50 protein-coding genes and 7 pseudogenes (1 of these 57 running past the window's edge) are annotated in these 57,671 nt (G+C 41.3%); 21 read left to right on the top strand and 36 right to left on the bottom strand.

Annotated features, from left to right (window positions below; translation table 11 throughout):
• The 7 genes and pseudogenes from mfd to V7L29_RS34890 form a co-directional block, all read left to right on the top strand.
• Positions 1-3,368, top strand: the 3' portion of a protein-coding gene (gene mfd, locus V7L29_RS34920) for a transcription-repair coupling factor (protein ID WP_334738365.1). It extends 151 nt beyond the left edge of the window; only the last 3,368 of its 3,519 coding nucleotides appear in the window; its start codon lies beyond the left edge, outside the window; it ends in the stop codon at positions 3,366-3,368.
• Positions 3,369-3,491: 123 nt separating this feature from the next.
• Entirely contained in the window at positions 3,492-3,755 is a 264-nt protein-coding gene (locus V7L29_RS34915) for a hypothetical protein (RefSeq protein ID WP_334738364.1), read from the top strand.
• A complete protein-coding gene (locus tag V7L29_RS34910; RefSeq protein ID WP_334738363.1) occupies positions 3,739-4,047 on the top strand; it encodes a type II toxin-antitoxin system RelE/ParE family toxin in 309 nt (102 codons plus the stop codon). Before V7L29_RS34915 ends, V7L29_RS34910 begins: the two co-directional genes overlap by 17 nt.
• Before the next feature lie 39 nt (positions 4,048-4,086).
• A pseudogene (locus tag V7L29_RS34905) lies at positions 4,087-4,407 on the top strand (TRCF domain-containing protein); the annotation flags it as partial.
• Between the two features lie 409 nt (positions 4,408-4,816).
• Entirely contained in the window at positions 4,817-5,650 is an 834-nt protein-coding gene (locus tag V7L29_RS34900; protein WP_334738362.1) for a hypothetical protein, read from the top strand.
• Between the two features lie 254 nt (positions 5,651-5,904).
• A complete protein-coding gene (locus V7L29_RS34895) occupies positions 5,905-6,111 on the top strand; it encodes a type II toxin-antitoxin system HicA family toxin (RefSeq protein ID WP_334738361.1) in 207 nt (68 codons plus the stop codon).
• 34 nt (positions 6,112-6,145) lie between these two features.
• Entirely contained in the window at positions 6,146-6,526 is a 381-nt protein-coding gene (locus V7L29_RS34890; protein WP_334738360.1) for a type II toxin-antitoxin system HicB family antitoxin, read from the top strand.
• 37 nt (positions 6,527-6,563) lie between these two features.
• Here V7L29_RS34890 and V7L29_RS34885 read toward each other — a convergent pair whose 3' ends face one another.
• The 3 genes from V7L29_RS34885 to V7L29_RS34875 form a co-directional block, all read right to left on the bottom strand.
• Positions 6,564-6,995, bottom strand: a complete 432-nt coding sequence (locus V7L29_RS34885) for an NUDIX hydrolase (protein ID WP_334738359.1) — start codon at positions 6,993-6,995, stop codon at positions 6,564-6,566.
• An 8-nt stretch (positions 6,996-7,003) separates the two neighbouring features.
• Positions 7,004-7,456 (bottom strand): DUF3531 family protein, encoded by a 453-nt coding sequence (locus V7L29_RS34880; RefSeq protein WP_334738358.1) that lies wholly within the window; start codon positions 7,454-7,456, stop codon positions 7,004-7,006.
• A gap of 119 nt (positions 7,457-7,575) precedes the next feature.
• Entirely contained in the window at positions 7,576-8,535 is a 960-nt protein-coding gene (locus V7L29_RS34875) for a Sll0314/Alr1548 family TPR repeat-containing protein (protein ID WP_334738357.1), read from the bottom strand.
• A gap of 317 nt (positions 8,536-8,852) precedes the next feature.
• Between V7L29_RS34875 and V7L29_RS34870 the strand changes: the two genes are divergently transcribed.
• The 3 genes from V7L29_RS34870 (at position 8,853) to V7L29_RS34860 (ending at position 11,439) form a co-directional block, all read left to right on the top strand.
• Entirely contained in the window at positions 8,853-9,527 is a 675-nt protein-coding gene (locus tag V7L29_RS34870) for an ABC transporter ATP-binding protein (protein WP_334738356.1), read from the top strand.
• Between the two features lie 117 nt (positions 9,528-9,644).
• Positions 9,645-10,382: a 16S rRNA (guanine(527)-N(7))-methyltransferase RsmG gene (gene rsmG, locus V7L29_RS34865; protein ID WP_334738355.1), complete on the top strand. Its 738-nt coding sequence runs from the start codon at positions 9,645-9,647 to the stop codon at positions 10,380-10,382.
• Positions 10,383-10,770: 388 nt separating this feature from the next.
• Positions 10,771-11,439 (top strand): hypothetical protein, encoded by a 669-nt coding sequence (locus V7L29_RS34860; RefSeq protein ID WP_334738354.1) that lies wholly within the window; start codon positions 10,771-10,773, stop codon positions 11,437-11,439.
• Positions 11,440-11,910: 471 nt separating this feature from the next.
• Here V7L29_RS34860 and V7L29_RS34855 read toward each other — a convergent pair whose 3' ends face one another.
• The 6 genes from V7L29_RS34855 to V7L29_RS34830 all read right to left on the bottom strand — a co-directional run bounded on the left by V7L29_RS34855 (position 11,911) and on the right by V7L29_RS34830 (position 15,539).
• Positions 11,911-12,678: a superoxide dismutase gene (locus tag V7L29_RS34855; RefSeq protein ID WP_334738353.1), complete on the bottom strand. Its 768-nt coding sequence runs from the start codon at positions 12,676-12,678 to the stop codon at positions 11,911-11,913.
• A gap of 111 nt (positions 12,679-12,789) precedes the next feature.
• Positions 12,790-13,983, bottom strand: coding sequence for an ABC transporter ATP-binding protein (locus tag V7L29_RS34850; protein WP_334738352.1), 1,194 nt, complete (start codon positions 13,981-13,983; stop codon positions 12,790-12,792).
• A 51-nt stretch (positions 13,984-14,034) separates the two neighbouring features.
• Entirely contained in the window at positions 14,035-14,280 is a 246-nt protein-coding gene (locus tag V7L29_RS34845) for a hypothetical protein (protein WP_334738351.1), read from the bottom strand.
• A 118-nt stretch (positions 14,281-14,398) separates the two neighbouring features.
• On the bottom strand, positions 14,399-14,560 hold the full coding sequence (locus V7L29_RS34840; protein ID WP_334693004.1) for a BrnT family toxin: 162 nt from the start codon (positions 14,558-14,560) through the stop codon (positions 14,399-14,401).
• 63 nt (positions 14,561-14,623) lie between these two features.
• Positions 14,624-14,785: a type II toxin-antitoxin system HicB family antitoxin gene (locus tag V7L29_RS34835; protein ID WP_334738350.1), complete on the bottom strand. Its 162-nt coding sequence runs from the start codon at positions 14,783-14,785 to the stop codon at positions 14,624-14,626.
• A gap of 25 nt (positions 14,786-14,810) precedes the next feature.
• A complete protein-coding gene (locus V7L29_RS34830; RefSeq protein ID WP_334738349.1) occupies positions 14,811-15,539 on the bottom strand; it encodes a GUN4 domain-containing protein in 729 nt (242 codons plus the stop codon).
• Positions 15,540-15,919: 380 nt separating this feature from the next.
• On the opposite strand from V7L29_RS34830, the gene V7L29_RS34825 reads away from it, so the two are divergent.
• On the top strand, positions 15,920-17,341 hold the full coding sequence (locus tag V7L29_RS34825; RefSeq protein ID WP_334693007.1) for an NADP-dependent isocitrate dehydrogenase: 1,422 nt from the start codon (positions 15,920-15,922) through the stop codon (positions 17,339-17,341).
• A gap of 897 nt (positions 17,342-18,238) precedes the next feature.
• Here the strand turns inward: V7L29_RS34825 and mtnA are convergent.
• Positions 18,239-19,300: an S-methyl-5-thioribose-1-phosphate isomerase gene (mtnA, locus tag V7L29_RS34820; protein WP_334738348.1), complete on the bottom strand. Its 1,062-nt coding sequence runs from the start codon at positions 19,298-19,300 to the stop codon at positions 18,239-18,241.
• A 384-nt stretch (positions 19,301-19,684) separates the two neighbouring features.
• Here mtnA and V7L29_RS34815 point away from each other — a divergent pair, with 384 nt between their 5' ends.
• The gene (locus tag V7L29_RS34815) at positions 19,685-20,794 is read left to right on the top strand and encodes a 2OG-Fe(II) oxygenase (RefSeq protein WP_334693009.1); all 1,110 of its coding nucleotides are present in this window, start codon (positions 19,685-19,687) and stop codon (positions 20,792-20,794) included.
• A 266-nt stretch (positions 20,795-21,060) separates the two neighbouring features.
• Here V7L29_RS34815 and dxs read toward each other — a convergent pair whose 3' ends face one another.
• From dxs to V7L29_RS34765, 11 genes and pseudogenes are all read right to left on the bottom strand, one after another.
• Complete coding sequence (gene dxs, locus V7L29_RS34810; protein WP_334693010.1) at positions 21,061-22,968, bottom strand: 1-deoxy-D-xylulose-5-phosphate synthase; 1,908 nt, start codon at positions 22,966-22,968, stop codon at positions 21,061-21,063.
• A gap of 735 nt (positions 22,969-23,703) precedes the next feature.
• On the bottom strand, positions 23,704-24,153 hold the full coding sequence (locus V7L29_RS34805; protein ID WP_334693011.1) for a hypothetical protein: 450 nt from the start codon (positions 24,151-24,153) through the stop codon (positions 23,704-23,706).
• 420 nt (positions 24,154-24,573) lie between these two features.
• On the bottom strand, positions 24,574-24,642 hold the full coding sequence (locus tag V7L29_RS35745) for a PEP-CTERM sorting domain-containing protein (RefSeq protein ID WP_442944317.1): 69 nt from the start codon (positions 24,640-24,642) through the stop codon (positions 24,574-24,576).
• A 241-nt stretch (positions 24,643-24,883) separates the two neighbouring features.
• Complete coding sequence (locus V7L29_RS34800) at positions 24,884-25,234, bottom strand: hypothetical protein (protein WP_334738347.1); 351 nt, start codon at positions 25,232-25,234, stop codon at positions 24,884-24,886.
• A gap of 16 nt (positions 25,235-25,250) precedes the next feature.
• Positions 25,251-26,399 (bottom strand): hypothetical protein, encoded by a 1,149-nt coding sequence (locus V7L29_RS34795; RefSeq protein ID WP_334738346.1) that lies wholly within the window; start codon positions 26,397-26,399, stop codon positions 25,251-25,253.
• A 1,212-nt stretch (positions 26,400-27,611) separates the two neighbouring features.
• Complete coding sequence (locus V7L29_RS34790; protein WP_334738345.1) at positions 27,612-27,917, bottom strand: small RNA NsiR4-regulated ssr1528 family protein; 306 nt, start codon at positions 27,915-27,917, stop codon at positions 27,612-27,614.
• A 357-nt stretch (positions 27,918-28,274) separates the two neighbouring features.
• Positions 28,275-28,730, bottom strand: a complete 456-nt coding sequence (locus V7L29_RS34785; RefSeq protein ID WP_334738344.1) for a hypothetical protein — start codon at positions 28,728-28,730, stop codon at positions 28,275-28,277.
• A 74-nt stretch (positions 28,731-28,804) separates the two neighbouring features.
• Positions 28,805-28,948: pseudogene (locus V7L29_RS34780) on the bottom strand (IS630 family transposase); the annotation flags it as partial.
• 121 nt (positions 28,949-29,069) lie between these two features.
• A complete protein-coding gene (locus V7L29_RS34775) occupies positions 29,070-29,324 on the bottom strand; it encodes a hypothetical protein (protein WP_334738343.1) in 255 nt (84 codons plus the stop codon).
• Positions 29,325-29,360: 36 nt separating this feature from the next.
• On the bottom strand, positions 29,361-32,453 hold the full coding sequence (locus tag V7L29_RS34770; protein ID WP_334738342.1) for a phosphoenolpyruvate carboxylase: 3,093 nt from the start codon (positions 32,451-32,453) through the stop codon (positions 29,361-29,363).
• 84 nt (positions 32,454-32,537) lie between these two features.
• A complete protein-coding gene (locus V7L29_RS34765; RefSeq protein WP_334738341.1) occupies positions 32,538-32,792 on the bottom strand; it encodes a hypothetical protein in 255 nt (84 codons plus the stop codon).
• Between the two features lie 453 nt (positions 32,793-33,245).
• On the opposite strand from V7L29_RS34765, the gene V7L29_RS34760 reads away from it, so the two are divergent.
• The 3 genes from V7L29_RS34760 (at position 33,246) to psbA (ending at position 39,309) form a co-directional block, all read left to right on the top strand.
• On the top strand, positions 33,246-36,254 hold the full coding sequence (locus tag V7L29_RS34760; RefSeq protein ID WP_334738340.1) for a DUF1574 domain-containing protein: 3,009 nt from the start codon (positions 33,246-33,248) through the stop codon (positions 36,252-36,254).
• 92 nt (positions 36,255-36,346) lie between these two features.
• A complete protein-coding gene (locus tag V7L29_RS34755) occupies positions 36,347-37,846 on the top strand; it encodes an MBOAT family O-acyltransferase (protein WP_334738339.1) in 1,500 nt (499 codons plus the stop codon).
• Positions 37,847-38,226: 380 nt separating this feature from the next.
• A complete protein-coding gene (gene psbA, locus V7L29_RS34750) occupies positions 38,227-39,309 on the top strand; it encodes a photosystem II q(b) protein (protein WP_334688778.1) in 1,083 nt (360 codons plus the stop codon).
• 480 nt (positions 39,310-39,789) lie between these two features.
• Here psbA and V7L29_RS34745 read toward each other — a convergent pair whose 3' ends face one another.
• From V7L29_RS34745 to V7L29_RS34730, 4 genes are all read right to left on the bottom strand, one after another.
• On the bottom strand, positions 39,790-40,176 hold the full coding sequence (locus V7L29_RS34745) for a PepSY-associated TM helix domain-containing protein (protein WP_334688777.1): 387 nt from the start codon (positions 40,174-40,176) through the stop codon (positions 39,790-39,792).
• Between the two features lie 18 nt (positions 40,177-40,194).
• Positions 40,195-40,992 carry a PepSY-associated TM helix domain-containing protein gene (locus tag V7L29_RS34740; protein WP_334688776.1) on the bottom strand — a complete coding sequence of 266 codons (798 nt, stop codon included), beginning with the start codon at positions 40,990-40,992 and terminating at the stop codon, positions 40,195-40,197.
• A 111-nt stretch (positions 40,993-41,103) separates the two neighbouring features.
• A complete protein-coding gene (locus tag V7L29_RS34735) occupies positions 41,104-43,695 on the bottom strand; it encodes a TonB-dependent siderophore receptor (protein WP_334738338.1) in 2,592 nt (863 codons plus the stop codon).
• Positions 43,696-43,846: 151 nt separating this feature from the next.
• Positions 43,847-44,842, bottom strand: coding sequence for a helix-turn-helix transcriptional regulator (locus tag V7L29_RS34730; protein ID WP_334738337.1), 996 nt, complete (start codon positions 44,840-44,842; stop codon positions 43,847-43,849).
• Positions 44,843-45,258: 416 nt separating this feature from the next.
• On the opposite strand from V7L29_RS34730, the pseudogene V7L29_RS34725 reads away from it, so the two are divergent.
• A pseudogene (locus tag V7L29_RS34725) lies at positions 45,259-45,819 on the top strand (Uma2 family endonuclease); the annotation flags it as partial.
• A 308-nt stretch (positions 45,820-46,127) separates the two neighbouring features.
• Here the strand turns inward: V7L29_RS34725 and V7L29_RS34720 are convergent.
• The 4 genes from V7L29_RS34720 to V7L29_RS34705 form a co-directional block, all read right to left on the bottom strand.
• Positions 46,128-46,811: an AMIN domain-containing protein gene (locus tag V7L29_RS34720; protein ID WP_334738336.1), complete on the bottom strand. Its 684-nt coding sequence runs from the start codon at positions 46,809-46,811 to the stop codon at positions 46,128-46,130.
• 94 nt (positions 46,812-46,905) lie between these two features.
• Positions 46,906-47,172 carry a helix-turn-helix transcriptional regulator gene (locus V7L29_RS34715; RefSeq protein WP_334738335.1) on the bottom strand — a complete coding sequence of 89 codons (267 nt, stop codon included), beginning with the start codon at positions 47,170-47,172 and terminating at the stop codon, positions 46,906-46,908.
• Positions 47,173-47,394, bottom strand: a complete 222-nt coding sequence (locus V7L29_RS34710) for a hypothetical protein (protein ID WP_334738334.1) — start codon at positions 47,392-47,394, stop codon at positions 47,173-47,175.
• 12 nt (positions 47,395-47,406) lie between these two features.
• Positions 47,407-47,931, bottom strand: a complete 525-nt coding sequence (locus tag V7L29_RS34705; RefSeq protein WP_334738333.1) for a hypothetical protein — start codon at positions 47,929-47,931, stop codon at positions 47,407-47,409.
• Positions 47,932-48,478: 547 nt separating this feature from the next.
• On the opposite strand from V7L29_RS34705, the gene V7L29_RS34700 reads away from it, so the two are divergent.
• Together V7L29_RS34700 and V7L29_RS34695 are read left to right on the top strand one after the other, a co-directional pair.
• Positions 48,479-48,637, top strand: a complete 159-nt coding sequence (locus V7L29_RS34700) for a hypothetical protein (protein ID WP_334738394.1) — start codon at positions 48,479-48,481, stop codon at positions 48,635-48,637.
• A gap of 261 nt (positions 48,638-48,898) precedes the next feature.
• The gene (locus V7L29_RS34695; RefSeq protein WP_334738332.1) at positions 48,899-50,290 is read left to right on the top strand and encodes a malic enzyme-like NAD(P)-binding protein; all 1,392 of its coding nucleotides are present in this window, start codon (positions 48,899-48,901) and stop codon (positions 50,288-50,290) included.
• 1,037 nt (positions 50,291-51,327) lie between these two features.
• On the opposite strand, the pseudogene V7L29_RS34690 reads toward V7L29_RS34695, so the two are convergent.
• The 6 genes and pseudogenes from V7L29_RS34690 to V7L29_RS34665 form a co-directional block, all read right to left on the bottom strand.
• Positions 51,328-51,930, bottom strand: a pseudogene (locus V7L29_RS34690) (hypothetical protein).
• Positions 51,931-51,975: 45 nt separating this feature from the next.
• Positions 51,976-52,998 (bottom strand): glucokinase, encoded by a 1,023-nt coding sequence (locus tag V7L29_RS34685; protein ID WP_334688768.1) that lies wholly within the window; start codon positions 52,996-52,998, stop codon positions 51,976-51,978.
• 83 nt (positions 52,999-53,081) lie between these two features.
• Positions 53,082-53,729 carry a histidine phosphatase family protein gene (locus tag V7L29_RS34680; protein ID WP_334688767.1) on the bottom strand — a complete coding sequence of 216 codons (648 nt, stop codon included), beginning with the start codon at positions 53,727-53,729 and terminating at the stop codon, positions 53,082-53,084.
• A gap of 285 nt (positions 53,730-54,014) precedes the next feature.
• Positions 54,015-54,332, bottom strand: a complete 318-nt coding sequence (locus tag V7L29_RS34675) for a hypothetical protein (RefSeq protein ID WP_334738331.1) — start codon at positions 54,330-54,332, stop codon at positions 54,015-54,017.
• A 235-nt stretch (positions 54,333-54,567) separates the two neighbouring features.
• The gene (locus V7L29_RS34670; protein WP_334738330.1) at positions 54,568-55,131 is read right to left on the bottom strand and encodes a Uma2 family endonuclease; all 564 of its coding nucleotides are present in this window, start codon (positions 55,129-55,131) and stop codon (positions 54,568-54,570) included.
• A gap of 33 nt (positions 55,132-55,164) precedes the next feature.
• Complete coding sequence (locus tag V7L29_RS34665) at positions 55,165-55,896, bottom strand: ABC transporter ATP-binding protein (protein WP_334688764.1); 732 nt, start codon at positions 55,894-55,896, stop codon at positions 55,165-55,167.
• Positions 55,897-56,057: 161 nt separating this feature from the next.
• Between V7L29_RS34665 and V7L29_RS34660 the strand changes: the two are divergent.
• Together V7L29_RS34660 and V7L29_RS34655 are read left to right on the top strand one after the other, a co-directional pair.
• Positions 56,058-56,273 (top strand): annotated as a pseudogene (locus tag V7L29_RS34660) (DUF4351 domain-containing protein); the annotation flags it as partial.
• Between the two features lie 59 nt (positions 56,274-56,332).
• Entirely contained in the window at positions 56,333-56,494 is a 162-nt protein-coding gene (locus V7L29_RS34655) for a hypothetical protein (protein ID WP_334688762.1), read from the top strand.
• A gap of 116 nt (positions 56,495-56,610) precedes the next feature.
• On the opposite strand, the pseudogene V7L29_RS34650 reads toward V7L29_RS34655, so the two are convergent.
• Positions 56,611-56,928 (bottom strand): annotated as a pseudogene (locus tag V7L29_RS34650) (TonB-dependent receptor domain-containing protein); the annotation flags it as partial.
• Positions 56,929-56,987: 59 nt separating this feature from the next.
• Here V7L29_RS34650 and V7L29_RS34645 point away from each other — a divergent pair.
• Positions 56,988-57,185: pseudogene (locus tag V7L29_RS34645) on the top strand (hypothetical protein); the annotation flags it as partial.
• Positions 57,186-57,671 lie beyond the last annotated feature (486 nt).

Here is a 57,671-nt window from a genome sequence, read left to right as displayed (position 1 = left end):
GCAAGGATTTATTTGTAGTTTGCGCCACTCTGGAGGAAGCTGGACGCGTTTACGCACAACTGGAGGCAATGGGATGGCAAACAGTACATTTTTACCCCACCTCCGAGGCTTCTCCCTACGAACCTTTTGACCCGGAAACTGAAATGAGTTGGGGGCAAATGCAGGTACTGGCAGATTTGAGTATGGGGCATGGGGAAGAAAACCAGATCCCCAATCCCTCACAATTACCCAAGATGGCGATTGTGGCTACCCAAGGGGCGCTACAACCCCACTTACCGCCACCAGAAGCTTTTCAACAATTCTGTCTTACGCTGAAGCGGGGAATGGAATTAGACTTGAATGCCTTTAGTGAAAAAATAACTATTCTGGGGTACGAACGAGTACCTTTGGTGGAAACGGAAGGACAGTGGAGTCGGCGGGGCGATATTGTTGATGTGTTCCCAGTTTCATCTGAGTTTCCAGTCCGCCTGGAATGGTTTGGTGATGAAATCGAGCAAATGCGGGAATTTGACCCTGCAACTCAACGTTCAGCCCTGGACAAAGTTGCTCGGTTAATTCTTACCCCTACTAACTTTGCTCCTATTGTGATGGCGGCACTCAAAAATAGCTCTGAGTTAGGAGTTATGAGTTATAAGTTAAATTCTGACTCAGAACTGATCACTGATAATTCATCACTCTTGGAAGGTAGTCGTCGCTTTTTGGGGTTGGCTTTCGAGCAACCAGCATCTTTGCTAAACTACTTAGCAGAAAATGCCCTGATTGCCATTGATGAGCCAGAACAGTGTCATGCTCATAGCGATCGCTGGGTGGAAAATGCTGAAGAACAATGGATAATGGCGCATAGGGAAGAATCTACTTCCCTAACATTGCCGAAAATTCATCGGTCTTTTGATCAGTGTCTGGCTGATGTTGCCAAATTTAAAACATTATATTTATCGGAACTGTCAGAGGAAAATAGTGGAATTAATCTTGCCAGTCGCTCTATTCCAGTTACGCCGCACCAGTTTGCTAAACTAGCTGAAACCATCCGTCAAGAACGTGATCGCAATTTCTCTATCTGGCTGATTTCTGCTCAACCTTCGCGTTCTGTTTCGCTACTACAAGAACATGACTGTCCGGCTCAGTTTATCCCGAATCCTCGCGACTACCAAGCGATAGATAAGCTCCAAATTAACCATACTCCCATAGCTCTAAAATATTCTGGTCTTGCCGAACTAGAAGGTTTTATCCTGCCTACATACCGATTAGTAATCGTTACAGATCGGGAATTTTTTGGACAGCATTCCTTAGCGACTCCCGGCTATATCCGCAAGCGCCACAAAGCTACTTCTAAGCAAGTTGATCCCAATAAGCTACGTCCAGGCGATTATGTGGTTCACAGGAATCATGGTGTTGGCAAATTTGTCAAGCTGGAAAGTTTGACGATTAATAACGAAACCCGTGATTATTTAGTAGTGCAGTATGCTGACGGGTTACTCAGAGTCGCAGCCGATCAAGTAGGGGCCTTATCGCGGTTCCGCGCCGCAGGTGATAAAGCACCAGAACTCAACCGGATGACCGGTAAAGCTTGGGAAAATACCAAGAATAAAGTCCGCAAAGCGATCAAAAAATTGGCGGTGGACTTGTTGAAACTGTATGCAGCGCGATCGCAACAACAAGGTTTTAGCTTTCCAAATGATATGCCTTGGCAGGAGGAATTAGAAGACTCTTTTCCTTATCAAGCCACAACGGATCAGCTCAAAGCTGTACAAGATGTGAAACGAGATATGGAAAGCGATCGCCCAATGGATCGCTTAGTTTGTGGCGATGTCGGTTTCGGAAAAACGGAAGTGGCGATTCGTGCTATTTTCAAAGCAGTCATCGCCGGTAAACAAGTGGCACTCCTTGCGCCAACGACTATTTTAACACAGCAGCACTACCATACACTCAAAGAACGTTTTGCACCCTACCCAGTGAATGTCGGCTTACTTAACCGCTTTCGTTCCACCGAAGAACGCCGCGATATTCAAAAGCGATTGGCAACGGGTGAATTAGATGTAGTAATTGGTACGCACCAACTTTTAGGTAAAGGCGTGACATTCCGGGATTTAGGACTGTTGGTAGTGGATGAAGAACAGCGGTTTGGGGTGAACCAGAAAGAGAAAATTAAAAGCCTGAAAACTCAGGTGGACGTGCTTACCCTCTCCGCCACTCCCATTCCCCGTACTTTGTATATGTCCTTGTCGGGAATTCGAGAAATGAGTTTGATTACCACGCCACCCCCAACCAGACGCCCGATCAAAACCCATCTTTCACCGATTAATTCCGAAAGTATCCGCACTGCAATTCGTCAAGAATTAGACAGAGGCGGACAGGTATTTTATGTAGTTCCACGAGTGGACGGAATTGAAGAGACAACAGCGAATTTACGAGAAGTGATACCGGGAGCTAGGTTTGCGATCGCTCACGGTCAAATGGATGAAAGCGAGTTAGAATCAACCATGCTCACTTTCAATAATGGCGATGCAGACATTCTCGTTTGTACGACAATTATTGAATCTGGCTTAGATATTCCGCGAGTAAATACCATTTTGATTGAAGATGCTCATCGCTTTGGTTTAGCACAGCTGTATCAATTACGCGGTCGTGTGGGACGTGCAGGTATACAAGCTCATGCTTGGTTATTTTATCCGAAGCAACGAGCATTATCTGATGCGGCACGGCAACGTTTACGAGCAATTCAAGAATTTACTCAGTTAGGTTCTGGATATCAGCTAGCAATGCGCGACATGGAAATCAGAGGCGTGGGTAACTTACTAGGTGCAGAACAATCTGGTCAAATGGATGCCATCGGTTTTGATTTATATATGGAAATGCTGGAAGAAGCAATTCGGGAAATCCGAGGACAAGAAATTCCGAAAGTGGAGGATACCCAGATTGACCTTAACCTCACAGCATTTATCCCAGCAGATTATATTACCGATTTGGATCAAAAGATGAGTGCATACCGAGCGGTGGCCACAGCGAAATCTAAATCAGAATTAAAGCAGATTGCATCCGAGTGGAGCGATCGCTATGGTAATTTACCAGTGCCTGCAAATCAACTTTTGCGAGTCATGGAACTCAAACAGCTAGCGAAAAAACTTGGATTTAGCCGGATTAAACCAGAAAACAAGCAGCACGTCGTTTTAGAAACGCCGATGGAAGAACCAGCTTGGAATTTGTTGGCGGCGAATTTACCAGAAAATCTCAAGACACGCTTTGTGTATTCTCCAGGTAAAGTTACGGTGCGCGGATTAGGAGTTTTTAAAGCAGATCAACAATTGCAGAATTTGATTGATGCTTTCGGGAGAATGCAGGGTGCGATTCCAGAGGCGGCTGTTGTTTGATCGGTAGAAAAAGATTAGTCATCAAGTGAAAACCTATGTCATTTTCAGCAGGTGGGAATTCCAAACCCAGCCCTTTGAAACTTGTTAGTAGAATTAAAGGAAATACCAACCCAACTTCAACTTATGATCAAAACTATCGAAGGCATTTATCAGGATGGGGAAATTCACTTCACCGAGCAACCGCAAGATGTTGGCGATCGCTCTCAAGTCCTTGTCACCTTTCTAGATCCTGGCAAAATCGACCCCACCAAATTACGCAAACTGATTGATCAGTTGGAGACAATTGCAGGTATTGGACAAGGTTTCGAGGAACTCAACGCTGGTAAAACTCGCCCAATTGAGGATTTCGCCCTAGAAATGCAGCAAAAGTATGGCATTTCAGGTTGAGATTACCCCAATTGCGGAAGCTCAGATTGAGCAAGCTTATCGCTGGTATCGAGAGGGGAATCCTGAATTTGCTGATCGTTGGTTTCGAGGATTGATGAATGCTATTGCTACCCTACAAGAGAAGCCCCAACGTTGTGCCTTAGCAGTGGAACATGAAATTTTTCCAGAAGAAGTACGCCAACTTCTTTATGGGAAAGCTAAAAACGTATATCGAGTACTTTTTACGATTCGAGGTACTACAGTTGATGTGTTGTATGCGCTACAGTGGTCAAGCACCACTGACAGTAGATGACCTAGAAGAGTTAGAAGGTGGAGTTTAGGATTTTAAGGCGATCGCTATGGTAATTTACCAGTGCCTGCAAATCAACTTTTGCGAGTCATGGAACTCAAACAGCTAGCGAAAAAACTTGGATTTAGCCGGATTAAACCAGAAAATAAGCAGCACGTCGTTTTAGAAACGCCGATGGAGGAACCTGCTTGGAATTTGTTGGCGGCGAATTTACCAGAAAATCTCAAGACACGCTTTGTCTATTCTCCAGGTAAAGTGACGGTGCGCGGGTTAGGAGTTTTTAAAGCAGATCAACAATTGCAGAATTTGATTGATGCTTTCGGGAAAATGCAGGGTGCAATTCCAGAGGCGGCTGTTGTTTGATAAGTTTTGCTTAAATTTCTATCAATCAAGAACCAAACCTACAGCGTATAAGCAGAGTGAGTATTAATCTTAATTTGCCGCCAAAGCTAGAAAATGAGCTTTTTATTGAAGCTTCTCGGCTAAACCTTTCTCTTTCTGAATACATTCTTCGGATTCTTTCTGTGAGGTAGAGTTTCAGCAAATCCTCCCAATACAGGAGCCGAACTTGTTGCTTATTGGCAGAGCCAAGGCGTAATCAACTCACGGACTGTTATTACAGATAGTGAAGCATACGCTCGCAATGTTATGCCATGAAGCCCAAACCCGTGAGCGAGAATAAGTAAAGCTGATGTATTTATAGAGACAATTAATAAATTTATACTTATAATCGGGATGAGATTCATTAAAAAACAATGTACTTAAAAAAACTATGGTATCCTTCCACTGTCTTCGGGATGATAAATGTGAATGGAGAAAAGGCTTAAAAGATTTTGCAATTCAGTTTAATGAAGCTTTTGGCAAAGACTACAGTCTTTCCAAGTTTCTCGATATTTCTGAGAAAGGCAGCAAACAGCAAACTAAACAGCCAGAGGTACTATTAGAGGCTCCGGGTGATAAACCTATGGTTATTGAATGTAAAAAGATAGTTTATCCCCACGATTATTATGGGAAGCATCGGCATTTCCACGACTTTTATGAGTATTTCAAAGATTCTTATGTACGCGATTTAAAACCTGTTTTATCTCAAGATATGTATGAGATTGTCATCAACGAAAATGCCTTATATCAAAATAAGAAGCAAAAATTTACTTTAATATCCAATCAAATAGTAGCTCATGTATTGCAGCATATTGATGAGTTTCATATCTCTAATCAAATCTCTTCATTAGAGCCTATTCCTTGGTGCTTTCGCCGGGTTCCAGAAAATGAACGTGATGATGAATCTTACAAATCAGGACTAAGGTTATCTGGTTCAGCAAAATCCTTGTCGTATCAATTTGAAACATTAGCGGAAGCCGAAGAGGAGATAGCCAAGGAATTAGCTAAACATTTATCTAATACAGATATTAAATTTAAGGATTATGCCAACTGTTTAAAAATTTTAGTTATAGAAATATGTGGTGATATTTTGTCCATCCCTGCGCCAGAAGTAATTGTGGAAATAATCGAAAATGCAACTATTCCATCTAGCGTAGATCAAATCTGGCTTGCAGACCCACAAAATGAGGTAGAAAGTATAATTACTTATCATCAAATTGTGTAGGAATGGTTTATAGGACTTACGCAAAAATCGCCAAAAAGCTTGATTTATCTAACCGCCAAGATGCCAAGAGCGCCAAGACTCATAGAGGGTGCGTAAGTCTTAGTTTAGATTGACACCAGCAAACCTAACACTTGCTCATATTCAAATTTTACTTCTTCTGCTATTGAGAGCGATCGCGCTTTGTTTGCTCCTACCCCAAGCGATCACTTTTTTATATCTCAAAAAAATGATACTATATATAGTATCATTTTTCAATGAGCAAACTAAGAAAATTAGTAGATCAGTTCCGAAAGCGACCTCCAGAAGTTCAGTTTCAGGAAGTTTACTATCTATTAGAAGCTTTTGGTTTTGAAGAAAAAAGGTCTAAGGGTAGCCATCATAGCTTCCGAGACTCCCAAGGTAAAACTATCACTGTACCCAAAACAGGAGGACAAAAAGTTAAAGGAATCTATGTACAGTAAATAGTTGAACTATTAAATTTAGAAGAGTGGATTGATGAAGGCACTGAACCAAAAGAACCAGCAGATTGAGAAGCCGTCCTTAGAATATTATTTAAATCTTCAGTACTCTTTAACACTTTATCCCGACCCAGAGGGGGGATATGTAGCTCAAATTAAAGATTTACCTGGATGTATTACCCAAGGCGAAACCCTTGAAGAGACAGTGGCAAATCTCAATGAGGCGCGGGAATTGTGGATTGAGACAGCTTATGAAGCTGGCGATGATATTCCCTTACCGAGTAGTAATGATAGCTATAGCGGTAAACTACTACTACGGATGCCTAAATCTTTACATCGACGTTTAGCTGAGAATTCTGAAGGGGAAGGCGTTAGTCTTAACCAATATATTGTGTCATTGCTGAGTACAATTACATAATTAACAGCAAAGCAATCTTAGTAAATTTCCAAATGATTTATAAATATTCAAAAAATACTTCAGGTACTAATTTTAATTCTCCAGATTTAAAGCGAGAGATATCTATCCATAACGCTCTATGTTTATGATTTGGTGATTCTGAAAAAACTAAACTTTCCAGTTGATAAAATTTTGAATCAGCAAAGTCACATTGATAAAGCTGAATAATTTCATGACCTTGCCTACCATTAAATGTAAATAGGTTCTCTATACAACCTAGATATTTAATATTTGTTAATTCTGCCTGAATTTCCTCTTGAAACTCCCGTTGTAGGGCGTCGTGGCTGGTTTCGCCAAATTCAACACCACCGCCCAAAGCCCGATAAAATCTTTCTTGCTTTACGGGATCGTAGCCTTCAGAAAGAAATATGTGATCGCCATCCCGAATTAGCCCCAAGGCTATTACCCGAATTTCTCCTGCTTTATTCATTTTTGTAACTAATTATCGTAAATAGAGTAAGGAAGATTTTCGCTATCCTCAACAGGCCAATCTGGATTTTCGCCACCAATGTACAATTCTTCAATGGTGACATATTCCTGACTTAGCTGTGTAAGGGCGTTGATTAAAATATCCAGGGCGATCGCATCACTAGTTCCTAAGTCAAACCAACAACGTCCCCACTGACCCTGATATTCAAACTCACCGATGTTGTGCATCAGTGCTAACAGGCTTTTGTCATACCCTTGTGCATCATAATTCATGTAGCTGATATCGAGTCCAGTATCCTGCACCTGGAGATTCTCTGCATTAAATGCACCCAATTTACCTAGATAAAACCAGGAATTGAAAACTTCTTCTACAAACTGCTTTTCACGCCCAGAAGGATTTGTGCTGAATTTCAGCCAAATCCACATATCAAAAGGATTAATTTCGCGGAACTGAATCTTCATTTTGGTCTAATATCTCAATTACTCTTCTGAAAATAAGCATATCAAAGTAGGGAATAGGGAATGGGGCATAGGGAATAAAGAAAAAACTTAATCACCAATGCCCAATGCCCAATGCCCAATTACACAGTATCCTTCAGGCTAACAGCACTGTTGCGTTCACGCTCAATTTGTTTGACTAAATCGCCTGGAAGTTGGGATTTTTTAGTCAATGCTTTGTCAAAATTAGCGATCGCTTCCTGAATCATCTGCTGGCTTTTTTCGTTTTGCCCTAGTCTTTTAAGGATTTGGGCTTTGAGATAATAAATTTCTGGATTATCAGATGTGGTTTTGATCGCCCGGTTGACATACTCTAGTGCCTGTGGATACCGTTTTAAATCCCGGTAAGCAAGGGCAATACCCCGATCCACTAAATACCGAGGAGCAGCATTTTGTTCTAAGCGTCCAATTGCCTGATCTGGGCTAGCAAAAGGCAAATTAACCGCCAACAGTAAATCCATATAACCCTTGATTAAATTCAGTTCTGGATCGTTTGCAGAAATTGCTTCGGCTTTGTCTAAATATTCATAAACTTGCCGCAGCCGACTAAAAGCTTGCGGCACACCTTTGACTGTTCCCTCACGGGTGATAACTACTGCTCCCTCTAAAAAATGACCAACAGCAGTGTATAAATTACCACGCAATGGATCACTAGAAATTAGTTTTTGTCCGGTTTCTAGAGTTTTTTGACTGTAGGTGTCTAATTTAGCCCAATCTTTATTTCCATATGCTAAAGATGCCTTCATAGCATAAGCTAGAGGTTCATTTGGCTCTTTGGATAGTGCTTGTTCGAGATAACGCTCTGCCGCTGGATAGTTGCCCTGTTGGAAAATCGCTTTAAATGCTGCTTCTGTTTGGTCGCCAATTTGATGAGGTTCGCTATTGCGAAACGGATCGCCAGCCAGTGAGGGATTTACCCACAGATTAAGTGCGATTGCCCAAGGGGCAACGCCAAAGGCGATCGCAGTGGCAAAAGCAGTCTGAACAAGATTAGTTAGTCTAGCAGACACTACTAATCGAGGCGAAGAAAACCTTTTAGTCATTTTAACCCTCAGAATAATTGCGGTTGAAATAGTTGTATGTGTTACCTAGAATGCAAAAAATGGTTAATTTTAACTTGCCTCTGCTTCAACCAAAATTTTTTTGTATAAAGGTTGACTTTGCTAGTTTTTTCATGTTCCCAGGCTGGTTATAGCCATTGTTTAAGGGTGAGTCTGCCACAATGGAGAAAAAGTGAATGATTGTTGCTGCTAGATTAAGGTGTTAATCCAGGTAATGCGCTAGAAATTTTTCCAGAATTTTCCAGTTGCTCTGAGTGTAGCTAATTAGTAATTTGCTGACTTTTTGGTAATCTTAACAAATGCTCTATCTCCGAAATCTGATTTATCACCCCACAGCGTGCCCAACAGCGATTCTCAAATCGATCAACTTGGAGTTAGCACCCCAGCAGCTAGGTCTGATTATTGGCCCAAGTGGTTCAGGAAAAAGTACCTTACTAGAAATTTTGTCGGGACTAGCCGAACCCACTACCGGCGCACTCCTCTGGCGAGAACAAGAACTTATAGCCGAACAGCTACAACAATTGGCTGGGTTGGTATTTCAGTTTCCAGAGCGGCACTTTTGCGGTGGTTCAATTTTAGAAGAATTGCGTTTAGGACATCCTGAGTTAGGGTCAGAACGAGTTAGACAGGCGCTGAGTGAGGTGGGATTAGAGCATTTATCGCTTAACGCTGCCCCCCATGCTTTGAGCGGTGGTCAGCAAAGGCGTTTAGCTTTGGCAGTCCAATTGATTCGCCAGCCAAATTTACTGTTATTGGATGAACCCACAGCTGGGTTAGATTGGTCAATGCGTCGGCAACTTGTAAGTTTATTGGCAAAACTGAAACAAGATTGGACGCTGTTGGTAGTGACACACGATGCTGGGGATCTGCTAGCGATCGCAGACCGTTGCTGGACACTCAACCACGGTGAACTACAATCAGTAGACCCAAAAACACTAGAAGCCAAAGTTAAAGAACCTCTACCAGCAGTATAAAAGGGGGAGTAGTAGTACTGAGTGCTGAGTAAAGAAGTGGGGAATCTCACTTCTTTACTCAGACTCTTAACTTGCAACTCAAAACTCTTTTGCTCAATGCCTAATGACTAATGACTAATGACAAACTTATTGCCTGAGATGGCAGAAATCTGGCAGCAAACTCTCAATTGGCAACCAACTGTCCAACAGCAAGCGCAATTTCAAAGGCTTTATGAGTTAATCCTAAAAGGTAACCGCCAACTAAATTTAACTCGGATCACTGACTCTCAAGAGTTTTGGGAAAAACATCTGTGGGATTCTCTTAAAGGAATTGCGCCACAGGGAAAATTTATCCCGTCTCTCCAAGAAAGTGTATCTGTGATTGATATTGGCACGGGTGCGGGTTTTCCGGGTGTTCCAGTGACAATTACTGCGCCTAATTGCCAAATTACTCTAATGGATTCAACCCAGAAAAAAATTACTTTCATCGAAAAAATATTAACTGAACTTGCCCTGACCAATGCCAAAACTCTCGTTGGTAGGGCTGAAGAAATTGGTCAGCATCCTCAGCATCGATTAGCTTACGATATTGCATTGATCCGGGCTGTAGGGGCAGTCTCTGTATGTGCAGAATATACCCTACCACTGCTCAAACAGGGAGGTTTAGCCATAATTTATCGCGGTAATTGGACAGAGGATGAAACAACAGCTTTGCAGAATGCTGTGAAGCTGTTGGGTGGGGTTATTGAATCAATCGAACAATTTACAACACCTCTGAGTCACAGCATTCGGCACTGTGTGTATTTGCGTAAAATAGCCACCACACCAGTTCAGTTTCCCCGTGCTATTGGTGTACCTTCTCAAAAACCACTTTGAGGGAAAGAAAATTGTTACCAGACAAACAACAAAATCACGGTTGCGGTAATTACGGTTTATAAATTATACTTATCATACTTATAATTAGCCTGCTTTTCCTGTTTATAAGCAGCATTGATTTTAGCTAGCGATTACAGCCGTTCGTCATCATCTACATACAGTATGTATGCATTTTTGTATAAGCTAGCAGCGATTCTGAGGTTAAGTGTTGTAGTTGCATTGCTTTTGATTATCATATTCAGAAATAAGAAGTTCAGTAAGTTTTTTTATAGGACTTACGCAAAAAACCTCTCAAACTCTTATTTCTCCGTGTCCTCTGCGTCCTCTGTGGTTCGATTTTCCGTTGCTTGTGCGTAAGTCCTATTTTAGTGAAGAGTGTCTTATAAAAATGGCTACAATTAGAAAATTTCTTGTGGGTTTAGGAACCTCAACACTTTTTTTCATTTTGACTAACAGCAAATTTGCTTATGGAGAAACAATTACATTTAACGATGTTGTTAATCCTAATCCTGGGAGCAATGCCAGCTTTAAAACTTTAGAAGTTGACAATTTTATATTTGATGCTCGAGGTGCTTTTGATTTTGTAGACCTAGTTTTTGAGCCAAAGGACTATGATTTTGTTGCTGGAGATTCACCTTACTTAGCAGCAGGAGGAAGTGGTAGAACTATTTCTATAAGAAATGCTGATAATGCTTTGTTTTCAATACCTAGCATTGATGCATCAAAACTAGTAGCTAATAATGATCTGGCATCTCCACAAATAGTTATCAGAGGATTAAAAAACGATAACTCACAAGTATCTACATTTTTTAATTTAGAAAATAAATTTCAAACATTTTTACTGCCGAAAATATTTAATAATTTACAATTTGTGACTTTTTCAGGAGTAATAGGAACAACAAATTTTGATGATAATTTTGCTATCGACAATATTGTTATCTCAGTAGCTCCTATACCAGAACCAAATTTTACTCTAGGTTTGTTAGGTCTTGGTTCTCTTAGCCTAGGTTTAGCCCTAAAACAGAGAGTAAAGCAAAAAATCAAGCAATTAAAATGAAGTAGGAAAGTGTGACGTACCCACCCACTTTTTATTTATATAGATAGCCCTCTTATGTCACTCTCCAGAAGGGCAATCTCTAGAAGCTTTATCAGTCAATAAATACAAGCTATCCTATTACAAAAGCATTGAGATATATTAATATTTGTAATGTAAAATAAAGCTATATTAAATATCCAAAAAGAAAAAAAATAACTGCAATGGTTAAAGAAAACTAATTATTAAATAAATAAAGCGGACTCGAAAAGGCTGTAAAGCGTCTCACGCCACTTGTGGAGGGAAACCAACGAAGTTCTGAGCAGAGGCTTCTTCTTAGACTACTCTATGCAACGCAGTGGGTTTGCTTACTACAAGCGAATCATTCTGAAAAAATCAATGACGATCAGCTTATCACATTCAAAAACTGGCAGCAGGATATTGTTTTTGTTGCCAGTTTTTAAACGCCTATAACTCTAAAATCTTGTCTGGTCGTCAGGCAAATTTACTTGCTGCTGCAAATCGGTTGTTAATCTCATCCCAATTAACCACGTTCCACCAAGCATCTAAATAATCGGCGCGGCGATTCTGGTAATTAAGATAATATGCATGTTCCCATACGTCATTACCCATGATCGGATATTTACCTTCACTTAAGGGACTATCTTGATTAGCTGTAGTTGTCACTTCCAACTTGCCACCTTTGTTACGCACTAGCCAAACCCAACCACTACCAAAACGACCAGCACCAGCTTCGTTAAACTGTTTTTTGAAAGCTGCAAAAGAGCCAAAATTTTGATTAATAGCGGAGGCTATACCTCCTGTTGGTTCCCCCCCACCTTTCGGCTTCATAATTTTCCAGAACATTGAGTGGTTCACATGACCACCGCCATTATTGCGTACTGTTTTGCGGATATCTTGTGGTACATTGTCAAGTTTCTGCAACAGTTCTTCAACATTTTTACCTTTGAGTTCTGGGTGTTTGGCTAACGCTGCATTCAGGTTTTTTACATAAGTTGCATGGTGTTTATCATGGTGAAACTGCATCGTTTTGGCATCGATGTGTGGTTCCAGTGCTTCGTAGGGGTAAGGTAAAGGCGGTACTTGGATAGCTCCTGTTGTATCTAGTGTTGTATTTGGTGTTGTCTTCGATATTGCAGTGTTTCCTTCAGAAGATTTCTCTGCCAATGCACAAGCATCTAAGGCAAAAACACCCGCACCTGCTGTGAGTAAAAACAAGAAATGGCGTCGATTAATAGTCATATAAGTTTTTGCAGCGAATCCATTAAGTCTCTATTGCCGTTTTTATTTTCTTAGATTTTGGTTACAAAAAATTGGGAATTGGCGATTATTTTTGGCAGTTTAAGAAACTATTTATAAGATTCTGTCCCCAGTTTTGGGATCAAATACAAACAATTGATTTAAATCGAGTTGTAGAGAAAGGCGATCGCCTGGACGCAGACGCACATCCCCACCCACCTGAATATTCAACACCACTGCCGAACCAGGTAAAGCAGCACGAATCAAGGTTTCCCTGCCCAAAGGTTCCACCAGCTTAACTTCTACAATCAGCTGACTCTCATTTGCTTCTTGGCGTTCTTCTCTTTCAGAGGCTTCTCTTTCAGAGGCTTCTCTTTCAGAGACGCTAACGCGAACGCCAACGCTTTCACCTAGTGTCTCCAAGAGTTGGTGACTTGGCGGTTCGTTAATAAAAATATGCTCTGGACGAATCCCCAAATCACAACTGTCTCCTTGACGCAACTGTAATTTTTCTTTCACAACTGCTGGAATCGCTAATAACTGTCCACTCACATCAAAACTGTTATTTTGATAGATTGCAGGCAAAATATTCATTGGCGGACTGCCTAAAAAACTTGCCACCATCTGATTAGCAGGACTTGCATAAATAGTTTGGGGATCACCAATTTGTTGAATCCGCCCTCGATTTAGCACGACGATTTTATCAGCCAAAGTCATCGCTTCAACTTGATCGTGGGTAACGTAGATTGTTGTAATGCCTAATGTTTGATGTAACTGTTTCAATTCTGCCCTTGTCTCATCGCGCAATTGGGCATCTAAATTAGATAAAGGTTCATCAAGTAAAAACACTTGTGGTTGACGAGCGATCGCTCTCCCTAATGCTACCCGTTGTTGCTGTCCTCCAGAAAGTTGTTTGGGTTTACGATCCAGCAGGTGATCCAAAGAAAGCGATCGCGCCACATTCACCACCCGTTCTTGAATAATTTTCCGGTCAATCTTCCGCATCTGCAAGCCAAAGCCGATGTTTTGCGCCACACTCATGTGAGGATAGAGAGCGTAGTTTTGGAATACCATCGCCACATCCCGTTGTCTGGCTGGGATATTATTCACCAGGCGATCGCCAATAAAGAGTTTGCCAGATGTAGCGGTTTCTAAACCAGCGATCATCCGCAAAATTGTAGACTTCCCACAACCCGATGGCCCAACTAAAACCCAAAACTCGCCATCAGGAATTTCAAAGGTAATATCTTCGATAGCGGTGACGTTATTAAATCTACGTTTAATTTCTTCTAGACGAACGTTTGCCATTATCTGATTTGATATTTTCACTTTTGGATCTGCGGCACTTCCAACTAAGCATTAGGAGGTTTTATCCGCCCCATCTGAGGAATTTTGAGACTGCTTTGTAAGTGCAGAAATTTGGTTGTCCTGCACAACTCTAATCAGAAATCTTAGAGCCTCATTGACGGCATCGGCATTGGGAAAAACCTCTGCAACATCAGGTTCTAAACGAATTGTTGTCTTACCAAAGCTCTTTCGTTCAGGGCCAAGCTTTCTAACCCTTAGACTCTTTAAGTCATACTCTGAACGCAGATCGTCTTCCATTTGTGACTTACCCTTCTTCATAAGCTTCTCGCTCAGATCGCGTTACTTCTCTTGCACTAATGAGACGAATTGAATTTCCTCTTTCCGTATCTGACATGATTAGTAAGCGTCCCCGACTTTATTCTCCAATAATAAGGTAACGCTCCTCATCATCTGAGTGGTCTGGATCATAGAAGTCAACATAGAGCGGATCATCAAAAACAGTTTTGGCTTCTTCAAAGGAAACCTGATGTTTTAAAAGATTTATTGCCGCTTTGTTTTCGTCCCACTCAAACTTCATGGAATTATTAAATCACTCTTTTCTATACCTGAAGAAAACAGGTACTCTTTCATCATTTGTTGATTATAAACAAAGTTTGATTACTTCTTTCATGTTAGCCATCAACTCATCAATTGTTTCTCCTTGACTGTAATCGGCTTGTAGCTGAGGTACTTCTCCGACATAGTAGCCATCTTCATGCCGTTCAATAATGACGTAGAATTCTCTGTTGGTGGGATTGATCATAGTCTATTTGTCCGTAGGCTCAAAATCATTTTTCTGGATTCTTCGACCAAGCAGGGTGAGAGAGTAAAGAAGCAAAAACTCGTACCCCCCGAAGTTGATTAGAGAGGGGTAAGTGACCTCTAGGCGCACTCAAATCCCAGGTAAACTCGTTAGGGTATCGCGTCCAGTTATTACCTTCTTTCCAGCCAATTTTCGGCCAGAAATTCTCCCAATTTTTACCCAAACTCAACCAGATTTCTCGTTGCACTGAAAAGCCAAATTTACCTTCGGAGTGGACTAACCAGAGGTTGTTAATGGTTTGCAAGTCAACAGCCGAGGAATTTCCTACCTCAGTAAAATACAACCATTTTCGTTGTACAGCCGTTGGCCCTGATAGTTCGCACATTTTCTCTATGGTGACGCGATCGGCTGCTTGGAAGTCTTGAACAGTCAGTAGCTGTTGCAAAGAATTATAGTTAATCCCGCACTCTGATTTTAGAGGTACAATTCCCTCAGGAAAACAGGAACGCAGAAATTCTTTAGCTTGAGGTGCATTAGAGTTATAGAGGACTTGGTAAGCTTTGCCATCAACCCAAGTCGCTGGGTTCTCACGTCGTTTCAGTAAAAATTCCATCAACACGTCTAATCCCTCATTACCCAACTCAGCTAACTGTGGGATTATCTGCTGTTGGACTTTTTCAGACCCAGCAATTAACGGTCGTCGGAGGGAGTCGATGTCATTAGCAGGGCTTGATAAAATCATTGGGTCTGTCATGCCATTTTCGTGTTAGCGGTCAGTGAAAGAGTGGTAAGCTATTAGGCTTCTCCAAGGCGAAGCACTGATAGCGAAAAGTAGTTTACTATTTTTGATCGTACAAAATTGCGATCGCTTCACTGAATCCCACACTTAATCCCCGAATAATGTACAAGGGGAATAGGGGGAAAATCTGCGCCTTATGGCTTGGTAAAGGGAACTGGGGACTAGGTACTGGGGACTGGGACTGGAGGGACAAGGGAGAATTATTGAAAAAGTCACTTCGTTGTCTGTTTCTAATCCCCAATATCCAATTCCTAAGCAAAGACACAGCAAAATACACAAGCCTGCCAGATAAGGTTTTTTTAACTAGCAGCGTATCGATTAGGAGTGTGTGAAATATGTACGACAAGATTACCCCCCCCGCAATCGGAGCAAAAATCACCTTCAAAAATGGTGAACCAATCGTACCTGACAATCCAATTATCCCCTTTATTCGGGGCGATGGTACAGGTATAGACATCTGGCCTGCTAGCCAAAAAGTGCTAGATGCTGCGGTAGCCAAAGCATATAAGGGTCAGCGTCAAATTAGTTGGTTCAAGGTTTACGCTGGGGACGAAGCCTGTGATTTATACGGAACTTATCAATATTTACCTCAAGACACTCTCACGGCAATTGAAGAATATGGTGTAGCAATTAAAGGGCCTTTGACTACTCCCATTGGGGGGGGAATTCGTTCTTTAAATGTGGCGCTACGGCAAATTTTTGATTTGTATGCCTGTGTGCGTCCTTGCCGTTACTATGCAGGTACGCCCTCACCCCACAAAAATCCCGAAAAGTTGGATGTCATTGTTTATCGAGAGAATACGGAAGATATTTATTTAGGCATTGAGTGGCGACAAGGTAGCGAAATCGGCGATCGCTTAATTAAAATTCTCAACGAAGAACTGATCCCCGCTACCCCAGAACATGGAAAAAAACGAATTCCTCTTGATTCTGGTATTGGCATCAAACCCATCAGCAAAACTGGTTCCCAGCGTCTAGTCAGACGTGCCATCAAACACGCCTTGCTATTGCCCAAACACAAGCAACAAGTGACTTTGGTGCATAAGGGCAACATCATGAAGTACACCGAAGGGGCTTTCCGCGATTGGGGTTATGAATTAGCAACCAGTGAATTTCGGCAAGAGACTGTCACTGAACGGGAATCTTGGATTTTAAGTAACAAGGAAAATAACCCTAATATTTCCTTGTCAGAAAACGCTCGCCAGATTGATCCTGGGTTTGATGCTCTCACTGAAGAGAAAAAAGCGCAAGTTGTCAAGGAAGTTGAAACTGTTCTTAACACAATTTGGGCAACCCACGGCGAGGGCAAATGGAAAGATAAAGTTTTGGTGAATGACCGGATTGCCGATAGCATTTTTCAACAAATCCAAACTAGACCGGATGAGTATTCGATTCTGGCGACGATGAACTTAAACGGCGATTACTTGTCTGATGCCGCCGCCGCTATTGTTGGGGGATTGGGAATGGGACCAGGGGCAAATATTGGTGATGCTAGTGCCATATTTGAAGCCACCCACGGCACCGCACCCAAACACGCCGGCTTAGATCGGATTAATCCTGGTTCAGTGATTTTGTCTGGTGTGATGATGCTGGAGTTTTTGGGTTGGCAAGAAGCCGCAGACCTAGTTAAGAAAGGTTTAAGCGATGCGATCGCGAGTAGTCAAGTCACCTACGATTTAGCCCGGTTACTAGAACCGCCAGTTGAACCCTTAAAATGTTCTGAATTTGCTGACGCAATTATTCAGCATTTTGATTAAATCTAGTAGGGCTAATTAGTCGAATCAAAAGACCTCTAAGAAGGTTTTGCGTAGCAAAACTTGTCCCTCTCCGAGTCGGAGAGGGAAACACTTGAACTTTAGTTTAAGACAGGGAGAGGTTTCTAGGTTGGCTTTATGGCAATACTCGTAAATTGGCGAAGGTATTGGTATAAAGGTACAAATACGAGATTATTTCGATGGCTAAAGGTTTTGGAAAATCACCTGCTAATAACAAACCAATCAAACTGGGACAATTGTGATATCGCATTTGGGTAGTGTTTCACAAGCCTGCCATTCAGTCTGATACTGTTCTAACTATGAGCATGAACCCTGCAATTCCAATTCTAGGGGTTTAGAGCAGGCGCGGGCAAATCGGCGCTGACTATCTTCTTGGATGGCTAGTATTTTATTTCTCCGTAAGTTACTTACCACACTAAACGCTGTCACTCATAAAATTAAAGCTGTAGTAACAACAACTTGTTCTGTAGTTAATAACGTTTCAAGTGTGATAAGTAACGCTTAAATTGTTGTTACTACGGCTTAAACAGTGATTATCATTACTGAATGCGTTATAACTAATGCTTAAGTTTTTGTGACTACAGCTTAAGCTGTACTTATCGATGCTGAAGTTGTAGTTAATAACGTTTCGAGTGTGATAAGTAACGCTTAAGTTGTTGTTACTACGGCTAAAGCTGTGATTATAATTGCTGAAGTTGTCGTTACTAGATATCTCTAGGAACTGAGAATCAACCAAGATTTTATAAGACTTTCAGGCTGATTTGTTAAAGAGGTTTATTGTCTTTAAACCACTTATCGATGATTGCCTGTTCTGGCTTAGACAAAGAAAGTCCGTCTTTCGGCATATCTTTATCTTGACCAGTAAAGTCCTTTAATGATTTACACTACTTGTTTTAGCTGTGATTTTGCTAATTTATCAGGTGCGATCGCTCCATTCTCTGTAATGATTGCTGTAATCAAACTAGCCGGAGTCACATCAAAAGCTGGGTTGTAAAAATCTACACCCGCAGGTGTGAGAATGGTATCACCAACTTGATAGATTTCTGTTGGTTCGCGTTCCTCAATCGGAATTTTGCTGCCATCGGCTAATTCAAAATCAACGGTGGAAAGAGGCGCAGCTACAAAGAAAGGTATATTATGGGCTTTGGCTGCGATCGCTACACTATATGTACCAATTTTGTTAGCAGTGTCGCCATTAGCAGCAATGCGATCGGCACCCACAACTACAGCATGAATCAAACCCTGTTTCATGCAATGGGCTGCCATATTATCAGTAATTAATGTCACTGGAATACGTTCTTGTACGCATTCCCAAGCGGTGAGTTTTGCACCTTGTAAGCGAGGACGGGTTTCGTCAGCAAAAAGCCGTTCTAAACGTCCTTCTCTCCATGCAGAACGCACAACACCTAAAGCAGTGCCATATCCAGCAGTAGCTAATGCTCCAGCGTTGCAGTGAGTAAGCAGCCTCAGCTTTTCTGGGGTAGACGGTAAAACTGCTAAACTATTGTCGCCGATTGCCTGACAGGTTTGCAAATCTTCAGCATTGATTGCTTGGGCTGTTTGGAAAAGGGTTTGCTTGATGTCTTCTACTGTTCCCAGCGTTTCGTAAGCGGCTTTGATCATCCGGCTAATTGCCCAAAATAAGTTTACTGCTGTCGGACGAGTAGAACGCAACAACTGAGCTACTTTATCTAAGTGTTGCAAAAATTCGTGGCGATCGCTTGTTTCAATTTCCCTTGCACCAAGATACATTCCATAAGCCGCAGCCACACCAATCGCAGGCGCACCTCGGACAATCATAGTTTTAATCGCCCGCGCCATATCTTCACTGCGGTGAATTTCCACAAATGTATATTCGTTGGGTAAGCGCGTTTGATCGATTAGTGACACCGAGTCGTTGTGCCAAATAACCGGATAAACCTGATTTGGGGAAAGTGTCATAAAAAAAGCTAATTAGTGGATAGGCAATATTTTTTACTTTAATGCACCCTGATGATTTCATTTTAAATACGAAAATTCAGTAGATGTATTCTCCGTATTTACTTATCTTCACATAGTTGGCTTTTTTCGTGCCTACTTACTGGCTTTTGAGAGCAAGTATGAACAATACTTTTAAATATGACGCATCGGTGTAGCCAGCTGTAGGCTGGGTTAAAAATTGTGTTTCCACCTCGATTTTGACGGAATTTTAAGCACTATTACTTATTGATAAATGGTTGATGATCTTAGCTTGTCAAGAATGATAGGATTTTAGTCAAATCGTTTTCCTTAAAGAACGCTACATCCGAAAACCAGCCTGACTAGGAACTGAAAAAGCCTATACCTATGCGCCAGTTACTCCTGATGATCGGTGAGCCAGCCCCGTGGTTCACAGCCCGTTCTACAAACAGTGCTAATTTTCACTTAGACACAATTGCGGGTCGTTACATCGTACTGTGCTTCTTCGGATCAGTGGAAATGAAGACGAGCCAGCGCATTCTTGAAGACATCTGGAGCCAACGGGCAATCTTTGATGATCAAAACTGCTGTTTCTTTGGCGTGAGCGTCGATCCAGACGATGAAAAGCAGCGCCGAGTTCAGCAGCATCTTCCAGGCATCCGGTTCTTCTGGGATTTTAATCAAGCCATTAGCCAGCAGTACGGTGCCGTTACCACCACAGGAAATTACAAACAATTTACGCTAGTACTTGATTATAGTCTGCGGGTGCTAGCGGTGCTGCCGTTTAACGAATCACCCGAAACCCATGTGCCTCAGTTGATGGCATTCCTCGCCCAATTGCCACCCATTCCGTCAGAAGCTCTGGCGGCAGTTCAGGCACCTGTCTTGATTGTGCCTAGAGTATTTGAACCAAAACTGTGTCGGGCGCTGATTCAGTTCTATGACTTGCATGGTGGTGAAGACTCCGGCTTTATGCGGGAAGTCAATGGGCGTACAGTTCCCGTGCACGATTACAATCATAAACGGCGGCGGGATCAGGAGATTACCGACGAAGAACTGCGAAATGCAGCGATGCATCGAATTCACGATCGCCTCGCTCCCGAAATTTTCAAAGCCTTTCAGTTTCAAGCGACCCGAATGGAGCGCCACATTGTTGCTTGCTATGACAGCGAAACTGGTGGACACTTTAGACCCCACCGGGACAATACCACCAAAGGGACTGCTCATCGCCGCTTTGCAGTGTCTTTGAACCTGAATACGGGTGAATACGAAGGGGGATGTTTGCGATTTCCAGAATTTGGTCAGCAAACCTATCAACCGCCTGCGGGTGGAGCTGTCGTCTTTTCCTGTTCCCTGTTGCACGAAGCGACACCTATAACTAAAGGACGGCGGTATGCCTATTTACCCTTCCTTTACGATGAGGCAGCAGCTAAAGTCCGGCAGGCAAATCAGCATCTTCTTGGATCTGCTTTAGAGGAACAGCCAACTAAGAAATAACGCAAAAATTCAAGTGTTACAAGAAAGCTGGCTCAAAGCCCTGAAGTGAAACCCTCAAAACTAAGAAGTCTTGAGGGTTCCAGACTTCTGGAGGCATCTTCATCCACTCTAGATACTGCATTCTCCAATATTAGCCTTTGCAAAAACTGTACTTTTTGTCAACTACTTTTACTGGACTGGCGCTCTAGTGATCGCTAATATTTTCAGGAAAATAACCCCTGTTCTAGGGGTTATTTTTAGATAATACTGCTATTGACATAAGTGAACTAAACTACAGCAGATACTTGCCGCTTAAAGAAAGCTTGCAATACTCTCTCTGCTATTTGATGGCTAGTTAAACCTAGTTCTGTCTTAGATTCATTCGGTTCAGCATGATCTACTAACACATCTGGCACACCGAATCGCTTCACAGGAACTAGAATATCTGCATCTAACAAGGCTTCAGCGATCGCACTACCAAAGCCACCCATGATACAACCTTCTTCTAAAGTGACAACACGACCGATTTTCTTCGCTAAAGGCAAAATCAACTCGGTATCCAAAGGCTTAACAAAACGCGCATTAATTACAGTTGCTTCAATGCCATGTTCACTGAGAATTTCTGCGGCTTGCATTCCTGGATAGACCATTGTGCCATAAGCGACGATTAACACCTCATCCCCTGTACGCAAAATCTCACCTTTGCCGATTTCCAAAGGTTCCCAACCTTCCTCCATCAAGGGAACGCCGTAGCCATTGCCACGAGGGTAGCGCATTGCGATCGGCCCACTAGTATGGTTAACACCAGTTACTACCATGCGTTGCAGTTCTGCTTCGTCTTTCGGTGCCATTATTGCCATGTTGGGAATGCAACGCAGATAAGCAATATCATACATACCTTGGTGGGTGGGGCCATCAGATCCAACAATTCCTGCCCGATCTAAGCAGAAAAATACTGGCAGGTTTTGAATGCAGACATCGTGAATTATTTGGTCGTAGGCGCGTTGCAAGAAGGTGGAATAAATAGCGGCGATCGGGCGCATACCTTGAGTTGCAAGTCCCGCAGCTAGGGTAACAGCGTGTTGTTCAGCAATGCCAACATCAATATACTGATTTGGCAGTTTTGCTTGAAGTTTATCCAAGCCTGTTCCCGTTGCCATAGCCGCAGTAATCCCGATGATTTTCGGGTTTTGTTCGGCAAGTTTCACCAGAGTGTGAGAAAAGACTTTAGCATAAGCCGGGGGTTTGGGTTTACTAGAAGGAATGGCTTTGCCAGTTGCTACGTTGAAGGGGCTTTGGGCGTGGTAGCCAACTTGATCTAATTCGGCAATTTCATAGCCTTTGCCCTTGACTGTTACTACATGTACCAAAACTGGACCTAATATCTGATGTGCCTGTTGGAAGGTGGCAATCAATTCTTCGAGATTATGCCCATCCACTGGCCCAATATAGGTAAAGCCGAGTTCTTCAAAAACTGCACCTACCTTGGGAACAGCCAAGCGTTTCATACCTTCTTTGATGCGTCCGAGTTCCGGAGACAGCGATTCGCCAACGAAGGGAATTTGCTTAAGCTGTTCCTCAAAATTATCTTTGATAAACTGCACTGGTGGACTCAAGCGCATTTTGTTGAGATAGCGGGGAATCGCGCCGACGTTGCGAGATATAGACATGTCGTTGTCGTTGAGAACAACCAATAGGTTAGTTTTCGGCAAGTGTCCGGCATGATTGATGGCTTCTAAAGCCATACCCCCAGTTAGCGCCCCATCGCCAATAACAGCAATGGCTTTAAATTTTTCCCCTTTCAAGTCTCGCGCTAAAGCCATGCCCAATGCCGCTGAAATACTTGTAGAAGCATGTCCAGCCCCAAAATGGTCAAACTTGTTTTCACAACGTTTGAGATAACCTGCAACTCCGTCTTTTTGTCTGAGGGTGTGGAAGCGATCGTAGCGTCCTGTAAGCAGTTTGTGGGGATAAGCCTGGTGTCCTACATCCCAAATCACTTTATCCCGATCTAAGTCCAGTGTTTGGTAAAGTCCTAGTGTTAATTCTACAACACCCAACCCTGGCCCCAAGTGTCCACCATTAACTGCTACCGTTTGGAGATGCTTATCTCGAATCTGACGGGCAATCTGTTGCAGTTGGCGAACAGATAAACCGTGCAACTGATTAGGATGGGTGATTTCGCTCAAATGCATATTATAAGGTTTTCCTCTCTAACTTCACGTTTTCGGTATTTTGATTTTCCCACGGTCGGGTTGTCCACATAATCAAACTCTTACATTGTTACTAAGTTGTAGTGGAAAGTATAACTTCGTAATTGATAATCGTGAAAAATTTGTTATCCATTAACAATTCGTCAAAATCAGGTTGCAATCCGCTAAAGTTATATCATATTTGTCAATCAGTAATGCTACTTAAAGATACTCTGTAATCCGTATATAAAACCAAGTTTTTCAGGAGCCGTTTGCGGAAATTCCTTAAATAGAACACTTACTTTTACATTTAAAGCTAGTAGAAAATAAAGTTAAATATCTCATTTATAACTATATTTTCAGCATAATTGCTGGTAAATATTTAGCAATTCTTTTTTTCCTCTTCGTTAACAGCAGCTAATTTTCTCCGCAATCGCCAGTTCAAATGGGCTAACAAATATGTATGTAAAAATACTTTACTATTTTAGCTAAATTCAGTATTGGCTTAGTAAAATAATCTTTCTAAATTAATTAGAAAATTTTGTCTGACTTTCTTGTATTACTAGCAAATAACATGGCGACAATTATCACAATACAGAGTGTATGAATTAATTTATGCAATAAATTTAAACTCTTCTAAATTATTTATAAACAACAAGATTTCCAACTTTTCTAAGAAGTCGGAAATCTCATTTTCTTGATTTGAACGAAATCAAATAGAATTGCTATATCTATTCTCTATTTATTAAAAGCATCCTTGATACTATCAACAGTGCGTTCAACAACATTCTTTGTGTTGTCTACTGCTTTTTGAGTCCGAGCCGAATCTTCGTCTGCTCTTTCCTGAATTCTAGCCGCATCTTTCTTTGCTTTGCGCTCAACAAAACTACCATTGTCATCCGTTGCTTGATCAACTTTACTGGCGTTGTTCTTGGCAGTTTGCTTAACTTTATCTGTTGTATCTTGGATGAAGTTTTTGGCTCGTCCAGCATCTTCACTGGCTTTATCTTTAACTTGCTCACCTGTGTCTGCTGATGCAATCAAGGTTGCAGTAGGAGCAGCGATTGCTGAAGTATTCGAGAAAAACGCACCTTGCCAAACAAAAGCGATCGCTAACATACAAAACAATGTTGTAGCCATCCAGCGTTTTACAGTGGAAAGTTGTTTTGTAAAATAATTCAGTCTCATAGAATACAATCTCATGTGATTTAGCATACTATTTTTACTTCATTTAGCTTATTAACCATATCGTTCTTTAGATAGAGGTTTTTACGTCATTAGTTATTAAACGAATTCACTATTTTGATAGATTGAATTTTTAGTAAAAATTTTTTCCCTGGTAATCAAGGATCGAATTAAACAGACTTAAACATTTTAAGGGAGAAACAAGCCTCAAACCTATGTAGGGTAAGGTAAATACACCAAATGCTCAAAAATGGCCCAAATCCAGAGATATCAATCAACGATCGCTTTAAGATTCTAGCAGGATAAATAATCAACAAGCTAGAACAGTTGCACCCACGCACCCTCAAGAACTTTACAAATAGCCGCTGAATTGCTGCTCTTTGTCTACAAATGTAGATAGATTATCCAGACCGTTTTCTCTTTTTATATTGATTTCTGCTTTAGTTTACGTTTATAGGCTAAACTTATACCGATGGCAGTTAATACACCCAATAAGGAACTTTAAACTAAGCCAAGATTCCACCAGTCCGTCTGGTGCGTGCGATGGTTAGGCTGCGATATCACGGAGTAAGTAGGTAGGTGGGAAAATTTATAAGTATGTCATTGTGAGTGAAACGGAGTCTAACGTACTCCTACGGAGAAGCAAGCTACGCGTAGCGTCTCGTAGAGAAGCAATCACAAGGACTTTGACGCTTTTACATTTTGTTACATAGTTAGATTAATTCGTGCCTACCTACTTAAGTAGAGCAAAAACGTTAGTTACTTCTGTAAAAACTTCTGTAATTGCTGAAATAACATCTTTGGCAGCATCAATATTTTGTAACAAACTATCAGCTTTTTCAATGCCCTCTTTGAGGATAGCCAATTGAGGTTGAAGTCGAGTTAAAAGATCGATTCCAGCATTTGTCGCAATTGTTGTAGCATCACGCCGAAGACGGTATTCATAAGATTTTAGCGTAGCTCTTTCTTCTTGAGAAAGTTGAGTACGAGAGTTATTTCTAAATCTATGAACTTCATTTGCTAGTTCTTGAATTTTATTTGAATACTCGAACAATGAATCCACACCATCAAAATCAATAGCCATTGTTAGTTTCTCTTATCTATTTGAGTGAGTGGTTACTTTTTTCTTCTAAGCTATTAGCTTGATCTACAAAGTTTTTCAACGCTTTTCTATTTTTGCCAAGTAATTCTTTCATGACTTCTGCTGACGGTTTTTTTCCTTTTCCGTAAATAGTCGCTAACTGATGATGACTCGCTACAATTGTTTTAAGCACATTGATATAATCCTCAGCTAATTTGCGGCGTTCTTGAATCCTGTCCTTTTCAGGATTCCACTTTTCTTGATCTAGCTTTACTAATACATCCGCTAAAGCAATAACTGAACGTCCTTCTAATTGTTGATTGTTTTCCAAAAGATCATTAATGATGTCTTCATAATAACCATCAAGTAATGCTTCTTCATTGTTTAAGTATTTTTCTATATATACTTTTTGAACAACAATTTCCAGTCCCTTTGAATAAGTCGTTAAAGCTTCATCTGTTTCGGGAATAATTGTTTTCAGCGTATCTAATCTTTTTTGGCGAAAGATAGAGGTAAGAATAAAGTTTGCTAAACCTGTTCCTGCTTCTACTTGCGATTGAACAACCTTTGTATCTTTTTCATTTGAGCCAAAAAGAGGCGTTAATTCTCCAGCTAAATTTTGAGAAGAAGCACTGAAATTATTAAATTCATCATCAAAAGTTATATTTTCAGAGGCTACACTCACTAATTTTTGTAAATATAAAACTACAACCGCATTACCATTTTTCATTTTTTTCACTAAAACTGAAGGGGAATCTTCTTCAAGTCTTTGGCAATATTTTTGATCATCTGCCCTTTGCTGTAAGATATTAGAGCTAGAGGTAGTAGAATTTAGTTTACTTTTTAAATCATTTAATTGTTGAGTATTGGGTAAAATAGAAGGTTTTCTATTAATAAGATTGTTGATTGTTTGTGTAACTTCATTTGTATTTTGTGAGCGTGATGTTTCCCTTGTCGAAATCGCTGGACCCAAAGGAATAAGATCAGGTGCTTTATATCGTGCTGCTCTTAAACAAGAGTCGTAAATATCATCAGCTACTTTTGGCAGTTTCTCTTGCGCTTGATCGGCTAGTGTTGCAAGTTCTCGAACTTCCGCTAATTCTGGACTACTTCCACAACTTCCCAGTAAAACAGTAAGCGGAACAGTGATACTAATTAAATATTTCATTTTGAGCATTTTTGCTTAACCTCATAAGCTTAATTACCAAGCAGGCAAACGTATCTAAATTACTCTTGATCACAACCAACCTTAAGAACCAACGAAAAATGCTGATTTTTTCGTTGGTTTAGTTTCCAAAACTCAAAGTGATGTCTACAACAGGCTATTCGGCGTCACTAAACCTGTGTCAATAAGCAACTATTAATGCGCCTATTTTGGAGTTTATTGAGAATAAAATCCTTTTGTTAACATTAGAACTAGCCTTTTCAAGGTGAGCATATGTACTATCAAAGTTTTTACGATATTTCAGGCATTGGCTGGAATTGAGCAAAGAATTTATGCATTAAACTCTAAATTTTTGGACTGTAAATTAAGCCAGCGCCAGAGCCAAAATACCAAAATTGGCTTAAAACATCATTTATTTCATAGTACAAACGTTCACCTTGAAAGGGCTAGTTAACATTAGAACTAGCCCTTTCAAGGTGACGAACGAAGATACGTTGTTTTAGTACTATCAATCTGAGTTCTCCGCTCAGATTTTGGTTTTTTTGAAGGTTGAAATAACCAATTTTAGTTCATAATTTCACCACTTTGAAAGGGTTGACATTAGAACTTACACATTGACAAAATTTTGATAGTGTGGTAAGCACCATAGTAGACATAAATTACCTCAATCAAGAATCAAGTCGGGGTTTTGAACTAGCGAGGACATAAGCCCTGTTTCTACTTCTTATATAGGTATAAGTCAAATCAATTTATGCACGCTGCGGAAGATGAACGTGGATTGTAGGCAGCTAAAGCATTTTGCCGCCCCAGTACAATTCATCCGCAGATACTAACAATGTTTCCACGCGCTCGCGCACGTTATGCAACCATCCAGTCTTTTTTTACAGTGCGTAAGTCCTAAACATGATGCGGCCGCCCTGTATTTCTCATACAGTTCTGTGACTGGAATATTTTCTGTTTGCCTCACAATTAAAAGAATAAGTCCAAGTCAGCTAGAGAGGCATCGTCATGAGCGGAAAATTCTGAAGAAGCCAAAATACCAATGGCAATTTGGGATGCGTCAGGTAAAGAGTTAAAGGGGTGGTTAAAAACCGCGTCTACACGAGACTTTATTTACCTCCGTGGGTTAAAAACCTTAATTTTCTCTTAGTTTGCGGAGGCGGATGAGAGTTTGTGTAGCCGCGAATTATATTTGCTCTGGCTGTGCTGCTATATTTATTTGCCACTATAGAAAAAGGCAATTTCTTTCTCTTTTAGGGGTGCGAAACCAGCATCTACAAGTAATTGGTCGAGTTCTGTTTGGGGAATGTGTTTTGCACCAATTCGCACAATGCGCGATCGCATAGTATTAGATACGCCACTGCGCTGTCTATTGCCTTCTAGCGCCATAACTTTACCATAAAGTTCTAGCTTGGCAGGTGGAATGGGAGAACCATCAAAATCAATTCCCTGTGCGATCGCTTCATCAATAGCATCAGCACCCGTGGTGGTTTGATTTCCTGGGTTAGTTTCGGTAGGCATGGTGATTTACTCTTCTTCGCTATGGGTAGATTTTACCAGCCTTGTTGACACCAAAGCTGCCTACTGGCTTTTTTGCTGCCGAGGATTAATTGCAATTCTTGGCGTCTTTGCGTAAGAAATGCAAAACAGCAGATGGGGATACGCCTCTGAAGGTAGTAATGGTCAATGAATTGAACAACTCTGAGGGTGACGCAGAGTTAGACAAAAAGGTTACAATCCGTGACTGGCTTACTCCCCAGAATATACACAATCATTTCAATAACAAACCTATCAACTTTGAAAATTGATAAATGAATATTTTTATTCGCTTTCTTTTTCGTTTAATGCCCGATGAGTTTGTTGAGGAAGTTAATACCCTCAGTCTATATAAACTTTCTCATTAAAAACTATTTCTCCTATTTTTTTTGGATTGACGTAATCATAGTATTCTATCTCTTGCGGAGTTAAATCTGCGAGGTGTTCTTCTGTTAAATCTGTTTCCAGGTACTCTTTACTCCACACTTCATAATCTAATTCCTCAAATGCTGCCTGCAAATGAGGGATATCTACAAAAATAAATGGTGCTTCTTGTGTGCTACTAAAACCAAGTATTTCATAATTACCAGTTCGTAAGATGCTAACATACCTAATGTTACATTTATAACGTCCCGATAATTGCACATTACATATAGAGTAATTATGGGAAGAACTACCTTTCACTTCTAAAACTTTCGCATCTATAGTAAGCGCGGCTTTATAGCAGTCAGTACGAAACCGTTTCAATTCGGTACTACCCGTGCCTATAACAATCAAAGAAGGTAATTTTTTTACCATTACTAAACAAAAAACATATTACAAGGAAACTTTCTATAGCAATTCTAAATTATTTGCGAACAAGGCATAAGAGGCTAAACAAAATTAATTACATAGTTTTTACCAAACTCTCGAAGAATCTTTTCTACAGATGCTACAAAAGTTTGCCAATTTTTGTAAGCATCAATTTCAATCCATTGATACTTAATGAACCGCCACAAAATTTCAATCAAATTTAACTCAACGTGAGTTCGACGGTAAAGGGGGAACGTCGCAGCACTTCACGAATGTGTTTATCAGAGGTGATAACAATCGCGATTCGGTTATGCAAATTAAATGTTTTTCAGCTTAGTCAACAGACTAATCACGAGCTTGTCGCGTCACTAAACCACCAACAAACGCCCCTAAGATAGTGCCTGTCCATAGTCCTGTTGTGGTACCTTGCCATATTGCTCCTGGTGTCATCCAAGCGTTGCACATCTCCTTGAAACCCCAAGGTTGGTTTTGACACTTTTGGCTATGCAGCATTATGGTAATTTGCCCACTGGTGTAAGCACCAAAAAAACCTGCTGATAGCGCTAAAAAAGTGCAAATTAAAATTCTATTTTTTGTCATTTGTCATTTGTCCTATTCCCCACTCCCCATTCTCAATCAACCTGTATTTCTCATACCGGCTGCAATACCATTAATAGTTAACAATGCCCCTCGCAGTAACTCACCTTTGCTGTAACGAGAGTGGATGACTCCAGAAGTAACACTAGTATTTAGGGACTGCCGTAGGCGCTTGAGTAGTGAAACTTGGATAAATCCCAAGGGTACAATTGTGCCATTGCGTAACTGCACAGATCGTTGCAATACAGGATCACCATCTAATAGTCGATTGTGATCGGTGATTTTTAAGACCAAATCTCTTGTAAGATAAAACTCGCTAGCAATTTGCTCAAAAACCTTCGCAAAACGAAGTTTATCTTCTGGTTTTGACAATTCCTGGACATAGTGATCTGCCATTTGCATGTCTACTTTTGCCAAGGTCATCTCGGCCTTGGAAATCACCATCTTGAAGAAGGGCCACTTAACATAAAAGTAGCGCAGCAGTTTCAAATGTTCTTCTGGTTCTTCGTTCAAGAATTCTTGCACCGCTGTGCCAACACCGTACCAGGAAGGAAGCAAAAAGCGGGTTTGTGTCCAGCTAAATACCCAAGGAATAGCTCGCAAACTGCTTAAATCTTTCTTACCAGATGGACGGCGTGCTGGACGGGAACTAATTTGTAGCTGGCTAATTTCTTCAATGGGGGTTACTTGGTGGAAGAAGTCAACAAAATCAGGTTGTTCGTAGATTAGGGCACGATAATGTTGACGTGATCGCGCTGCTAATTCTTCCATAATCTCATTCCAGGGTTCAATATCATCAAACCCTGTCTGTAGCAGGCTAGCTTGAATCACAGCAGTGGTAATAGTTTCCATGTGGTACAAAGCCAAGTCCAATAAGGAGTATTTGGAAGCCAAAACTTCTCCTTGTTCGGTAATCTTGATTCGCCCATTGATACTATGACCCGGTTGAGCCAAAATCGCCTCGTAAGCTGGGCCGCCTCCCCGTCCCACAGAACCGCCGCGTCCGTGAAAAATCCGCAAATTTAGATCATAGTTTTCTGCTATTTCTTGCAGTGATTTTTGAGCTTTATGAATTTCCCAGTTGCTGCTTAAAAAACCAGAATCTTTGTTGCTGTCAGAATACCCCAGCATTACTTCTTGCAAGTTAATGGGGAGGGGGGAGGGGGAGGAAGAGGCAGGGGGAGCAGGGGGGGCAGGGGAGGATGAATTTTCATCGGCATCCTCTGCTTTTGTCTGTTCGTAGCCGCCGGCTAACAAAGCCCGATATAACGGGAGTTCAAACAGTTTCCGCATGACGCTTCTTGAGCGTTGCAAGTCTTCTACTGTTTCAAATAGGGGGACAACTTGAATAGTTCCGACAGCAATGGCGGGGTCAAAAAGTCTGGCTTCTTTGGCTAACAGTAGTACTTCCAGCACGTCGCTCACGTCGCGACACATGCTGATAATGTAAGTTTGGCAGATGTTGACACCAAACTCTTGTTGTAGCGATCGCACGATGCGAAACGTTTCAATTACATCGTTGGTTTTTTTAGAAAATGGCAATTCTGCCGGAATTAATGGCCGCCGGGTTTGGAGTTCTCCTGTGAGCCAAGCGACTCTTTGCTCCTCAGAAAGTTCGTTGTAAGGTTGAGGTAATATTTGCAGGTATTCCAGTATTTCATCGAGCGCATCAGCGTGGCGAGATGATTCTTGGCGGATATCTAACTGTGTTAAGTTAAAGCCAAAAATTTCTACCTGACAGATGAGATTTTCTAATTCTCGACAGATTAAACCTGTTTCTGTTAAGTTGCGCTGAATCATCCGCAGTTCAGCTAAAAAATCGGCTCCCGAACGATATAGGGGACTGTCTTGATTTGTTGGCGTTTCTCGATTATACAAAGCTAGATTGCGATCGCGAGTATTTTCCAGCCGTTTCAGCACATAAGCCAATTTGAGTCGATAGGGTTCTTGTCGATAACGTAGCGCCAGTGCGTCGTAGACTTCACTTAACTGGGACTGATCCAATTCTAGAGATTCCAGTAAGTCTGGTAAGACATCACTCCAATGCATCGACACACTCAACAATTCAATCAGATTTTTCACTGACTGAATATATCTCCCAATGACCATTTTCCGCTGATAACAAGCTGTCTGCCAGGTAATTTCGGGTGTGACTGATGGGTTTCCATCCCTGTCTGAGCCTACCCAAGAGCCGAAAGAGCAAAAGTTTTTACTCGGTGGTTCTAGCCAAGGAAAGGTATTAGATAGGGTGTGTTTGAAACGTTTATAAAGTTGGGGAATGCCATCAAATAAAACTTCTTGGAAGTAGTGTAGAGCATAATCTACTTCATCTAGCACTGTGGGTTTGAACTGGTGTAGTTCGTCTGTGCGCCACCACAGGCGAATTTCTTCGAGCAATTGTTCGCGGACATCTGCTGCTTCCCAAGGATACGCTCCTGGTGTGCTACCAGAGTTATTTTCCAAGGCATCCAGTTTTTGTAATAGTTGTACTACCTGTCGCTGTTTATCTCGGATGGTATGGCGCACAATTTCCGTCGGGTGCGCGGTGAAAACTAAGCGCACATCTAGATGTGCAATTAGACGTTGAATTTGTTGAGGTGGTACATTCAGTTTGAATAAATAGGGAAACAAGGCAGCGAAAGTACCTTTTGGTTTGACTAATTTTTTTTCTAGATAATTCTTTCTCAAGAAGTCTGCTGCTATTCCCCTACTAACAGGCGCATCTTCTTCTCTTTGATTGGACGAATAGTTGGCATTAGATGCTGTTTCTGGCTCTGTAGCCTCTGTTTCTGCCTCATAGCGACTCAATTGCTGCCGTTGTTCGTACTCCTGCTCTATGATGTTAATCAACTGAAAATACAAAGCAAAAGCACGAGCCGCACGAATTGCTTCGTTGATATTTAGTTGTTCAATTAATTTGACGGCTGACGATGCTTGGTCATTTGTTGCTTGTCCTTCTGGTGAACATAAATCGCGCAACTGCCGCAACAAGTCTACCATGTTTTGACCGCATTCTTGCCGGAGAACTGACTCCCACAATTCTTCCACTACCTGGAGACGATGACGCAAAAATAATTCCGACACCGGGTATATATCCGCAGTTTGAGACGAAGAGTATAAAAGGGAACCCATATTCTCTATTCTTGTAAAGCTAATTACTGTTTACGCTTCTAGGTTTTGCACTTAATGCTCACCGGGTTGTTCCTGAGCAAATAATTATTTGATGTATGTCTTCTCATCAAGATTAGTTTTGTGTTCGTCTGGGAAGTCAAGGTTGGGTAGGCGATCGCCTCGAAATAATTCTTCACTGGCTTCCCCTACGGCTTCTAGTGCTCTTACTGTAGTTTTTCCTGTAATGAGCAGCAGTAATATAGACGCTGTAGCTATTTGTAAAAGCAAAGACTGGGGAATGGTAAATAAATCCAAATTGGATGCAGGGTTAGGTGAGGGCTGTTGGTTGGCAGGAGGCATTGCTAATTTTTGGTTATGGGAATTATAAGTCAAAAGGAGTCAGGAGTCAGGATTTAGGAGTTTGGAGTTAAGATGACTCCAACGATAAAGGGATGGAGTTGAAATGAGATAAGCTTGTTGTTTGTTTCGCCTATTAGGGGCGTCAGGGTAGTGAGACGCGAGTCCAGTTTTAAAGGACAAGTCATCAGCCAGTCATATAGAATTATTCTGACTCCTAACTTTTAACTCCTAACTCCTAACTTCTGACTTCTGACTCCCTATTAGTAAAATAAACGCAAAACTCAACATTAGTCAGACTTGCAACCTGTACAAGACTATCTTGTCCGATTTTTTGAGCTACGAAGGTAACAAAATTGTTAAAAAAAAACCGTCAGAGTGTGATAGACCTATGGTTCTAGTTTACAAGTGCAGGTACTATCCCCCAACAATCGCTGACTGTAAAGTTAACTTCCCATGAAAACAGTATTACCAGATCGCCAGCAATCCTTAGTGCAATGGGTAAGCCAAGCAACAGGAATCAACACTTTTGGGGTGAAAGTCCGGTTGCGAGGAAATGACCTTCATATTCTTTGTGAAGGTACAGAATGTCCGCAGCGTTGGCGCACTTTGTCTGACTTGCTGCAAGCACTACAGCAAACAGACGTAGATATCCTCACAAGCAACGAACAACCCTCAATATATCAAGTATTTGTCTATGGTCGAAGAAAAGGGGAACAGCGCCCCAAATGGTGCCATCGGGTTTACTTGAATCAAATAGATAAGCATTTGGAGCAGGTGCAGCAAGCGCTGCTAGCAGACTCGGAAAAATCAAAACAATCGGGTGGGGCGTTAATTGTCTCTAACGAAAGTTTGGCACGCCAAGGGAACCCAGAGGCTATTGCTCGGTATCTCAGCGAAACTCTGAGTCTGTTAGGTGTATCAGTACAGGTAAAGATTAAGCCATATAAGCCAAAGAACTCTCAGCCGGAAGAAAATCGCCTGTGGATATTTTGCCAGTCGAGCTATAGCCCTGATGCATCATTAATTGCTGAACCAATCGCCCAAAAGTTGCGTTATCTCAAGCTTTCCGGCTACCAAGATGCAGTAATTGTTTCCCAGGTGAGCGGCGAAACTGCCCCTGATTGGCTGCTGCGAGTGGATTTGACGCCACCAGAGGTAATGCTTAAGGAGTGGGCACGTTGGGGGGATGTACAAGCGATCGCTCGATTATTAACTGAAGTATTATCAGAGTTAAAAGTTGCTGTCCAAGCTTTTCTTAAAGAATCAACGCTACATATCTTTTGTAGCCCAACTTTTGATCCCTTAGGAACTGCCCCAATCCCAGACAAAGTAGTGTGCTTAGAGGCGATTTTACCCCAGCTAGAAGCGATCGCTCCCCAAGGCATTCTCGCCGCTACCGTATACGGACAAAAAGCAGGCGACAAGCAACCCACTTGGATTGATTGGCTGGCTTTACCCGCTGCAAAGCATCCCGTCTTTGCCACATCACCGCTAGATTTGGCGAATACTGGCGATCAACCAGCGATCATATTTTTACTGGAGCGTTTACTCAATCCTGACTTGGATTGGCGTCTATTGACAGGTGGAATTCGCGTACTTTTGCTGAACAAAAATGATTTATTGCACATCATGTGTGATGCACCTGTTTGTCCAGGACGTGAACAAGTAGCAAACAAAATTACGCAGTTTATCCGCCAGTTAAAAATTCCCGGTATTATGGGCATACGTGTCTATGGTCGCCGTGCTGGGAATAAAGAACCTTTTTGGCACTATGGACTTGATCTTGAGCATCGCCAACGTTTAGTCCCAGAAGCAACCCCAGAATTTGCTGCTACTTCTAAATACGTTAACGATCTGGTAACCTCTGAGACTAGTGAGCCAATTTTGCGCCCCGACTTAACCACAGAAGAAGTTCAAAGTTTTGTCACAGAAGTAGCGCGCGATTGGATAACAACTGCGAGTGCAACAGCAAAAAAATTCCTGTTGAGAAGTCAGCTATTTACCGAAAGCAACCAATCAGCTGAAGCAAACCCTGATGTTCAAGGACTTAAGATTGCTTTGGTTTGGGGAATACTGGGATTATTACTTACCCTCCAAACTGATTGGGTACTGGGTCGAATTATTGTACGCACTACGCCTTCGCCAAAAGTCGCTAGTGTCTCGCTCTCATCATCTGAGCATAAGGCATCTTTGACATCTGGGAAAACTCAGAGTCAGAAAACGACATTTTTTACCAGCACTTCCAAGACAAAATCTCCTCCAAATCAGAGTTCTGTATTTAATGCTTCTGAATTTACCCAAAGTGATGATACCCCGACAAAGAATTTGGCAGCCGCACCACTGAAGGAAAAAGCAACCGCTACTGCTATTCTTTTAGCAGCGCGATCGCAGATGCCAAGTTTCAATGTCAGGCAGTTAGACGAGCAACTAGCACTCTATAAACAGCGTTTAGCTAGAACTGGTAGTCCGCCAGATGTGTTAATTATTGGCTCCTCTCGTGCACTCAGAGGAGTAGATCCAGCAGCACTTTCTAAAGCTTTAGCAACTCAGGGCTATCGAAATCTTGACGTGTTTAACTTTGGGATCAACGGTGCTACCGCACAAGTTGTAGACTTTGTGATTCGCCATGTACTAGAACCATCAGAACTGCCCAAAATAATTATCTGGGGAGATGGTGCGCGTGCTTTCAACAGTGGACGCGAAGATATTACCTTTAAATCGATCGCCGTATCAGCTGGTTATAAACAAGCATTCCAAAAAACACCGACAACTGCAAATAGCAATGATTTACCTAAAAAGACGGTAAATTTGGAAGAACAAAAGACAAACGAGGAAAAACAGGAAATTAGTACCTATGAAGCTGTAAATCAGTCGTTAAATCAGGCTCTAGCATCTGTTTATGCTAGCTACAAAAACCGTGACCAAATTAAAAGTTTACTGCAAAAACAACTGCTTATATTTGGTCGTAATCAGACAGTTGCATCACAAACACAGCTAACAGACGGTACTTCAGATGAGAGTACTTCCCAGCAAGCAGTTGACTTTGATGGCTTTCTACCTTTGTCTATTCGCTTCAATCCCGCTAGATACTATCAAAAACATTCTAGAGTTCCCGGAAATTACGACAACGACTATAAATCTTTTCAAGTAGAAGGAGAGCAAGATGCTGCTTTTCAAGAAGTGCTTCAGTTTGCCCAGTCTCAGAAAATTTCTTTAGTGTTTGTCAACATGCCTCTCACGGGAGATTATTTAGATCCAGTGCGTAGACAATATGAGCAAGAATTTCAGCAATATATGTTGCGTTTGGCTACTAATCCCAACTTTATTTATCGTGATTTGAGCCAACAATGGATAAAAGCAAATGACTACTTTTCTGACCCCAGCCACCTTAACCGCTTTGGCGCATACGAAGTCTCGAAAAAGCTGGCTAATGACCCGATGATTCCTTGGCCAGCGAAGTAAAGAGCTGGGGAGGCAGGGGGAGCAGGGGAGCAAGAGAGAAATAACAATGCCCCATACTTCATCACTAATGACTAATAACTAATGACTAAAAAATGAACTTTATATCAATTTTATATGGGCTGTTCTTATTGAGTGTGTTAGGAATTTACTGGTCTTTATCACAACAGAAATTGCGATTATGGACGCTGCTAATTACCAGTTTGGTTTTCTATGCATCTTTGCAGATCCAGTACATACCATTACTATTAGCATTAACGTTTATTAATTTCCGTGTAGGGCTAGAGATTGGAAAAAACACATCACCAGGAAAACATTCTCTTGATTGGCAAATTTCTAATGAAGAGTGGCAATTTGCCCAAGGTGACTGGAATCTTCGTCGTCTAAAACTTTTGTGGCTGGGTATAATTCTAAATGTTTTACTGTTATTGGCTTTTAAGTATCTGACCCCTTTATTCAAGTTTGTTTTTCATGTGCAAACAAACTCACTAGATAGCTCTTTTAAATTGATTGTACCCTTAGGAATTTCATTTTTCACCTTTGAATGCATTGCTTATTTAATAGATGTCTATCGTGGTGCCCCTGCGACTGAGCAGTTTCTCAAATTTGCCACCTACAAATTATTCTTCGCCAAACTGATTTCAGGCCCAATTACGCGCTACCATAACTTAGCAAATCAATTCAATACGCTAAACTTCCCCAGTGTCGATAGAGTAGCTGAGGCGCTGTGGTTGATTGCTAGGGGCGCAGTCAAAAAAGGTATTTTGGCAGACCACCTGGGAATTTTCGTCGATTTATGTTTTGGTAACTTACAACGGGCCGGTAGTACCGATCTGTGGTTAGCTACATTCGCCTACGGCTTGCAGTTATATCTAGATTTCAACGGTTACGTAGATATTGCCCGTGGTAGTGCTTTGCTTTTCGGCTTGGTTCTACCTGAGAATTTCGACTTTCCCTACTTCAGTACCAATATTGCAGAATTTTGGCGGCGCTGGCACATGACTCTAGGAGATTGGCTACGTAACTATGTCTACTTTCCTTTGGGTGGTTCTCGTCGGGGTTTAGTGCGTACCTGCTGGAATTTATTTATTGTGATGCTAATCGCTGGTATCTGGCACGGTGCTGCCTTGGGTTATGTAGTTTGGGGCATATTACACGGGTTAGCCTTGGCGGTTCATCGACTTGCAGATGCTATGAGCGATCGCTTTGAAAATCTAGAACAATTCTGGCAAAATCCTCTGGGTATCTTTGTCGCTTGGTTATTGACCCAACTAATGGTTTTTACCTCTTGGATTTGGTTCCGCCTACCTAATCTCCAAGACTCTTCTTTGGTAATTCGGCATCTCTGGGGTTATCCTGCTGATGCCCAGTTTGCTGAAAAGGTCTATGTGGAAGCATTAAATATCAGCCAATACCAACTTACTTGGATACTTCTAGCTTTAGCTGCCCTTATGGCTGTAGTCTATGCCTTCAACCGGATGCTGAAGTTAAAGTTTAACTGGCCCCTTAAACTTGTCTTCGTGCCTCTATGTTTCTACGCTGTATGGTTATTAGCTCCTGAAGGCAGTTTGCCATATATATACTTTGATTTTTAAAATTCCACAACATAGAAAAAATAAACTGAAACATTAGACAACATAGAATTTATTATCTCGTTACAAATCAGCAAAACTTAAAATTTTTCCCACAGGCTAATTGTAAAGAAGTGTAAAGGTAAGTAACTTGGCAAGCGCGTCATTAGAAAGTTACAGATCGTTTAGTGTTGAAATGGCTTAATAAAGCCTTAAATCATGACTTTTATGATTATTTTTTCTAGTAGGGAAACTTTACACTTCGATGAGCTTGATTAGAGAATTATGTTACAGAATGTTAAGATTACATGTCGCGTCAAAGTAAATTCATGTAAACTGTAATTCAACAGGCGAAAACAAATCCGCTTGTTGCATATTTAACAACCCATAGCACTTATAAAACAATGACCACAACCTTACAACGGCGCTCTGGCGCTAACGTATGGGATCGCTTCTGCGAGTGGATCACTAGCACCGAAAACCGTATATACATCGGTTGGTTCGGCGTTTTAATGATTCCTACCCTGCTAGCCGCGACCACCTGCTTCGTAATTGCTTTCATTGCTGCTCCTCCTGTGGACATCGATGGTATTCGTGAACCAGTTGCAGGTTCTTTGATCTACGGAAACAACATCATCTCTGGTGCAGTTGTTCCTTCTTCAAACGCCATCGGCTTGCACTTCTACCCAATCTGGGAAGCAGCTTCCTTAGATGAATGGTTGTACAACGGTGGTCCTTACCAATTGGTAATTTTCCACTTCTTGATCGGTTGCGCTGCCTACCTGGGTCGTCAGTGGGAACTTTCTTTCCGCTTAGGTATGCGTCCTTGGATCTGCGTAGCTTACAGCGCACCTTTGGCTTCAGCTACCGCAGTATTCTTGATATACCCCATTGGTCAAGGTTCTTTCTCTGATGGTATGCCTTTGGGTATAAGCGGAACCTTCAACTTCATGATTGTGTTCCAAGCAGAACATAACATCTTGATGCACCCCTTCCACATGTTAGGTGTGGCTGGTGTATTCGGCGGTTCATTGTTCTCTGCAATGCACGGTTCTCTAGTAACATCTTCCTTGGTTCGTGAAACAACCGAAACCGAATCACAAAACTACGGTTACAAGTTCGGTCAAGAAGAAGAAACCTACAACATCGTTGCAGCCCACGGCTACTTCGGTCGTCTAATCTTCCAATACGCTTCTTTCAACAACAGCCGTTCACTGCACTTCTTCCTCGCAGCTTGGCCTGTCGTCGGTATCTGGTTCACTGCTTTGGGTATCAGCACGATGGCATTCAACCTGAACGGTTTCAACTTCAACCAATCAATTATTGACTCTCAAGGTCGCGTCATCAGCACCTGGGCAGACGTAATCAACCGCGCTAACTTGGGTATGGAAGTAATGCACGAGCGTAACGCTCACAACTTCCCCCTAGACTTAGCTGCTGGTGAAGTTGCACCTGTAGCAATGACTGCTCCTGCTATCAACGGTTAATACTTTCAGTATTAGCTAAATAAGAAGCGCCCTCCAGAAATGGGGGGCGCTTTTTAGTTGTAATTACCTTTAAAGGGACTGTTTAATAAATTCTGCAGAAGATTTTGTCCGAAGAAAACCAGTAATAAATAAAATCAACGGTGCAAATCCCACAAACATATAGAAAATACGGGATGGAAGTTCCCAGAAAGTGCTATAATACAATGTCACTGATGTATTTGAGGGAAAGAAGAATCATGTTCTCTCCCCTTACTGTAATAATGTTCAAACATCGCCTCAAACCGACTCCTGAGTCGGAGATGATCATAAAACTGATGGTTGAGCGTTAAATCGACTTGATGGCTTTCAGTGTTTTGATCAGCATTGTTGTAATCATTTAAAGAAAATTTCTATAACAGTAAAATTAGTGTTTTGAAGTAGCTGTTGTGCTTGCTTTAGCCGCAGCGATTGCACATATCCCAACAATACCGTAATTTAATATTAAGACTGATCATAAATATCAACCGGATTCTTTTGAGAAACTCTCCAGCGACGCAGACGAAACATATTCAAACCAGTAATCAACAAGATAGTGGGAGATAATCCGACAAATACGTACAAAATTTTGGTAGATAACCTACCAAAAACACCATAATGCAGGGGTACTGAATAGTTGGACAAACGACCTAATAAGGACCTTGTTTTAGTTCCATCAACGACTTGTAAAATCTCACCCGTGTATTGATCGATATGTACCAGACTGTCCCAGAATTGCATTCGTGGAGAAATCATCCGAAAGTCGTATGTTCCTGCTTTCGATTCATCGGGCACGTCTATGCTATATATGGAGAAGTTAGGTAAGGCAGCTTCAGCTTTTTGGACGATCACATCTAAGGGAAAAGGCTTTTAACCTGGAGTCGGAGTAGAAGCAGTAACGGGAGAGTCTACTGTCTGAGGTGTTTGAGGCGTAAAAATGGAAGCAATAGCATTAACAGGGGTAAAAATGGCATTCATAAAAGAATCAAAAAGTGGAAAATTCCACCAAGCACCTGTCCCCACAGGCAAAAGCAACACTACGCCTAAAATGATGCCAATCACTTTATGAATATCAAAGTTTAGTCGTTTGGGATGAGCATTCCATTTAATTTTGAATCCGCTAGTGAGTTTTCTCCATCCGGGCCAGAGGACGATCCCCGTTACAATCAGAATCACCGTCAACGTAGCTGCAACCCCATTCATGTAGCTACCCGCATTGCCCATCAGCAAAGCAACGTGAAGCTCATACACTTTGCCAAAGAATTCAGTACCAAACCAGGAGGGATTTTGGGCTAAAAGCTTTCCTGTATAGGGATCTACCAAAAAATCCCCGATTGCCGCAGGTACATCGAGTTTTGGTGTTGAATCATAGTAATTTCCGTAAGGAAAAATCCCACCTATCTGAAAATCTGACTCGTTGACATGGGCAGCTTTTACCTTGTCCACTAGCATGGATAGAGGCAGGCGATTCTCTTGCAGAGACACTCCGTGAACGCCCTGAGGGATCACCGCTCCATATTTATGAGCGAAGGCAAAATTATTGATATCGACACCAAACACCAGTAAGCTACCCGTTAAGCAAACGATAATTGCGATTAAGCCAATCACTAAACCCAGATAGCGGTGCAGATTGAAAATCAGATTGCGGAATTTTTTAGATTTGCTCATAGTTAAAACTTCTCCTGACTCCAAACGAGCGAGTGAACAAAAGGCATACCCAACATGGACAGGTTAATGTCATCAGAATTAAAGTCGATTCAGCCGCAGAAATTGAGAGAATTAAAACTGCACTTTGAGTGACCCCCGAATTGTAAAAGGCGCACCAAAAGTCTCTGACCCAGGACCGCGCGAATTGACAATATAATCCGAATCAAACAAGTTCTCAAAGTTGAGCGCAGCCTCCCAGTTGTTGCGTCGGTAAAATAGAGCCGCATCAAATCGAGTATAGGCAGGTATCTTGTAGTCGAGTGGAATAAATTCACCACCGGGGCGCTCATCGACAAAATATACACCTAACCCAAAGCCCAAACCTTGCAAATTGCCGCTTTGAATTCGATAAGTTGTCCACAAATTGGCAGAGTTATGTGGCGTCAATACTACCGGACTACCCACCGGATAGGTATTATCCTTAGTGACGATCGCATCAAGGTAAGAATACCCTGCTGTCACATTCCAACCCGGTAAAATTTCACCTGCCACAGTGAAGTCAATACCGCGACTGCGCTGTTCTCCAACCTGAATACTAAAGTCCTCGTCCGCTTCATTGAGGGGATCGGGTGTCAACACGTTGGATCTTGTGATTTGGTAACCTGCTAAAACTGCTGAGAGTTTACCATCTAGAAAATCAGCCTTGATGCCCGCTTCATATTGAGTACCGCGCTGTGGAGCAAAAGCTTGACCCGTTCTTGAACGACCACTTATATCACTAGTGTCAAGGGCACGGCTGTAATTAGCATAAAGCGAAATCGGCTTGATTGGTTGATAAACGATGCCAATGCGGGGACTAAATGCCTCAAAGTAGCTTATACCAAGAGTACCTGCAACATAGTCACTCGCCCTGACTGTCACCCAATCAAATCGTCCACCTACTACTAAGATCAGGTTACCCTGAAACTTAATTTGATCTTGCAGGAAAACCCCATAGGAGTCACTGTTGTATTGTTGATTATAATCAGAAGTGTGGGGTGTATCAGCGGATGGTCGTGCGATATCATAGTCTGGGCTGGAAATGTCTAGCGATGGCAAAGATATACTGAAACCAAAAAATCTTTCCCTATCAGTTTTTGTATCAACGCCAAACAGCGCTTGATGGGCGATCGACCCGGTATTAAAGTTTGCTAGCAGCCCAGTTTGCGTCGTATAGAATTGATACACGTATTGATCGTTAGCGTATGTCCTGGCAATAAATTGCTCATCAGACAAGATACCATAGTTAATTCCTCTTATATGTCCAATAGGTCCTGAGCTGATGGATAGCGCACTGCGAAGCTGAAGATTTTTATTGAACCGATGTTCAAAATTATAGCCTCCTTGCATTGTGCTACTGTTAGTGTGATTATCATCAGAAAAATCATAATTAGGATCTCGCCCCAAAAATGAGCCATTCAAAGCTTTCACTCCATAAGATTTTGATGGAGTATTGAGGTATTCAAAGTTGAGGGTGAGCTTTGTATCATCACTGATATCCCAGGCAATAGTAGGTGCAATAAAATAATTCTGGGAACTCGAAAAGTTTTGCGAGTCGTAAGCATCCTGGAGCGCAATATTCAGGCGATAGCGCAGATTTCTGTTTGAAGTCAGTGGACCTGAAAGATCGGCTGTCCCCCGATAGAAACTATCGCTGCCGACATTCAAGCCCAACTCATAGAATGGCTCAAATAGCGGTTGTTTGGTCGTAATGTTAATGATGCCTCCGAGTCCGCCATTTCCGAACAAAACTGCTGCTGGCCCACGCAGCACTTCAACCTGTTCTACATTAGAAAAATCTGCCGCGCCTGACAAACCACCATTGACTGTTTGGTTTGCAAAGAAGCCCCGAATTGAAATGGCTCCACCGGTCTGTTGAACACCGCTAACGTTCTCCAAAGCACTGTTGACATTGGTAACATTACGATCTTTGATCACCTGTTGCGGTACAATTTGAATGGTATTTGGAATATCTCGCAAGGGCGTATCAGTACGGGTGCCGATGCTCGTTTGCGAGGGATTGTAGCCCTGGTCTTGTTCACCCGTCACCACAAGTTCAATTGGTTCATTACTTGCTGGCGACGGTTGATTTGGCTGTGTTTGACTCCCTGACTGTTGTGGCTGAGTCGGTTGCTGTGCTCTCGATGCAGCTGTTGCAACAGAGAAGATAATACCCTCATCTGGACTGTCAAACAACTCAACAATTGGTACACCTGCCTCACCCGTTACACTCACGCGAATAGTATTAGCATCAAAGTTTATTAGCGTTATTTCACTAACACCTGCAATTGGTTTTTCTGAGCGAAATGTGAATGCATCACCTGATGGTAAACGCAGTTGAGCGTTGGGAATGTCAGCAATAAAGTTATTGCCATTCGAGCGATTCACTACTTGCAATTGTTGCCCTTTATCAGTCTGTAAAATCACCTCCACGCCTTTATTGGTGGGATTTGCCTTCACTGAAGTCACTTGTACAACTTTGCCCTGCTGGTTTTGTGCTGGCAGGTTCTGCTGTTCTATCTGAGCGAACCATTCTTTGACCGTTTTGGCTGTCCGGTCTAGTTTTTGCACACTAGGAATTGCAGTTACTTGCTTTGCCTGAGTTGGTTGTATAACCACAGCAATAAAAAAACAGGAAATAAACAGCGATGTCCACGACGGGCTACGCTTACGCCACAGTTTCATAACTCCACACACTCAACCGAATTTTCAAAACACAGTCAATCACTTGAGAATTATTTTTAGATAACTCTGTTTCATTGAGAATACAGAAATTTGAGCGATCACATATATCTGAAACCGGATTTTTTTTCTCGTAATCGGGATGTTTTTTTTGCTACAAGCCTTTTTGCTGACGATATTCTCTAGGAGTGATGCCAAATTGCCGCTTAAATAGGTAGCCAAAATGACTTGTGCTTTCATACCCTACTTGAGAAGCAATTTCTGCAACTGTGAGATTAGTGCCTCGAAGTAGCTGTTGTGCTTGCTCTAACCGTAAGAATTGCACATACCCCAACACTGTAGTCCCAAATACTTCTCGAAATCCCCGCTTGAGTTTAAAGTCATTAAGTCCAATTTCTTTGGCTAGATTTAGTAGAGAAGGTGGATTATCGAGCGTTTGATTTAAAATAGCTTTGGCATGATGCAAACATTCAATTTCATCAGCACGGAAATGAAGCGATCGCTGTAATACTTGATGATTTTCCCCCCACTGTGCAATTTGAAGTACCAGTAGTTCCAAAACTTTTGCTTCTAAATACATTTGTCTAAGCGTTTCGAGAAACGGACACTGCAATATTTGTTTGAGTACTAACTGCATTGCAGGTGTAGTCACCCCTAGCGGCTGATGGAAAGGTTGCTTAATTGGATTTTCTTTCAACTGCTCAAGCAAAGCAGGCAAATTCTCAAAGCTTCCCTGGAAACTATCAAGTAAATTAGGATGCCAATAAATTTTAATATTTTGAGCGTGCTGGTTCGCAGTATGATGCTCAAACTCTCGAACATCAGGTAAGGAAAATAAGTAGTTGTAACCTGCAACTTCTTCATAATCGTCACTGACTCCAGCTACATTTGGTGTCACAGTTCTTGTACCACCAGACAGAAAAAATTTAGATGTCACAAAAGGCGAATCATCGTGTTTTTCCTCAGAAATCACTGGTTGAGAATACTCATTATCAGAGATTACTAGCTCAAGGTTATGATGAAGAAAAGTCCAGCGAAAGCTGCTTTGACCAAACCAAGTAGACGATTGTACTTTTCCCTCATAGTCATTAAACTGCACATCCTGGCAAAATTCCCCAAAGTCTTCTGTCCCAGTTAAGCGAATAGTCATGGTAATACTCTCAACTAATTATTGAAAAATAGTATCTATTAGTAGGGAAAGCGAGTGCAACTGAAATATTGTGCAACATGAGTATAATGGCGTATCCGCACAATCAAGGCGATCGCCTTTGATTTTCTGCTGTGTGAGTGCGAAACCACTGAGTAAATAAAAATGCCAATTTATAAGTTTCAATTTGAATTTGTATAAATCCTATGTTTTGTAGTCAATTTTGTTCGGTGACGATACCGCCACATCACAAAACCAGTAATAAATAAAATTAACGGTGCAAATCCGACAAAGACGTAGAAAATTCTTCTCCTGACTCAAAACGAGCGAGTGACCAAGGGGCATACCCAATATGGACAGGTTAATGTCATCATAATTAAAGTTGATTCAGCCGCAGAACTTGAGAGAATTAAAACTGCTACGTAGCATCACCTTTGCGTTTTAGAAGTCATGGCCAACCTCATGGACAGTTAATTACCTGGTTGGGAGTTTATCAAGTTTTCACTCTAGGCGTAGCATTAGGCGACAATGCTACTGTGCGCTTGGATTTAGACAATGAACCACAGCCTGATGTTTTGCTGTTGATAGATAAACCAGCCAGGGGACAGGCACAAATCAGTGCAGATGATTACGTAGAAGGCGCACCGGAATTAGTAGCAGAAGTAGCAGCCAGTAGTGCATCTATTGATTTATACGACAAAAAACGCGCATACCGTCGTAATCGAGTACAGGAATACATCGTCTGGCAAACTTTGGAAAATAAACTCGACTGGTTCTGTTTACAAAATGGTGAGTATTTACCACTCCTAGCGGATAAAGATGATGTGATTAAGAGTCGGATATTTCCGGGTTTGTGGTTAGCTGTCACCTCACTAATTACAGGAGATATGACGAAAGTTTTAGCAGTGCTGCAACAAGGGTTGAGTTCAAAAGAACACGTTGAGTTTGTGCAGCATTTATCACAGCAGTCTAAGATTTGAATTATTAAGGAATATAGCAATTCTATTTCATTTGTGAGAATTGAAAGCGATAGATAGATCCCCGACATCTTTGAGATGTTGGGGATCTTGTTTCTAGCGATCGCCTATTGACTACTAAAATTTCTTTATCAATGATTTATCAATCAAGTTGGCATCATTTAAGTCTCTTCAGCATAAGTGTGAGAGGGATCATTTAGCATCATAACTTCCAGGAAATCGACCCCACCACCGTCAACGGATCACCTGGGAAAACACGCGTCCCGCTCTGGGAAGTCTCAAAATAGTCAACGTCAAACAGATTCCTAACATTAACTCCAACTCGAAAACCTCCCTGATTGTAGAAGATGGCAGCATCTGTGCGTAAATAACTTGGCACAGTAAACATGTTGTCTAAGTTTCACTGGCGATCGCCGATGTAGAATAACCCCAAGCTCAACCCCAACTGCTGTCTGTGGTTGCGTCTGCGGTTTTTGTGAAGTCGTTGTCGTTGGTATCAGCCCAAAAATCAAACCTTCATCACTGTTAAATAACTCTACTTTTGGGATACCGCCTTCCCCTTTCACTGTTATCCGAATAGTGTTTGCATCTTGATTTATTACTGTTAACTCAGCAATTCCCGCAAATGGTTTTTCTTGCTGGAAGGAATTACCGAGCGGTAAACGTAATTGTGCATTAGGAATATCGGCAATAAAGTTGTTAGCATTACTTTTATTGACAACTTGCAATGCATCAGCTTGAGATGTTTGTAAAATTACCTCAATACCCGTGGAAGTTGAATTAACTTTAACGCCAGTAACTTCTGTAAGTGCAACATTACTTTGTTGCTGTGCTAACAAATCAACTGCACTCGTAGAAAAACCTGTTCGAGTTTGCTTGATATCGGGAAATTCATTTCCCCAAGCAGGTTGCATCATTGGTAAAACTAAAGCGATCGCCCACAATTGCCAACTAACATACCTACAACCTGCAAGTACCCTCTGTAATCTTCTCATAACTCTACCAATAGACAAATATTCTCAAGTACCTCTTGAAGTCACCCTACAGAGTTTCAATAACTGTGTCTATCTGTAAAGCTGCAATTTTTTGTCACTTCAGCGGCTTTTTTCCACGTTGACATTCTTTTGGCATAATCCCAAATTTTTTCTTAAAAGCTTGAGCAAAATAACCTAAATGTGCATAACCTACAGCATTTGATACTTCTGCTACTTGCATTTTTGTCCCACTTAGCATGATTTTTGCTTGTTCCATGCGATAGTCATGCAAATAGCCAAAAACAGTAGTCCCAAAAATTTCTTTAAAACCTTGTTGCAACTTCCGTTCTCCTAAATGAACCATCTCTGCTAAATCAAGCAATCAGGGAGGATTATCTACTCGATAGATTAAGATATCTCTAGCATGATAAATTTTCTCAATATCTGCTGGTTTCAGGTTAACTAATAGGTGAATCGTCTGTTCTTTATACAAAAGCTGATTAAATTGCAGCGCCAGTAGTTCAATTACTTTACTTTCTAAATACATCCGTTTCATCATTCCCTGATAGGGAGCATCTAACATTTGTCGTAAAACAGCAAACATTGCCGAAGTGATTTATCCAACAGTGTGATGAAATCTCGACGGACATTCATCTTTTAAAAAAGATTGCAACGAAGTAGGTAGAAATTCAAAGTTTTTGCTGAAACTTTTCAGCCAATCAGGATAAATATTTATAATTATATCTAAACAATACTCACCAGCAAAACGTTGCTCAATTTCATCTATGTTTGGTAAATAAAATAAATAATTTTTTCCAATATACTGTACATAGTCCTCGGAAATTTCTTGAATTCCTGGAGTAATTGTTCGCAAATTACCTGAAAGATGAAAATGAGAAATTAAAGGAAAAGGTTGCCCAGGATGATGAATCCAATTACTTAAATCATGCTCAAAATATTCGTCGTAAATAATAAGCCAAAGTCCTGGACGTAGCTCAACATAACAAACCAAACAAGTAGAGAATCTATCTTTATATTTTATAGACTTGTCAAATCCGTTGCATTTAAAAACTTCCTTATCCGTTTTTTCTAGATATTCTATAAATCGGTTTTTATATTCTTCGGATGTCAGGGTTTCCATCAAAATATCTAATCAATGAATTTGACTTGCGAGAAAAGCTAATAAAAATTCTCAATAAGTAAATTATAAGCTGTGCTGGACAAACATAAATATAGGTGTAGCGAGCGCAACTGTAAGTATGACTTTTTTTGAGAAATTGAGGGCGATCGCTTTACCATTGGCGTGTATTCTCAAGCTTGAGAAGAAAAAAGGCGATCGCCTGAATATTTACAGCTGTAACTAGAGAAATCAGGAGCGATTACTTGACTCCAACTTCTGAAAAAAGACCAGCACAAATTTGTTTCCCTCCATGATGTAAGCAAAATAGCTGCCCCTTTAATTTTTTAAGTCTTTTTCAAGGTCTTTAATATAAGACTCTAGAGAGATGTCTGCACTACTACTCAAGCAGAGGTTTGAAGCGGAGGGCAAGGCGGAAGTCAAAAGTCAAAAGTCAAAAGTATTATGGAATGGGCTTTTTAAAGATTTGAAATGGCGCAAAAGCTCGGAATACAATCCTTTTGACTTCCGCCTTGCGGTACTAGTCTAATCATCGTAATGTAATCTGTTCATGTCTAAGCCCGCCAATTTGGGTATAGAAGAAATGCATAAGCGCAATGCTTACAACTTTTCCCTGGATTTAATTGCTGGTGAGGCAGTACTTGTGGCAATGATCGCGCCTATAACTCACGCTCTCTGTCTAGAGGGCGCTTTTTTGATGAAACTATAGTTATACAAATATTTACACAGATAAAACATAAAAAAAATATCTGGTGTATTTGGGTACAATTACTAAATTGTTACTCATTTATATTAGTAAATGCATTGGTATAAATAAAAATAATTATCAAAACTGTGAGTAGTGAGTAAACTAACTACTGAGGGTTCCCCTGGAGTATACATTCATTGTGTTTCCACTGACTACAAATCTCAGATTTTAGTTTTCGTCTCAATTCAATATAAAATCTAAAACTTAAAATCCAAAATCAACATGGTACACCTAACTCCTAATTCTAGTTTTAGTTTGACACTGCGCTTGCAGATTCCCAATCGTGTCGGGATGTTGGCATCAGTAACCCAGGCGATCGCTACCACTGGCGGTAATCTTGGTCAAATTGATTTAATTGAGCAAACGCGCAAAGAGTCCACCCGCGATTTGACTGTGGATGCTGCTAGTACTGAGCACGCTGAAACGATTGTGCAAGCAGTGAAAGCATTGCCAGACATCAAGTTACTCAGTGTCTACGATCGCACCTTTAATTTGCATCGCGGGGGCAAAATCAGCATTACTAGCAGAATTCCCTTAAGAAGTGTGTCTGATTTAGCAATGGCTTACACGCCCGGAGTCGGTCGAATTTGTACGGCGATCGCTCAAAATCCAGAGGAGGTTTACAAATTAACCATTAAACAAAACACTGTTGCCATTGTTACCGATGGTAGTGCCGTTTTGGGATTGGGAAATCTCGGCCCAGCAGCATCTCTCCCAGTCATGGAAGGCAAAGCAATGCTGTTTAAGGAATTTGCTGGGCTGGATGCTTTTCCCATCTGTCTGGCCACCCAAGATACAGAAGAGATTATTCAGACAGTTAAGAATATCGCTCCAGTTTTTGGAGGGGTGAATTTAGAGGATATCGCTGCACCTCGCTGCTTTGAAATTGAAAAGAGATTGCGCCAGGAGTTAGATATCCCCGTTTTTCACGATGACCAGCACGGTACAGCAATTGTTACCTTGGCCGCGTTGTTTAATGCCCTAAAGCTGGTAAATAAGTCAATGGCCCAAATCAGGATCGTGATTAACGGTGCTGGGGCGGCTGGAGTGGCGATCGCTCGGTTACTGAGTAAAGCTGGGGCAGAAAAAATCTGGATGTGCGACTCTAAAGGGATTATCTCTACTAGTCGCACCGATTTGACAGAAGAAAAACTCGAATTTGCCGTGAAAGCTCAGGGTACATTAGCGGGTGCAATGCAAGGGGCAGATGTCTTTATTGGTGTCAGCGCACCGGGAGTTTTGACACCAGAAATGGTGCATTCGATGGCGAAAGATCCAATTGTGTTTGCAATGGCAAATCCGATTCCAGAGATTCAGCCAGAATTAGTTAGTAAAGATGTTGCTGTGATCGCTACTGGTCGCAGTGATTACCCAAATCAAATCAATAACGTCCTCGCTTTTCCTGGGGTATTCCGTGGTGCTTTAGATTGTCGGGCCCAGGCAATTACCACCACAATGTATCTGGAAGCCGCAAGTGCGATCGCCTCCTTAGTCAAGCCTTCAGACTTGGATCGGGAACATATTATTCCTTCAGTCTTTGATAAACGCGTCGCTACTGCTGTTGCTGCTGCTGTACAACAAGCAGCGCGTGAAGAAGGTATCGCTCGAAATTAATTAACTAAAAGAATGACTCTTGTGGGATGGGTGTCTCGCCATTGGTGTCAAGTTAAGAAAATTAGAGTCTTGTCAAGTGGGAGAAATTCAATGGTAAAACCAACACAGAGGTGTTGATACTAGTCATGAGTAAACCCCGTAAAAAACAAGGGAATCCAGATTTTCGGCATCGAGTCACTGTCCCCGCCCCATCAAGCCAAGAGATAGAATCGCGGCTGTTTGAATTAATTAATCAGTCCAGGTACATTTGCCAATCTCAAAGGGGTAAAAGACAAAGAACGTAGCTTGCGCGATGCCTACGGCGGGCTACGCCTACGTTTACTAACCCTACCAGTGATGGCAGTAATAGTGGAATGGCACTAAGAAAAGCTCTAAGCTGTGCGGGATAAGCATTACAGATTTTAAAGCTATTGAACAGTGAATAAAGGTCTTGGGATGGAACAGGTGAAAGTCTAGGATGCAATACCTGCGCTCGCAGAATGAACGTTGAGAGTGCGCTTTACTCCTGGTGAACTGCCCACGCTGTTGCGTGCGCCACCGCTGTGCCTGGCAGAGACAGTGGAATCAGATGTACGGGTTGCCCAAATCATTGGTGACATCCCCAACAGAGTTTTTTCAAGAGACTGGTTTTCAAACTTTTTCCTATTCAATACCCACTGACGGAACGTATTCTTTGGGAATCGGAGTTTCAAACAAGTTTGATAATTTTACCGATTCTGGATTATTGATTGACAACGTGAAACTTGAACATATTTTTATCTCCCAATCTACTTCTGAGTTAGCTTAAACATGCGAAAGCTACTATTTATAGGCGGGTTCTTAATCCCTATTCCCATTTTAGGGATAATTACGACCGGAAAGGGAGTACACTAAAGCGATCGCCCCAATTCAAATGCAAACGGTGGTAATGTCAATTCGACACCATCCATTAAACTCACACTCAAAGGCTTTTTATCCCATTTTCAATTATTTGTGCCTACCTAATTATTAGCCCTACAATTGATTGCAAGGCTAATATAGTAGAGATTTTAGTTATTTCACTTTTTCAAAACCACATTGAAGGAATTTAAATACCCACTAATGGTTTTAGCTAATGTCTTCTGCTGTTTTTTTGTATTTATTGCCATTACTTGATATAATCTTCCTTCGGCAACATACATTCTACTTTTAGTGATTTTCCCTCCAGAATTGATGTACTCAATTTATTTGCCAGGATGATTATTGGAACTACGAATGTTTCGTTGACTAATTAAATTACTTTTCGTAGTCTTTAAAGCCATATCCTGTGCATTATTAAGTACAGTTTGTGGGTTAGTCATTTGACCATAACTATAAGGAAAATCATTGTAAGCAACTACATATGCTACTTCCTGTTTTGGTGGTTCAGCGACAAATATTTCTAAGTTAATTTCCCCCATGTAAGTTTTTTGGGATTGGGTATTTCTATTAGGGCTTCCCGGCATCAAAATAGTAAAGCGCCCATCTGGAGCAGTGTATAACTTCCATACTGGCTGCGCGGGTTGAGAAACGGTTGGTTTGACAACAGCCGCCGGAGGTTTGGGTTGACGCGCTTCCACCAGAACACATCCACCGCAGACAAAGGTGGCGGCGATTAATGGCAACAGACTTTCAACTGTCATATTTTTTGCCTTTCGAGATGCTGATATCACTGATGATGCTAGCTGTTATAACCCAGCAGCACGTAAAGCAGCACCAATTAGTCCCACTTGCGGGTTGAGGATAATATACACAGGTATCTCTTCAAGGAGACGGCGCATCCTGCCTTTTTGGGTGAAATTTAATAAGAAACTGTTGTCTTGGATTAGGGGCAAGATTTTGGGCGCAATCCCACCAGCGATGTATAAGCCACCGTAAGGTAGGAGTTTAAGAGCAAGATTGCCGGCTTCTGCACCATAAGCTTCTATAAATAATTGCAAAGTTTGTTCACAGAGGCGATCGCGTTTTTCTAGTGCAGCTGTACCAATCACAGCACCAGCATCGATTTTCTCTTCTTGTCCGGCTTGTTGTTCCCAAGTTCTGACGATTTGGGCGATGTCTGGTGATTCGTGGGCAAATTTGCGATCGCGCAAAAATTGGTAAATTGAGACAATTCCCATTCCAGAAACTACGCGTTCAACAGAAATGCGCTGGATATCATGTTTATTCAGTAGGTATTTCAACAATTGAAACTCGATCTCGTTTCGGGGAGCAAAATCAGTGTGTCCACCTTCTGTGGAAAAGACTTGATAGTAATTTCCCTGCTTAATTAAAAATCCTTGCCCTAAGCCAGTACCAGCACCAATAATGGCAATGGGGGCTTCGGGTTGAGATTTGCCAACCTGCAATGTCAGCAAGTCTTGTTTTTGTAAACCTAAAATGCCATAGCCAACGGCGGCGAAGTCATTAATCAAAGAAATTTGTGGGATACCCAATTCTTGTTCTAGACGTTCGGTATCCAAAAACCAGGCTAAATTGGTCAGCTTGGCAGTATTATTGACAATGGGACCTGCGATCGCAAAACAAGCCTTTTGTGGTATTGATGTATTAGCTTTGACTAAAAACTTCTGCACTATCGGTACTAAATCGGGAAAATCGCCACTGTGGAAACTTTCCTGATAAATAGGATCTGAACTTGGTGAGTCTGATGTTTCAACCAATCGCAGAATAGTTTTCGTACCGCCAATGTCTCCTGCTAGTAACAAAGTCATAGAACTTATTCGTGAATTATTACTTTTTTTGTAGGATATACCCAAGCTAGCAGAAGCCATGATTGAAAATCCCTATCAGAGATTTAAACAAATCGAATAACTTCTTCTATGTGGGTTAAATGGGAAGTATCTCCCTTTAGTTCTAATAACCATTCTGGATCTTCGCGTACCACTTTTACCAGCGAACATAAAGAAGCTTTAACTTCTGTTTTGGCTATTTCCCCCACTAGCCCCATTGCTCCCCCCAACACTGATGCACCATGTGCTATTAGCAGGATATTGTCTGGGAGGAATTCAGTAGCTAAACATCTAGCAGTTTGTCCAGAACGTTCTCGCACTTTTTCGCGAGTTTCAGGATAATTGGCGGCGATGCGCGAAGTATAGCCAACGTCTATTCTGGGAAATAACTCTGCTAATGCTGGAGTTGAGAGTCTTTCGGGTTCTTCTGTCATCCAAACTGGATTTAGCCATTCACTCAAGCCTGTTTCCAATTTGATCGGCAAGTTTAGCACTTCTGCAACTGCATTTGCCGTTTGTACGGTTCGCAGGAAAGGAGAAGCGAAAATATGGCCAATATTTTCTCCTTTAAATCGTTTAGCTAACTGCTGTGCCTGCACCATACCATCATCAGACAAAGGTGGATCGTAGCGTCGTTCGGCGGTGAGAAACCAATCAGGGTTTACGAAATCGAGGCGGTTGGCGTGTCTTGCGATCCAGACTATTTGACTCATGGGTTTAATTATTCCAGTGAATAGAATTCGCCCCTAAACAAATATATAGATATCTGCAAAGAGGGCTGCAAATATTAATATATGACAAAAATCGTAATAATATTTAATAATACTAATAATTAGGAAAAGTTATAAATGCTGGGAATGTAGCTTTTCTTAAAGCCTTTTCAGCCATGTCTCTAAAGCAATATTGACTAGCTCATTCAAAGTTTTTCGAGATTTAATAGCATTTTGATACTCTTGATGTCGTCTTTTGTCTTCGTTGATGTATTCCGTTTCACTCACTTATTTGCTACCTATTTTGTACCTTATACCTCCTGAATGACTCCATAATATTTTCATTTCAACTCCCCTTTGACGCTGTTTTTCAGTTTGACTAATTGCTCTTGTACGAATTCCTTTTGGCACATGGCCTTCAATTAAAGTATGATTTTCCCAATCTGTCCAAATTTTCATTATACCAATTTTTTTACCATCAGAATAGTTTAAAGGCAACCAGAGAAATAATACTGGCTGTCCTTTACTATCGGAACAAATTTCAGCACAAAAACAACTTGTTGCTTTTCCATATTTAATGCTTCCAGGCACAGAAATTTCTTGCATACGTCTATCACATATAAGAATTTTATGCCGGATATTTATTAACTGTTCTTGTTGCTGAAGATTACAAAAACTCAAAATCTTATCAAATACTTTTGGTTGCTGAGGAAGATCCTCAATAGAAATATTGTTTTCTTTATGTTTTTATTAAATTCACGAAATCCATTATCTGGCTCTAACTTGAGTAAATTACTACCTTTAGTATTCCCAAAGCTAGACATAAATATAAACAATTTTTTTATAACTTCAACCATCCAAATAGTTGCCCTACAGTTAATTGAAGATCGCTAACTAAATCAGGAACTGGTAATATTTCTTGTGATTCTTGTAAAAGTTCTGGTTGCTGCTTTGGTGGATAAACTAAAACAGAGCGATCGCCTGGATCAATTAACCAACCCAAACGACTACCATGTTTTAAACAATGTAGAATATTTCCGGTTACTTTAGTCTGGTTTTGTTCTGGTGAAAGAATCTCAATCGTCCAGTCTGGATAGGTATTAAATACATTTGCCACATCTCCACGTTCATCTATGGGAATCCGTTCCCAAGCAAATACAGCTACATCAGGGACAATTGAACGTCCGCCAAAAGTACACCGCAATTCGGGAAATGCAAGGGCAACTCTTTGAGGTTTAGCTACAGAATTGATATTACTGACTAGTTCACCCTGAAGAATACTATGTTTTCCCTGTGGCATTGGTTTTTGAATAATTTGACCGTTAATGTATTCTGAGCTAGGTTTTGTTTCTGGTAGTTTCAAAAACTCTTCTAAACTTAAGGGTTTAATTGGTGATTTTACCATGTGCTTGTACCTCCCAATTTTGGATTTAATTAATCACCCTAAGTAAGCTTTTTTAACTCGCTCATCACTAATTAATTCTGATGCTGCGCCTGTTAAAGTGATAGAACCAGCTTCTATAACATAACCGCGATCAGCAATTTGTAGTGCTAGATTAGCGTTTTGTTCAACTAACAGAATAGTCACCCCTGTAGCCCGGAGATTTTCAATAATGGAGAAGATTTCTCGGATGATCGCAGGTGCTAATCCTAAGCTAGGCTCATCTAAAAGTAATAGTTGTGGTTTACTCATGACAGCGCGAGCGATCGCTAACATTTGTTGTTCACCACCGCTAAGGGTTCCTGCTAGTTGATTGCGTCTTTGTGACAAGCGTGGAAATAGCTCAAATTGGCGTTGAATATCTGCTTTTATCTCTGTTTGATTGGAACGAATATAAGCACCTAGTAATAAGTTATCAAACACTGTTTGCCGCGCTAATACTCTGCGTCCTTCAGGACAATGGGCGATACCAAGTTGTACAACCTCGTGAGCTTGACGGCGGGTAATATTATGTCCATTATAGATAATCACGCCACTCTGAGGATTAACTATTTTAGATATGGCGCGGAGTGTAGTAGTTTTTCCAGCTCCATTAGCACCAATTAGAGTAACTACCTCACCTTTTTGAATAATTAAATTAATCTTTTTCAGAGCTTGGATACCGCCATAATTTACATCAAGTTCTTGAACTTCTAAAATTGTATAGTTTGGTTTACTATCGGCATTCATTGGCGGTTTACATCCAGAAATATTGATTCAAAACCTAAGATACATCAATCATACATTTCTTAAAACAGTGCGTAGACATAACTTCAACTTAAAAATTAACGCCAGAATACTGCAATCTTTATGATGTACCATTAATTACTGATAAAGATATAAAGAGTCTTGTGGCAAAAGTAGCAGATATTGGTAGCAAGCGACTAATTAATTTAGCTCCCAATGCATGGGTAAAGTGCGTGACACAGTGTCCTGAAGTCGTGGCGAAAGAAATTCTCGGCTCTGAGTTTCAGTGGATTAGCAGCGAAACAGATGTGTTGGTGAAGGCATACAGCACTAGCCACAGGGATTTTCTCGTACTCAATGAACTACAGTTGCGTTACACAACACGGAAATTGAGCAAAGAGGTATTCAGCAAGGTGCGCGACGGCAGCTAATCCGGGTATTGCAACAACGTTTTGGCGAAATTCCTCATGAAGTGGAAGTAAGGCTTGAGAGCGAAAGTGTGGAGAAATTAGAAAATTTAATGGATAGCGCGTTAGCGGAGCTTACCAGAGGTATCGCTGTAAGTTCTTTAGACGAATTTGTAAGTATTTTGTCTGTTTGAGCAAACAGCGATCGCTTTAAATTTCTCACAATTATATCTGCCGAAATTATTCCAATCTTCAAGGTAATTGGACATGCTATCGCTCAATCTAAAGACTGATTGTCCTTTAGCGGGATTTAAAACTGCACTGAAACTGTTCCCAAAACTGTAAACGGTGCGGCAGGATACACACTGTCTATACTATCGGCACTTTCAAAGTAGTAAACATCAAATAAGTTCTTGATATTCAGCCCAACTCGCCAGTTGTCACGGCGGTAACAAATGGCTGCATCGGTTCGCACATAGCTGGGCAACGTGAATGTATTTTCTAAATCACCCTGTCTGTCGCCCACAAAAGTGACTCCAACCCCAAATTCCAAACCTTTCCAACGTCCAGTTTGAATTTCATAGGTTGTCCATAAACTGGCACTGTTTCGGGCAACATTACTCGGTTCATTCCCCTTGTACTACAGTGAATAAAGGTCTTGGGATGGAACAGGTGAAAGTCTAGGATGCAATTGAAAGTTTAATTCGTCAAGCCGTTAACCTACGTATGAAAGGAAACAGTAAGTTTTGGCTTCGAGATAACGCAGAGATTATGTTACATCTGCGATGCCAATGGATAGCTTTTCATGCTTTGCTTCCAATACACCGATTTCTATTGCCAAGACAAAGCTTTCGGAATCAGATTTTATTAATACTGATGTACTAGCAACTAACGATGCATTGTGCAGTTGCGTAAATCCTGATTATTATTAACGGGACTTAAACATTTTTTCGGGACAAACAAACCTCAAACCCATACAGGGTAAGGGGAATACACCAAATACTCAAAAATGACCCAAACCCAGATATATCAATCAACTAAGCATAACGATGTCAAAGTCTTTCTGTATATAGATTTGAGGCTCTTTTTTGGGTGTTTTTTGTCTAAGTCCCATTAATTCGAGTAACGCTAATAAAACACATTCTCGCCAGTTCAATACTTATGTACTAGTGATTAGCGATCGCGCTGTGCCAGTTGCCTAAGTCCTGTAATACTTAGTATCAAAGCTCATTATTACTAAATTAACTGTTAATGGGACTTAGACATTTTTGAGGGAAAAATAAGCCTCAAACCCATGCAGGGTAAGGGAAATACACCAAATGCTCAAAAATAGCCCAAACCCAGATATATCAACAAACTAAGCAAAACGAT

It is taken from the genome of Nostoc sp. (assembly GCF_036916575.1).
GTDB lineage: Bacteria > Cyanobacteriota > Cyanobacteriia > Cyanobacteriales > Nostocaceae > Nostoc.
This window is presented reverse-complemented; position numbering and strand designations above follow the sequence as displayed.

What these genes read in the sequence shown, in the direction of transcription:
- V7L29_RS34915 (WP_334738364.1), top strand. Translation starts at nt 3,492, where the DNA reads ATGATCAAAACTATCGAAGGCATTTATCAGGATGGGGAAATTCACTTC.
- V7L29_RS34910 (WP_334738363.1), top strand. Translation starts at nt 3,739, where the DNA reads ATGGCATTTCAGGTTGAGATTACCCCAATTGCGGAAGCTCAGATTGAG.
- V7L29_RS34900 (WP_334738362.1), top strand. Translation starts at nt 4,817, where the DNA reads ATGGTATCCTTCCACTGTCTTCGGGATGATAAATGTGAATGGAGAAAA.
- V7L29_RS34895 (WP_334738361.1), top strand. Translation starts at nt 5,905, where the DNA reads ATGAGCAAACTAAGAAAATTAGTAGATCAGTTCCGAAAGCGACCTCCA.
- V7L29_RS34890 (WP_334738360.1), top strand. Translation starts at nt 6,146, where the DNA reads ATGAAGGCACTGAACCAAAAGAACCAGCAGATTGAGAAGCCGTCCTTA.
- V7L29_RS34885 (WP_334738359.1), bottom strand. Translation starts at nt 6,995, where the DNA reads ATGAATAAAGCAGGAGAAATTCGGGTAATAGCCTTGGGGCTAATTCGG.
- V7L29_RS34880 (WP_334738358.1), bottom strand. Translation starts at nt 7,456, where the DNA reads ATGAAGATTCAGTTCCGCGAAATTAATCCTTTTGATATGTGGATTTGG.
- V7L29_RS34875 (WP_334738357.1), bottom strand. Translation starts at nt 8,535, where the DNA reads ATGACTAAAAGGTTTTCTTCGCCTCGATTAGTAGTGTCTGCTAGACTA.
- V7L29_RS34870 (WP_334738356.1), top strand. Translation starts at nt 8,853, where the DNA reads ATGCTCTATCTCCGAAATCTGATTTATCACCCCACAGCGTGCCCAACA.
- rsmG (WP_334738355.1), top strand. Translation starts at nt 9,645, where the DNA reads ATGACAAACTTATTGCCTGAGATGGCAGAAATCTGGCAGCAAACTCTC.
- V7L29_RS34860 (WP_334738354.1), top strand. Translation starts at nt 10,771, where the DNA reads ATGGCTACAATTAGAAAATTTCTTGTGGGTTTAGGAACCTCAACACTT.
- V7L29_RS34855 (WP_334738353.1), bottom strand. Translation starts at nt 12,678, where the DNA reads ATGACTATTAATCGACGCCATTTCTTGTTTTTACTCACAGCAGGTGCG.
- V7L29_RS34850 (WP_334738352.1), bottom strand. Translation starts at nt 13,983, where the DNA reads ATGGCAAACGTTCGTCTAGAAGAAATTAAACGTAGATTTAATAACGTC.
- V7L29_RS34845 (WP_334738351.1), bottom strand. Translation starts at nt 14,280, where the DNA reads ATGGAAGACGATCTGCGTTCAGAGTATGACTTAAAGAGTCTAAGGGTT.
- V7L29_RS34840 (WP_334693004.1), bottom strand. Translation starts at nt 14,560, where the DNA reads ATGAAGTTTGAGTGGGACGAAAACAAAGCGGCAATAAATCTTTTAAAA.
- V7L29_RS34835 (WP_334738350.1), bottom strand. Translation starts at nt 14,785, where the DNA reads ATGATCAATCCCACCAACAGAGAATTCTACGTCATTATTGAACGGCAT.
- V7L29_RS34830 (WP_334738349.1), bottom strand. Translation starts at nt 15,539, where the DNA reads ATGACAGACCCAATGATTTTATCAAGCCCTGCTAATGACATCGACTCC.
- V7L29_RS34825 (WP_334693007.1), top strand. Translation starts at nt 15,920, where the DNA reads ATGTACGACAAGATTACCCCCCCCGCAATCGGAGCAAAAATCACCTTC.
- mtnA (WP_334738348.1), bottom strand. Translation starts at nt 19,300, where the DNA reads ATGACACTTTCCCCAAATCAGGTTTATCCGGTTATTTGGCACAACGAC.
- V7L29_RS34815 (WP_334693009.1), top strand. Translation starts at nt 19,685, where the DNA reads ATGCGCCAGTTACTCCTGATGATCGGTGAGCCAGCCCCGTGGTTCACA.
- dxs (WP_334693010.1), bottom strand. Translation starts at nt 22,968, where the DNA reads ATGCATTTGAGCGAAATCACCCATCCTAATCAGTTGCACGGTTTATCT.
- V7L29_RS34805 (WP_334693011.1), bottom strand. Translation starts at nt 24,153, where the DNA reads ATGAGACTGAATTATTTTACAAAACAACTTTCCACTGTAAAACGCTGG.
- V7L29_RS34800 (WP_334738347.1), bottom strand. Translation starts at nt 25,234, where the DNA reads ATGGCTATTGATTTTGATGGTGTGGATTCATTGTTCGAGTATTCAAAT.
- V7L29_RS34795 (WP_334738346.1), bottom strand. Translation starts at nt 26,399, where the DNA reads ATGAAATATTTAATTAGTATCACTGTTCCGCTTACTGTTTTACTGGGA.
- V7L29_RS34790 (WP_334738345.1), bottom strand. Translation starts at nt 27,917, where the DNA reads ATGCCTACCGAAACTAACCCAGGAAATCAAACCACCACGGGTGCTGAT.
- V7L29_RS34785 (WP_334738344.1), bottom strand. Translation starts at nt 28,730, where the DNA reads ATGGTAAAAAAATTACCTTCTTTGATTGTTATAGGCACGGGTAGTACC.
- V7L29_RS34775 (WP_334738343.1), bottom strand. Translation starts at nt 29,324, where the DNA reads ATGACAAAAAATAGAATTTTAATTTGCACTTTTTTAGCGCTATCAGCA.
- V7L29_RS34770 (WP_334738342.1), bottom strand. Translation starts at nt 32,453, where the DNA reads ATGGGTTCCCTTTTATACTCTTCGTCTCAAACTGCGGATATATACCCG.
- V7L29_RS34765 (WP_334738341.1), bottom strand. Translation starts at nt 32,792, where the DNA reads ATGCCTCCTGCCAACCAACAGCCCTCACCTAACCCTGCATCCAATTTG.
- V7L29_RS34760 (WP_334738340.1), top strand. Translation starts at nt 33,246, where the DNA reads ATGAAAACAGTATTACCAGATCGCCAGCAATCCTTAGTGCAATGGGTA.
- V7L29_RS34755 (WP_334738339.1), top strand. Translation starts at nt 36,347, where the DNA reads ATGAACTTTATATCAATTTTATATGGGCTGTTCTTATTGAGTGTGTTA.
- psbA (WP_334688778.1), top strand. Translation starts at nt 38,227, where the DNA reads ATGACCACAACCTTACAACGGCGCTCTGGCGCTAACGTATGGGATCGC.
- V7L29_RS34740 (WP_334688776.1), bottom strand. Translation starts at nt 40,992, where the DNA reads ATGAGCAAATCTAAAAAATTCCGCAATCTGATTTTCAATCTGCACCGC.
- V7L29_RS34735 (WP_334738338.1), bottom strand. Translation starts at nt 43,695, where the DNA reads ATGAAACTGTGGCGTAAGCGTAGCCCGTCGTGGACATCGCTGTTTATT.
- V7L29_RS34730 (WP_334738337.1), bottom strand. Translation starts at nt 44,842, where the DNA reads ATGACTATTCGCTTAACTGGGACAGAAGACTTTGGGGAATTTTGCCAG.
- V7L29_RS34720 (WP_334738336.1), bottom strand. Translation starts at nt 46,811, where the DNA reads ATGAGAAGATTACAGAGGGTACTTGCAGGTTGTAGGTATGTTAGTTGG.
- V7L29_RS34710 (WP_334738334.1), bottom strand. Translation starts at nt 47,394, where the DNA reads ATGTTTGCTGTTTTACGACAAATGTTAGATGCTCCCTATCAGGGAATG.
- V7L29_RS34705 (WP_334738333.1), bottom strand. Translation starts at nt 47,931, where the DNA reads ATGGAAACCCTGACATCCGAAGAATATAAAAACCGATTTATAGAATAT.
- V7L29_RS34700 (WP_334738394.1), top strand. Translation starts at nt 48,479, where the DNA reads ATGTCTAAGCCCGCCAATTTGGGTATAGAAGAAATGCATAAGCGCAAT.
- V7L29_RS34695 (WP_334738332.1), top strand. Translation starts at nt 48,899, where the DNA reads ATGGTACACCTAACTCCTAATTCTAGTTTTAGTTTGACACTGCGCTTG.
- V7L29_RS34685 (WP_334688768.1), bottom strand. Translation starts at nt 52,998, where the DNA reads ATGACTTTGTTACTAGCAGGAGACATTGGCGGTACGAAAACTATTCTG.
- V7L29_RS34680 (WP_334688767.1), bottom strand. Translation starts at nt 53,729, where the DNA reads ATGAGTCAAATAGTCTGGATCGCAAGACACGCCAACCGCCTCGATTTC.
- V7L29_RS34675 (WP_334738331.1), bottom strand. Translation starts at nt 54,332, where the DNA reads ATGCAAGAAATTTCTGTGCCTGGAAGCATTAAATATGGAAAAGCAACA.
- V7L29_RS34670 (WP_334738330.1), bottom strand. Translation starts at nt 55,131, where the DNA reads ATGGTAAAATCACCAATTAAACCCTTAAGTTTAGAAGAGTTTTTGAAA.
- V7L29_RS34665 (WP_334688764.1), bottom strand. Translation starts at nt 55,896, where the DNA reads ATGAATGCCGATAGTAAACCAAACTATACAATTTTAGAAGTTCAAGAA.